At 59.4% G+C, this 56,923-nt stretch carries 50 protein-coding genes and 3 tRNA genes (1 of these 53 only partly in view); 27 read left to right on the top strand and 26 right to left on the bottom strand.

All coding sequences use genetic code 11. From position 1 onward, the window contains the following. The first annotated feature begins 39 nt into the window (after positions 1–39). The 3 genes from ACR0MV_RS03310 (at position 40) to ntrX (ending at position 5,201) form a co-directional block, all read left to right on the top strand. Positions 40–1,407: a response regulator gene (locus ACR0MV_RS03310; RefSeq protein ID WP_480700966.1), complete on the top strand. Its 1,368-nt coding sequence runs from the start codon at positions 40–42 to the stop codon at positions 1,405–1,407. Positions 1,408–1,506: 99 nt separating this feature from the next. Next, complete coding sequence (locus ACR0MV_RS03305) at positions 1,507–3,795, top strand: sensor histidine kinase NtrY-like (RefSeq protein ID WP_480700965.1); 2,289 nt, start codon at positions 1,507–1,509, stop codon at positions 3,793–3,795. After that, positions 3,792–5,201 (top strand): nitrogen assimilation response regulator NtrX, encoded by a 1,410-nt coding sequence (gene ntrX, locus ACR0MV_RS03300; RefSeq protein WP_170463412.1) that lies wholly within the window; start codon positions 3,792–3,794, stop codon positions 5,199–5,201. Before ACR0MV_RS03305 ends, ntrX begins: the two co-directional genes overlap by 4 nt. Before the next feature lie 12 nt (positions 5,202–5,213). On the opposite strand, the gene ACR0MV_RS03295 is transcribed toward ntrX, so the two are convergent. Next, positions 5,214–5,696 (bottom strand): hypothetical protein, encoded by a 483-nt coding sequence (locus tag ACR0MV_RS03295; RefSeq protein WP_170424441.1) that lies wholly within the window; start codon positions 5,694–5,696, stop codon positions 5,214–5,216. Positions 5,697–5,792: 96 nt separating this feature from the next. On the opposite strand from ACR0MV_RS03295, the gene trkA reads away from it, so the two are divergent. The 5 genes from trkA to ACR0MV_RS03270 all read left to right on the top strand — a co-directional run bounded on the left by trkA (position 5,793) and on the right by ACR0MV_RS03270 (position 10,647). Further along, entirely contained in the window at positions 5,793–7,169 is a 1,377-nt protein-coding gene (trkA, locus tag ACR0MV_RS03290; RefSeq protein ID WP_170424442.1) for a Trk system potassium transporter TrkA, read from the top strand. Beyond that, complete coding sequence (locus ACR0MV_RS03285) at positions 7,169–8,707, top strand: TrkH family potassium uptake protein (RefSeq protein ID WP_170424444.1); 1,539 nt, start codon at positions 7,169–7,171, stop codon at positions 8,705–8,707. Before trkA ends, ACR0MV_RS03285 begins: the two co-directional genes overlap by 1 nt. Positions 8,708–8,833: 126 nt before the next feature. Then, positions 8,834–9,073, top strand: a complete 240-nt coding sequence (gene hfq / locus ACR0MV_RS03280) for an RNA chaperone Hfq (protein ID WP_005982826.1) — start codon at positions 8,834–8,836, stop codon at positions 9,071–9,073. Further along, the gene (gene hflX, locus ACR0MV_RS03275) at positions 9,073–10,344 is read left to right on the top strand and encodes a GTPase HflX (protein ID WP_480700964.1); all 1,272 of its coding nucleotides are present in this window, start codon (positions 9,073–9,075) and stop codon (positions 10,342–10,344) included. The genes hfq and hflX overlap by 1 nt, the downstream gene beginning before the upstream one ends. A gap of 18 nt (positions 10,345–10,362) precedes the next feature. Then, positions 10,363–10,647 (top strand): putative quinol monooxygenase, encoded by a 285-nt coding sequence (locus tag ACR0MV_RS03270; protein ID WP_480700963.1) that lies wholly within the window; start codon positions 10,363–10,365, stop codon positions 10,645–10,647. Position 10,648: 1 nt separating this feature from the next. Here the strand turns inward: ACR0MV_RS03270 and ACR0MV_RS03265 are convergent, their stop codons facing one another. The 4 genes from ACR0MV_RS03265 to hemB all read right to left on the bottom strand — a co-directional run bounded on the left by ACR0MV_RS03265 (position 10,649) and on the right by hemB (position 15,497). Further along, on the bottom strand, positions 10,649–11,044 hold the full coding sequence (locus tag ACR0MV_RS03265) for an ester cyclase (RefSeq protein WP_480700962.1): 396 nt from the start codon (positions 11,042–11,044) through the stop codon (positions 10,649–10,651). A gap of 107 nt (positions 11,045–11,151) precedes the next feature. Then, the gene (locus ACR0MV_RS03260; protein ID WP_480700961.1) at positions 11,152–13,614 is read right to left on the bottom strand and encodes a penicillin acylase family protein; all 2,463 of its coding nucleotides are present in this window, start codon (positions 13,612–13,614) and stop codon (positions 11,152–11,154) included. Between the two features lie 168 nt (positions 13,615–13,782). Then, a complete protein-coding gene (locus ACR0MV_RS03255) occupies positions 13,783–14,355 on the bottom strand; it encodes a lipid-binding SYLF domain-containing protein (RefSeq protein ID WP_170424452.1) in 573 nt (190 codons plus the stop codon). Between the two features lie 143 nt (positions 14,356–14,498). After that, positions 14,499–15,497: a porphobilinogen synthase gene (gene hemB, locus ACR0MV_RS03250; RefSeq protein ID WP_480700960.1), complete on the bottom strand. Its 999-nt coding sequence runs from the start codon at positions 15,495–15,497 to the stop codon at positions 14,499–14,501. A 118-nt stretch (positions 15,498–15,615) separates the two neighbouring features. On the opposite strand from hemB, the gene ACR0MV_RS03245 reads away from it, so the two are divergent. Both ACR0MV_RS03245 and mfd read left to right on the top strand, forming a co-directional pair. Continuing rightward, positions 15,616–16,140, top strand: a complete 525-nt coding sequence (locus ACR0MV_RS03245; protein WP_480700959.1) for a thioredoxin domain-containing protein — start codon at positions 15,616–15,618, stop codon at positions 16,138–16,140. Positions 16,141–16,162: 22 nt separating this feature from the next. Then, the gene (mfd, locus tag ACR0MV_RS03240; RefSeq protein WP_480700958.1) at positions 16,163–19,621 is read left to right on the top strand and encodes a transcription-repair coupling factor; all 3,459 of its coding nucleotides are present in this window, start codon (positions 16,163–16,165) and stop codon (positions 19,619–19,621) included. On the opposite strand, the gene ACR0MV_RS03235 is transcribed toward mfd, so the two are convergent. The 5 genes from ACR0MV_RS03235 to ACR0MV_RS03215 form a co-directional block, all read right to left on the bottom strand. Continuing rightward, positions 19,618–20,241, bottom strand: coding sequence for an SH3 domain-containing protein (locus ACR0MV_RS03235; RefSeq protein WP_480700957.1), 624 nt, complete (start codon positions 20,239–20,241; stop codon positions 19,618–19,620). The two genes, mfd and ACR0MV_RS03235, sit on opposite strands and share 4 nt — an antisense overlap. Then, a complete protein-coding gene (locus ACR0MV_RS03230) occupies positions 20,238–21,902 on the bottom strand; it encodes a tetratricopeptide repeat protein (RefSeq protein ID WP_480700956.1) in 1,665 nt (554 codons plus the stop codon). The genes ACR0MV_RS03235 and ACR0MV_RS03230 overlap by 4 nt, the downstream gene beginning before the upstream one ends. Before the next feature lie 57 nt (positions 21,903–21,959). Continuing rightward, positions 21,960–23,168 (bottom strand): multidrug effflux MFS transporter, encoded by a 1,209-nt coding sequence (locus ACR0MV_RS03225; RefSeq protein WP_480700955.1) that lies wholly within the window; start codon positions 23,166–23,168, stop codon positions 21,960–21,962. Between the two features lie 75 nt (positions 23,169–23,243). Continuing rightward, positions 23,244–23,903, bottom strand: coding sequence for a DsbA family oxidoreductase (locus ACR0MV_RS03220; RefSeq protein ID WP_480700954.1), 660 nt, complete (start codon positions 23,901–23,903; stop codon positions 23,244–23,246). Further along, positions 23,900–25,417, bottom strand: coding sequence for a class I adenylate-forming enzyme family protein (locus ACR0MV_RS03215; protein WP_480700953.1), 1,518 nt, complete (start codon positions 25,415–25,417; stop codon positions 23,900–23,902). The genes ACR0MV_RS03220 and ACR0MV_RS03215 overlap by 4 nt, the downstream gene beginning before the upstream one ends. 65 nt (positions 25,418–25,482) lie before the next feature. Here ACR0MV_RS03215 and ACR0MV_RS03210 point away from each other — a divergent pair, with 65 nt between their 5' ends. Continuing rightward, positions 25,483–26,106: a helix-turn-helix domain-containing protein gene (locus ACR0MV_RS03210; RefSeq protein ID WP_170424471.1), complete on the top strand. Its 624-nt coding sequence runs from the start codon at positions 25,483–25,485 to the stop codon at positions 26,104–26,106. Here ACR0MV_RS03210 and ACR0MV_RS03205 read toward each other — a convergent pair. Continuing rightward, on the bottom strand, positions 26,095–26,331 hold the full coding sequence (locus tag ACR0MV_RS03205) for a hypothetical protein (protein WP_480700952.1): 237 nt from the start codon (positions 26,329–26,331) through the stop codon (positions 26,095–26,097). The genes ACR0MV_RS03210 and ACR0MV_RS03205 overlap by 12 nt on opposite strands. A gap of 447 nt (positions 26,332–26,778) precedes the next feature. Then, a complete protein-coding gene (locus ACR0MV_RS03200) occupies positions 26,779–28,593 on the bottom strand; it encodes an extracellular solute-binding protein (protein ID WP_480700951.1) in 1,815 nt (604 codons plus the stop codon). A gap of 292 nt (positions 28,594–28,885) precedes the next feature. Between ACR0MV_RS03200 and ACR0MV_RS03195 the strand changes: the two genes are divergently transcribed. Together ACR0MV_RS03195 and ACR0MV_RS03190 are read left to right on the top strand one after the other, a co-directional pair. Then, a complete protein-coding gene (locus ACR0MV_RS03195; RefSeq protein WP_480700950.1) occupies positions 28,886–29,659 on the top strand; it encodes a 3-hydroxybutyrate dehydrogenase in 774 nt (257 codons plus the stop codon). After that, on the top strand, positions 29,637–30,701 hold the full coding sequence (locus tag ACR0MV_RS03190) for a patatin-like phospholipase family protein (protein ID WP_480700949.1): 1,065 nt from the start codon (positions 29,637–29,639) through the stop codon (positions 30,699–30,701). The genes ACR0MV_RS03195 and ACR0MV_RS03190 overlap by 23 nt, the downstream gene beginning before the upstream one ends. On the opposite strand, the gene ACR0MV_RS03185 is transcribed toward ACR0MV_RS03190, so the two are convergent. The 4 genes from ACR0MV_RS03185 to ACR0MV_RS03170 form a co-directional block, all read right to left on the bottom strand. Beyond that, a complete protein-coding gene (locus ACR0MV_RS03185) occupies positions 30,702–31,379 on the bottom strand; it encodes a DUF502 domain-containing protein (protein WP_170463447.1) in 678 nt (225 codons plus the stop codon). A 67-nt stretch (positions 31,380–31,446) separates the two neighbouring features. Further along, the gene (locus tag ACR0MV_RS03180; RefSeq protein WP_480700948.1) at positions 31,447–32,361 is read right to left on the bottom strand and encodes a pseudouridine-5'-phosphate glycosidase; all 915 of its coding nucleotides are present in this window, start codon (positions 32,359–32,361) and stop codon (positions 31,447–31,449) included. After that, a complete protein-coding gene (locus tag ACR0MV_RS03175) occupies positions 32,358–33,251 on the bottom strand; it encodes a PfkB family carbohydrate kinase (protein ID WP_480700947.1) in 894 nt (297 codons plus the stop codon). Before ACR0MV_RS03175 ends, ACR0MV_RS03180 begins: the two co-directional genes overlap by 4 nt. Before the next feature lie 45 nt (positions 33,252–33,296). Further along, the gene (locus ACR0MV_RS03170; RefSeq protein WP_480700946.1) at positions 33,297–33,914 is read right to left on the bottom strand and encodes a thiamine phosphate synthase; all 618 of its coding nucleotides are present in this window, start codon (positions 33,912–33,914) and stop codon (positions 33,297–33,299) included. Between the two features lie 153 nt (positions 33,915–34,067). Between ACR0MV_RS03170 and ACR0MV_RS03165 the strand changes: the two genes are divergently transcribed. The 3 genes from ACR0MV_RS03165 (at position 34,068) to ACR0MV_RS03155 (ending at position 37,493) form a co-directional block, all read left to right on the top strand. Then, complete coding sequence (locus ACR0MV_RS03165) at positions 34,068–34,811, top strand: RNA methyltransferase (protein WP_480700945.1); 744 nt, start codon at positions 34,068–34,070, stop codon at positions 34,809–34,811. A 62-nt stretch (positions 34,812–34,873) separates the two neighbouring features. Continuing rightward, positions 34,874–36,019: a heme A synthase gene (ctaA, locus tag ACR0MV_RS03160; RefSeq protein ID WP_170463456.1), complete on the top strand. Its 1,146-nt coding sequence runs from the start codon at positions 34,874–34,876 to the stop codon at positions 36,017–36,019. A gap of 4 nt (positions 36,020–36,023) precedes the next feature. After that, positions 36,024–37,493: a carboxypeptidase M32 gene (locus ACR0MV_RS03155; RefSeq protein WP_480700944.1), complete on the top strand. Its 1,470-nt coding sequence runs from the start codon at positions 36,024–36,026 to the stop codon at positions 37,491–37,493. 14 nt (positions 37,494–37,507) lie between these two features. Here the strand turns inward: ACR0MV_RS03155 and ACR0MV_RS03150 are convergent, their stop codons facing one another. Together ACR0MV_RS03150 and gyrA are read right to left on the bottom strand one after the other, a co-directional pair. Continuing rightward, a complete protein-coding gene (locus ACR0MV_RS03150) occupies positions 37,508–38,260 on the bottom strand; it encodes a ParA family protein (protein ID WP_480700943.1) in 753 nt (250 codons plus the stop codon). 152 nt (positions 38,261–38,412) lie between these two features. Next, positions 38,413–41,139 carry a DNA gyrase subunit A gene (gene gyrA / locus ACR0MV_RS03145; protein WP_170424497.1) on the bottom strand — a complete coding sequence of 909 codons (2,727 nt, stop codon included), beginning with the start codon at positions 41,137–41,139 and terminating at the stop codon, positions 38,413–38,415. Between the two features lie 194 nt (positions 41,140–41,333). Between gyrA and ACR0MV_RS03140 the strand changes: the two genes are divergently transcribed. Both ACR0MV_RS03140 and ACR0MV_RS03135 read left to right on the top strand, forming a co-directional pair. Beyond that, a complete protein-coding gene (locus tag ACR0MV_RS03140) occupies positions 41,334–41,603 on the top strand; it encodes an usg protein (protein WP_170463462.1) in 270 nt (89 codons plus the stop codon). Positions 41,604–41,693: 90 nt separating this feature from the next. Continuing rightward, complete coding sequence (locus tag ACR0MV_RS03135) at positions 41,694–42,389, top strand: lipid-binding SYLF domain-containing protein (RefSeq protein WP_480700942.1); 696 nt, start codon at positions 41,694–41,696, stop codon at positions 42,387–42,389. Here ACR0MV_RS03135 and ACR0MV_RS03130 read toward each other — a convergent pair. Beyond that, entirely contained in the window at positions 42,386–43,339 is a 954-nt protein-coding gene (locus ACR0MV_RS03130; RefSeq protein ID WP_480700941.1) for a radical SAM protein, read from the bottom strand. The two genes, ACR0MV_RS03135 and ACR0MV_RS03130, sit on opposite strands and share 4 nt — an antisense overlap. Positions 43,340–43,500: 161 nt before the next feature. Here ACR0MV_RS03130 and zwf point away from each other — a divergent pair, with 161 nt between their 5' ends. The 4 genes from zwf to ACR0MV_RS03110 all read left to right on the top strand — a co-directional run bounded on the left by zwf (position 43,501) and on the right by ACR0MV_RS03110 (position 49,042). Further along, the gene (zwf, locus tag ACR0MV_RS03125; RefSeq protein ID WP_480700940.1) at positions 43,501–44,955 is read left to right on the top strand and encodes a glucose-6-phosphate dehydrogenase; all 1,455 of its coding nucleotides are present in this window, start codon (positions 43,501–43,503) and stop codon (positions 44,953–44,955) included. Beyond that, positions 44,952–45,623 (top strand): 6-phosphogluconolactonase, encoded by a 672-nt coding sequence (gene pgl, locus ACR0MV_RS03120; protein WP_480700939.1) that lies wholly within the window; start codon positions 44,952–44,954, stop codon positions 45,621–45,623. Before zwf ends, pgl begins: the two co-directional genes overlap by 4 nt. A gap of 5 nt (positions 45,624–45,628) precedes the next feature. Continuing rightward, positions 45,629–47,242, top strand: a complete 1,614-nt coding sequence (gene pgi / locus ACR0MV_RS03115; RefSeq protein ID WP_480700938.1) for a glucose-6-phosphate isomerase — start codon at positions 45,629–45,631, stop codon at positions 47,240–47,242. Positions 47,243–47,422: 180 nt separating this feature from the next. After that, positions 47,423–49,042, top strand: a complete 1,620-nt coding sequence (locus ACR0MV_RS03110; protein WP_170424511.1) for a long-chain-fatty-acid--CoA ligase — start codon at positions 47,423–47,425, stop codon at positions 49,040–49,042. 20 nt (positions 49,043–49,062) lie between these two features. On the opposite strand, the gene ACR0MV_RS03105 is transcribed toward ACR0MV_RS03110, so the two are convergent. From ACR0MV_RS03105 to ACR0MV_RS03095, 3 genes are all read right to left on the bottom strand, one after another. After that, positions 49,063–49,137 (bottom strand) — tRNA-Asn (locus ACR0MV_RS03105). 130 nt (positions 49,138–49,267) lie between these two features. Continuing rightward, positions 49,268–49,342 (bottom strand) — tRNA-Asn (locus ACR0MV_RS03100). A 77-nt stretch (positions 49,343–49,419) separates the two neighbouring features. After that, positions 49,420–50,334 carry an MBL fold metallo-hydrolase gene (locus ACR0MV_RS03095; RefSeq protein WP_480700937.1) on the bottom strand — a complete coding sequence of 305 codons (915 nt, stop codon included), beginning with the start codon at positions 50,332–50,334 and terminating at the stop codon, positions 49,420–49,422. A gap of 44 nt (positions 50,335–50,378) precedes the next feature. Between ACR0MV_RS03095 and ACR0MV_RS03090 the strand changes: the two genes are divergently transcribed. Further along, positions 50,379–51,698 (top strand): ATP-binding protein, encoded by a 1,320-nt coding sequence (locus ACR0MV_RS03090; RefSeq protein WP_170424515.1) that lies wholly within the window; start codon positions 50,379–50,381, stop codon positions 51,696–51,698. Between the two features lie 20 nt (positions 51,699–51,718). Here ACR0MV_RS03090 and ACR0MV_RS03085 read toward each other — a convergent pair. Further along, positions 51,719–51,795, bottom strand: a tRNA-Ile gene (locus tag ACR0MV_RS03085). A 107-nt stretch (positions 51,796–51,902) separates the two neighbouring features. Between ACR0MV_RS03085 and purM the strand changes: the two genes are divergently transcribed. The 3 genes from purM (at position 51,903) to rnd (ending at position 54,825) form a co-directional block, all read left to right on the top strand. Further along, a complete protein-coding gene (purM, locus tag ACR0MV_RS03080) occupies positions 51,903–52,949 on the top strand; it encodes a phosphoribosylformylglycinamidine cyclo-ligase (protein WP_480700936.1) in 1,047 nt (348 codons plus the stop codon). Continuing rightward, the gene (purN, locus tag ACR0MV_RS03075; RefSeq protein WP_170424519.1) at positions 52,946–53,542 is read left to right on the top strand and encodes a phosphoribosylglycinamide formyltransferase; all 597 of its coding nucleotides are present in this window, start codon (positions 52,946–52,948) and stop codon (positions 53,540–53,542) included. Before purM ends, purN begins: the two co-directional genes overlap by 4 nt. A 119-nt stretch (positions 53,543–53,661) precedes the next feature. Then, positions 53,662–54,825: a ribonuclease D gene (rnd, locus tag ACR0MV_RS03070; RefSeq protein ID WP_170424521.1), complete on the top strand. Its 1,164-nt coding sequence runs from the start codon at positions 53,662–53,664 to the stop codon at positions 54,823–54,825. Here the strand turns inward: rnd and ACR0MV_RS03065 are convergent. Then, on the bottom strand, positions 54,822–55,349 hold the full coding sequence (locus ACR0MV_RS03065; protein WP_170424523.1) for a hypothetical protein: 528 nt from the start codon (positions 55,347–55,349) through the stop codon (positions 54,822–54,824). The two genes, rnd and ACR0MV_RS03065, sit on opposite strands and share 4 nt — an antisense overlap. Positions 55,350–55,488: 139 nt before the next feature. Between ACR0MV_RS03065 and ACR0MV_RS03060 the strand changes: the two genes are divergently transcribed. Further along, positions 55,489–55,899, top strand: a complete 411-nt coding sequence (locus tag ACR0MV_RS03060; RefSeq protein WP_480700935.1) for a SufE family protein — start codon at positions 55,489–55,491, stop codon at positions 55,897–55,899. 3 nt (positions 55,900–55,902) lie between these two features. On the opposite strand, the gene ACR0MV_RS03055 is transcribed toward ACR0MV_RS03060, so the two are convergent. Then, complete coding sequence (locus ACR0MV_RS03055) at positions 55,903–56,571, bottom strand: DUF1638 domain-containing protein (RefSeq protein WP_480700934.1); 669 nt, start codon at positions 56,569–56,571, stop codon at positions 55,903–55,905. A 75-nt stretch (positions 56,572–56,646) separates the two neighbouring features. Next, a protein-coding gene (locus tag ACR0MV_RS03050; RefSeq protein WP_480700933.1) for a Hint domain-containing protein crosses the window boundary here: on the bottom strand, positions 56,647–56,923 show its end. It continues 758 nt past the right edge of the window; the window shows 277 of its 1,035 coding nt (coding positions 759–1,035); its start codon lies off the right edge, out of view; it ends in the stop codon at positions 56,647–56,649.

Raw genomic sequence — 56,923 nt, 5'->3', positions numbered from 1 at the left:
GACGGACAGCCGAGCAGAGATAAGTAAGGAGAGCACCCGATGGATGGCACAGTACTGGTCGCAGATGACGACCGCACGATCCGAACCGTTCTGACCCAAGCCCTGACCCGGGCCGGGTGCAAGGTGCATGCGACCTCATCGCTGACGACGCTGATGCGCTGGGTCGGTGAGGGGAGGGGCGACGTCGTTATCTCGGACGTGGTCATGCCGGACGGAAACGGGCTTGAGATGCTGCCCAAGATCGCACAGGACCGACCGGGGCTGCCGGTGATCGTGATCTCGGCCCAGAACACAATCATGACGGCCATTCAGGCCGCCGAGGCTGATGCTTACGACTATCTGCCCAAACCGTTCGACCTGCCGGACCTGATGAAACGCACCGCGCGGGCGTTAGAGCAGAAGCAGCGCGTTCAGACCGAAGCCGCGGCCCCGGTTGAGGATCGTCCTGAAGAACTGCCACTGGTTGGCCGCACGCCGGGGATGCAGGCCTTGTATCGCCTCGTTGCGCGGGTGATGAATACTGACCTTTCGGTGATGATTTCTGGTGAAAGTGGCACCGGTAAGTCACTGATAGCGCGGGCTATTCACGATTTCTCGGACCGGCGCACGTTGCCTTTCGTGACCGCAACCGCAGGCGATCTGCGCGATCTAGAGGGCCCGGCGCGCATCATGGCGCGGGTGCGCGGTGGCACGCTGCTGATTGATGAGATCGCTGACATCGAAGATGAGATTCAGGCCCGCATCGTTCGTATGATGGACACGCCCGGCGATCATGTCCCGCGTTTCATGGCGACCAGCCAATCCGATCTGACCGAAGCGATGGAAAGCGGCCGGGTGCGTCAGGACCTGTATTACCGTTTGTGCGGCGCAACGATCCACGTTCCTGCGCTGCGCGAGCGTGTCGATGACATTACTCTGCTGGCCGACCACTTTTTAGCGCGGGAAGAGCGTGAACACGGCACGAAACGTTGGCTCAGCCCCGAGGCGGTGGAGCTGGTCCGGCGGTATTCCTGGCCCGGCAACGTCCGGCAACTGGAAAATGCGATCCGCCGTCTGAGCCTGACCAGCCGCGCCGAGGAGATATCCAAGGCCGAAGTCGAGATGGTGCTGGGCAGCCAGCCCGAAGCGGAACCTGTTCTGGGGGACGGTGAGCGGGAAAAACTCTCGGCCTCGGTTGCCCGACATTTGCGCCGCTACTTCGATCTGCACGGCAATTTATTGCCACCCCCAGGCCTGTATCAGCGCATCCTGCGTGAAGTTGAGGCACCCCTGATCGAACAGGCATTGGACGCAACCGGCGGAAATCAGGCGAAATGTGCCGATTTGCTGGGGATCAACAGGAATACGCTGCGCAAAAAAATCACCGATCTCGATATTCAGGTGACACGACGCCGCAAACTGATGTAATATGGCCACACAAAGCGTGGCATCCGGGTACACATCCGGCAACGACCACGAGATATGGCGGTAAGCCGCGAAAGCGGCACATCAGGATGAGGGCAGACGGTGGCAACCCGAGCACAGAGCGGGCTGATCCTATCGATTGATCGGTGGCGGAAATCCCGAAAACTGCGCAATATTAGCACCTTGGGGCTGGTTCTTCTGGGGCCGGTTTTGGCGCTGGCCACCTATCTGGTCATCGGTCCCTTTGATCTGGGTTCTGCCGCGCCGACGCTGCGTCTGATTCTTCTGGCCGATTTGGTCTATGTGCTGGTCGTCGCAGCCCTAGTGTTGGGGCAGGTGGGCAGCCTGATAGCTGCGCGCCGCGCCAAGTCTGCTGGGTCTCGTTTGCACCTTCGGTTGATCGGGGCATTCACGCTGCTGGCGCTTGTGCCCACGGTAACCGTGGCAATCTTTGCCGGCCTCACAGTGAATATCGGCCTCGAAGGATGGTTCTCGGATCGGGTCCGACAGGTGGTCGGATCGTCCCTGTCTGCGGCCGAAGCCTATGAGCTTGAGCATCGTCGCGGGTTGACCCAGGACGCTGTTGTTCTGTCTCGCTATCTCGACAATGCACGGGCGTTGGATTTCTACATCTCGGATGCCGAATTGCGCGAAGTTCTGGCGCAGGGCCAATCCCAAATTCAACGCGGGCTGCGCGAGGCCTATGTCATTGACGGCAGTGGAGAAATCAAATCCCGCGGGGACCGGTCTTATCTGTTCAACTACGAAGCTCCGACGCCCGAGCAGATGGTCGAGGCCACTGACGAGGGCCTTCTGATCATCGCCGATTGGCAAAACAATGAATTCCGCGCTTTGGTGCCGTTGCAGGCCTATTTGGACCGGTACCTCTATGTTAGCCGCGAGGTGGACGGAGAGTTGCTGACTCTGCTGGATGACACCAAAGAGACGGTGCAGTTCTATCAACAGCTCGAAAGCGAAAGGGGCCGGGTTCTGTTCGAATTCGGGCTTCTTTACCTTGGCTTCGCTGTCATCCTGATCCTTGCAGCAATGTCGCTGGGCATGTGGTTTGCCGAGCGCCTGTCGCGTCCCGTGGGGCGTCTGACAACGGCGGCGCAAAGGGTCGGTGCCGGAGACCTGAGTGTTCAGGTCATCGAAGAGGCCAGCGATGACGAGATAGCGATGTTAGGCCGTTATTTCAATCAGATGACACGCCAACTTAAAGGGCAACGGGACACTCTGCTTGAAAACACTCAGCAAATCGAACGCCGCCGCCGTCTGTTTGATTCGGTTCTTAGCTCGGTGACCTCGGGCGTTGTCGGTGTCGATTCGGACGGGTGCGTGACATTCGTGAACCGCTCGGCTGAACGTCTTTTGGACTGGTCGCGTGGCGAAGAACACTTGGCAATTGGGATCGCCGTTCCGGAATTCCTTCCCTTATTTGAAAGCCTTAAAGACAGCGGACAAGAGGCGGTACAGGGCGAGATTAAGGTCACGCGCAAGGGGCAACTGGAAAACCTGCTGGTGCGGATGGCAACCCGGCGTGGTGAGGATGGTGGCTTAGAAGGCTACGTGGTCGCTTTCGATGACGTGACCGATCTGGTCAGTGCGCAGCGTATGGCCGCCTGGGGCGACGTGGCCCGGCGTATCGCGCATGAGATCAAGAACCCGCTGACACCCATCCAGCTCAGCGCTGAACGGATCAAACGCAAATTCTCGCGCAAGCTGGACGAGGAGGATTGCGACAGCCTTGAATCCATGACCGATGTGATCGTGCGGCAGACAAACGATTTGCGGCGGATCGTGGATGAATTTTCGAAGTTCGCGCGTATGCCGGAACCTGACCGACGGGAAGAAGATATCGTAGGTCTGGTGCGCGAAGCGGTTCTGTTGCAGCAGGCCGGACAACCGGAAGTGCAGATCGATGCGACCTTGCCGGATCATCCGATTCAGGCGGCTGTGGACGCGACGATGCTGAATCAGGCATTGACGAACTTGATAAAGAACGCGGGTGAGGCCATTGAAACTCTTAAGAAAAAAGGTCCACCAGAAAACCTTAAGCCACAGATAAAAGTGGACGTCACCAATGACGATGCGGGAACGGTAATTACAATTGCGGATAATGGCATAGGCCTGCCCGAGGACAGGGCACGGTTGTTTGAACCCTATGTCACCACCCGCGACGAGGGCACGGGTCTGGGCCTGCCTATCGTCAAAAAGATCATAGAAGAACATGGCGGAGCGCTGACTTTGGAAGATGCGCCCGTTTTTGACGGACAGGACCATTTCGGTGCGATGGCTGTGATCCGTTTGCCGGGGGGCAATTTTTCCCAGACATCAGCGCCACAAAAGCAGGCAATCAAAACCAACAAACTGAAAGCAGGCCAAAGATGAGTGACATTCTGATCGTAGATGACGAGCGCGATATTCGCGAACTGGTGTCCGACATTCTGGAGGACGAAGGCTATGCAACCCGGTTGGCTGGCAACTCGGACGAATGCATGGCGGCCATTAACTCGGAACCACCGGGGCTGTTGATCCTGGATATCTGGCTGAAAGACAGCCGGATGGATGGGATCGATATCCTGAAGGCGGTCAAACGCGATAACCCGGATGTACCGGTCGTAATCATTTCCGGGCATGGCAACATCGAAATCGCGGTCGCCGCGATCAAGCAGGGGGCTTACGATTTTATCGAAAAGCCCTTTAACATCGACCAGCTGATGGTGGTTATCCGCCGCGCGATGGAAACGTCGCGTCTGCGCCGCGAGAATGCCTCGCTCAAGCGCCGCGAGGTCACGAATTCGGATATGATCGGCAAGTCGGCCTCGTTCCGGGCAATGCAGAGCCATTTGGACAAGGTGACCAAATCAAACGGCCGAGTTATGCTGAGCGGACCGGCTGGGTCGGGCAAAGAGATTGCAGCGCGCTACATCCACGCCCATTCCAACCGCGCCAATGCGCCGTTTGTCACCGTTAACTGCGCCGGGATCGAACCTGAGCGTGTCGAAGAGGTGCTGTTCGGACGCGAATCCTCGGAACGCGGGATCGAATCCGGTCTGTTGGAAGAGGCGCATGGCGGCGTGATCTATTTCGACGAAGTCGCCGACATGCCCTTGGGCACGCAGTCCAAGATTCTGCGCGTGCTGGTCGATCAGCAATTCCAGAGGGTAGGTGGCTCGGACAAAGTTCGGGTTGACCTGCGGGTGATCTCTTCGACCAACCGCGATCTTGAGGCTGAGATCGAAGGCGATCGGTTCCGCGAAGAGCTGTATCATCGACTGAATGTTGTACCGATTGCCGTTCCGTCGTTAGAGGATCGGCGCGAAGATATCCCGGTTCTGGCGCAGCACTTCATCGAAATGTGCAACGAAACCCAAGGCTTGCCGGTGCGCGACATCTCGGAAGAGGCCGTAGCGCTGCTGCAGACTATGACGTGGCCGGGCAATGTGCGTCAGCTCAAGAACCTGATCGAACGTGTTCTGATTCTTGGGGACGGCACAGGCCCCATCGAAGCCCGCGAGTTGCCGACCGAAGAGGAAAAGACAGACGATTCTGGCCGCGTGGTCCTGTCTGGTGCCCTGGCGACTCTGCCGCTGCGTGAAGCACGCGAGGCGTTCGAGCGTGAATACCTGCTGACCCAAATCAATCGTTTTGGCGGCAATATCAGCCGGACAGCCAGCTTTGTCGGGATGGAGCGCAGCGCGCTGCACCGCAAGCTGAAATCCTTGGGAGTTGTGACCTCGAACAAATCCGGCGCGCGCGTAGCACAGATCGACGAACCGGAACCGGCGGAGTAATCCGCCGGAGCATCACCCCGCCTGACCCGGGGTGATGATCTGGAATGATCCGTCGTCGAATTTCACGTAACAGGATTCGGTGCCCAGCGGCGGCAATTTGGTCGTGCGCTGTGCTGCAACGCTGGCTTTCACGTTCTGTTTGCAAGGTGGCAGGCTGACCGGGCGATAGCCCTTTTGGGCCATGCATTGCGCCTCAACGGAGTTGCGCAGCCCTGCGTTGACATCAACGGTATAAACCTGCCCCGGTTGCCACCAGCCGGGTGAGCGGTGGCAGTGGCCGCGACTGTCGCAGTAGGTGCGACCGGGCCAATAAGTGGGTGGGCTTTGCCGTACCTGATTGGCCACGGGCACGTTCTGAACGGCCTGAACTTGGCACTGGGTGGTATCAGACTGGGCGCGCGCAACGCTTTCGCCCTCGCGATAGTACAGCGACAAGGGGCCCGTACACGCGGACAGGGCCATCACGGGAATAAGCAAGTGAAGCACTGATTTCATGGGCTTATCTTGCCTCAGTTTGGCAGATATGACAATTCAATTGACCGCTATGGGGGCATCTGTCATTCAAGGATTTCAGGCAGAAGGGCCAGAAACATGAAGGTCATCATTTGCGGTGCCGGTCAGGTCGGCTGGCAGATCGCACGTCACTTGTCGGGCGAGCTGAATGACGTAACGGTGGTGGACAACAATCCCGATCTGGTGCGCCGGGCGACAGAGACGCTGGATGTGCAGGGGATCGCCGGGTTTGCCAGCTATCCGGACGTGCTTGAACGTGCAGGGGCGCGAGACGCCGACATGATCATTGCTGCGACCCATTCGGACGAGGTGAATATGGTCACCTGTCAGATGGCGCACTCCATTTTCTCGATCCAACGCAAGATCGCGCGTCTGCGGTCGAAATCTTATCTGCAGGCTATTCATTCGGACCTGTTTCGCCGCGATCACCTGCCGATTGATGTGGTGATCAGCCCCGAGCGCGAGGTCGCGGCAGCCGCGATGCGCCGTTTGTCGGCACCCTCGGCATTTGATACCGAGATGTTCATGGACGGGCAGGCGCAGTTGCTGGGCATTCGCATTGACGAAGACTGCCCGATCGTGAACACGCCTCTGCGCCAGTTGACGGATCTGTTTTCGACGCTCAGCTCGATCGTGGTTGGGGTTCGACGCGAAGGCACGCTGTTCGCTCCGGAATCCGAAGACCAGCTGTTTGTTGGCGACGAATGCTATGTCTTTACCAATGTCAAAGACGTGGACCGCACCATGGAGGTGTTCGGTAAGGCTCAGAAAAAGCAAGACCGCGTGGTGATCGTGGGCGGCGGCAATGTAGGGCTCGAGGTCGCACGGACACTGGAAGAACGCGAAAGCCGCGTCCGCGCCAAGGTTATTGAACGCGACCGTCAAAGTGCAGAACTTGCTGCTGAGGCACTGGAGCGTACGATTGTTCTGAATGGCGACGGTCTGGACGCCGCGCTGTTGCGCGAGGCGGGGATTGAGCGGGCCGATGCGATGTTGGCGGTCACCGATGATGACCGTTCGAACATGCTGGCCGCCGTGCGGGCCAAAGCCGAGGGGTGCGCCCTTGCGATTGCGCTGATCAACGACCCCAGCATGGTGGCGCTGATGGGGCCGCTGGGAATTGACGCTTACATCAACCCGCGTGCGACCACCGTCAGTTCGATCCTGCGCCATATCCGTCACGGGCGGGTGCGTCAGGTCTATTCGATTGGCGATGCCGAGGCCGAGGTGATCGAGGCCGAGGTCCTGTCGACCTCTCCGATGGCCGGACAGAAATTGCGGGACATCGATTTTCCCGAAGGCGTTCTGGTGGGGGCCGTCCGAAAGGGCGACGAGCTGTTGCGTCCGACCGGCAGCCTGCGGATTGAAGAAAAAGACGTCTTGGCGATCTTTGCCATGGCCAAGGACGTGCCCGAAGTCGAGCGCCTGTTGCAGGTTTCAATCGATTTCTTCTGATGGCGCGCGCTCGGAGACAACAGATCAGGCTGATACAGCGCTTACCGCTGTTCCTTTTGATCTGGGGAATTGTGTCTCTTTCGATGTGGATTCCGGCAATATATGCGCTGGCTCTGGATGACCACGACACGTCACGGTCGTTCTTCTATTCGGGTTTGCTGGGCTTGTTTGTCGTCTCGACCATCGCCTTGGCTTCATCCAACCGGATACCGCGTCGCGGAACCCTGGGGCAGTTGGCCGTTTTGCTGGGCTGCTTTACGATACTGCCCCTGTTTCTGGCCATCCCGCTACATGACGCCTTGGGCAACACCACCTTTCTGAACGCCTATTTCGACATGGTCAGCGCGGTGACGACGACCGGCGCCGACTTGTTTCCCGACCCGGACCGGCTGACAGCGCCCCTGCATCTGTGGCGGGCGTTGGTCGGATGGATGGGCGGTTTGCTGATGTGGATCGCAGCGGCGGCCATTCTGGCCCCTTTGTCGCTGGGCGGGTTCGAGATTACGGCGCGCGGTCAACCTGGCCGCCCGGTCTCTGGCGTGGCCCAAAGCGAAGAGGTGGATCCGCGCGGTCGCCTGATCCGTGTGACGCTGACACTGACCCCAGTCTATGCCGGTCTGACCGCCGTCATCTGTATCCTGCTTCTGGTTGCCGGTGAAAACGGCCTGACCGCCGTGTGTCACGCGATGTCCACCATGGCCACGTCCGGGATTTCTCCGGTCGGGGGGCTGGAGGGCGCGCAGGCGGGCATTACCGGCGAGGCCATCCTGTTTCTGTTCCTGTTCTTTGCGCTTTCGCGGCTGACCTTTTCCACCGATACGGCGACCACGGGCTATTCCCGCCTGGATAAGGACCCCGAGTTTCGGATTGGCCTGATGATCGTTGCCTTTGTGGCAGCCCTGTTGTTTGCGCGGGTATGGGCTGGGGTGCTTGAGATCGGCAACCAGTTAGAGCCGATGCAGGCGCTTGGCGTGATCTGGGGGATGACGTTCACCGCGTTGTCATTCCTGACCACAGCCGGGTTCGAAAGCGCCAACTGGAACGATGCTCAGCAGCTGTCAGGTCTGGGGACGCCCGGGCTGATCCTGATGGGGCTTGCGCTGATCGGCGGGGGCGTGGCGACCACCGCCGGGGGTGTCAAACTGCTGCGCGTCTTTGCCCTGTACCTGAATGGCGCGCGCGAGATTGACCGCCTGATCTATCCCTCATCCGTCAGCGGTATTGGCGGCGGAAACCGGCGCATTCAAAGCGACGGTGCCTTTATCGCCTGGATCTTCCTGATGATGTTCGCGCTGACGACCGCGTTGTTTAATCTGCTGTTGGCCGCCATGGGGTCGGGGTTTGAACAGGCGATGGTTCTGAGCGTCGCAGCGCTGAGCACCACGGGCCCGTTGATCGAATTGGCCACGGATGTTCCCATCCGATTGGTCGATTTGCCCTGGGGGGCAAAGCTGACCTTGTGCGCGGCGATGGTGATCGGGCGGTTGGAAACGTTGGCGATCATTGCGCTGATTACGCCAAGCCTCTGGCGGGACTGAGAATCCTCACCTGCAGGCCTGCCTGATTTTTCATCTGGAATATCGGTTAACGACACTCCATACTCTGCCGGAGGGAGCGCGTTGGTCCGCAGCGCGTAGCAAGAACAATGGCGAGATTATAAAAATATGGCTTCGGACAGACAGAATCTGCAGGACGCGTTCCTGAACAATGTACGGAAAGCAAAGGTCCCGGTCACAATATTCCTGATCAACGGCGTGAAATTGCAGGGTGTGATCACCTGGTTCGATAATTTTTGCGTGCTTCTGCGCCGCGACGGACAGTCGCAGCTGGTCTACAAACACGCGATTTCAACAATCATGCCGTCACAGCCGATCAACCTGTATGAGGGCGAAGACGCCTCTTGATGGAGCATGACAGGGTGCGCACCCGGGCCTGGGTGTTGCATCCGGAAATCAAATCAGATGAACAGCGCCGTGTCCCCGAACCGGCGCTGGAAGAGGCGGTGGCTTTGGCTGCCGCTTTGCCCGATCTGGACGTGATCGGGTCCGAAATCGTGCGTCTTCAGCGCGCCCAGCCGGGGCTTTTGTTCGGCAGTGGCAAGATTGAGGAACTGGGCGCGCGGTTCAAGGAAAATGAAATCGAACTGGTGCTGATCGACGGACCGGTGACCCCCGTGCAGCAGCGCAATTTGGAAAAGGCGTGGAAAGTTAAGATCCTCGACCGGACCGGACTGATCCTTGAGATTTTTAGCGACCGCGCCCGCACCCGCGAAGGTGTGTTGCAGGTCGAGATGGCCGCGCTTAGCTATCAGCGGACGCGTCTGGTGCGCGCCTGGACCCACTTGGAACGGCAGCGGGGCGGTTTGGGCTTTGTCGGCGGTCCGGGTGAAACCCAGATCGAGGCGGACCGTCGGGCGATTGATGAACAACTCGTGCGCCTGCGGCGGCAATTGCAAAAAGTGGTCAAAACCCGCGAACTGCACCGCAAAGCGCGGGCCAAAGTGCCGTATCCGATTGTGGCCTTGGTTGGGTATACCAACGCGGGCAAATCCACGCTGTTCAACCGGCTGACCGGTGCCGAAGTCATGGCCAAGGATATGCTGTTCGCCACGCTGGACCCAACCATGCGGCGCGTTGAACTGCCAGACGGTCCCGAAGTGATCCTGTCGGATACAGTGGGGTTCATCTCGAACCTGCCGACCGAATTGGTTGCAGCGTTCCGCGCCACGCTCGAAGAGGTTCTGGGCGCTGATATCGTCGTTCATGTGCGCGACATCAGTCACGAGGAAACCGACGAACAGGCGCAGGACGTCGAGGCTATTCTGACCTCGCTGGGTGTCGATGACGAACGCCCACGGCTTGAGGTTTGGAACAAGATCGACCTGCTGAGCGATGACGAGCGCGAAGCCGCATTTGCAAGGGCCGAGCGCGATCCGTCGATCTTTGCCATCTCTGCCGTGACAGGTGAGGGGATCGAACCCTTGCTGGCCGAAATCGCCGTCAAACTGCAAGGCGTGCGGCATGAAACCACTCTGACGCTGGGATTTGCCGAAGGAAACAAACGGGCCTGGCTGTTCCGCCAGGACGTCGTGCGATCCGAAGAGCAGACGGAGGATGGGTTTCAGATCACCGTCCTGTGGACCGACAAACATGCGGCGCAGTTCGCGGCCCTGTGAGGGGCACAGGAGTTCACGATGCCAGAAGCCAAGGTATTCTTAAGAGGCTATATTTCTGTACCTGCGGACCGTATCGCGCAGGTACGCGCAGCCTTGTCGGATCATATCGCGCTGACGCGGGCCGAGCCTGGCTGCATTGCCTTTGATGTCGTGGAAGACGGGGAAGTATCGGGTCGTTTCAACGTCAGTGAGGTCTTCGAAGACCAGGCCGCCTTTGACGCGCATCAGGCGCGGACAAAAGCTTCCGAGTGGTTCAAGGTGACCGAGGGTATACCGCGAGACTACGAGATCACGCGCGAATAGGTTACTTGCCGTCAATCTGACGCTGATAGTCCTCGGCATCGAACCAGCCGAGCGACGATTGCACCTTGTTGTCCGCCGTCAACTCCCATTCTTCCCAGCCACGTGTGACGACATGATTGCCGGTTTGCGCGTGGTGGCCCTCCAGGGTCCAGACAAAGATAGCGTGGGTACCGGCCCATCTCAGCATGTCGCAGCGCACCTCGAGGTCCGGGAAATCGGCATAGAACCCGCGCGCCATCTCCGCGACAGCGGCGCGGCCGACAATGGGTTCGCCCCGGTTGATGATGATCTGACCGTCCGGGGCATAGAAACTGGCGACAGAGTCTGGGTCGCCCGAACTCCAGGCGATTGCGTAGTCGCGGGCGAGATTGTTCATCATATCCCGAATACTGGCCATCTGTACCCCCCGGCTCGAAATGGTCGCCTCTCAGATCGTAGGCGAAAACACCGGTGCGCGTCCACGACCCAGGAAAAAAGGGGCAAGGTCTTGCCGAAGCGTCGAAATCAGCGCGGGATCAGGTTGGTCACGCCGACCGCGGCGGCGCGGGCCAGATCAAGGTCCAGCGACATCGGGATATACTCGCCCCTTCGCCACAGCTGCGCCTGATCATCATAGTATCGCGACAGGAAATGACCGGACTGACCGGTCGCGGTGATAAAGACCGAGCTGTTGGGGTCGGCAAAGTCGTAGACCCCGCGATAGCCTGCGCCATGGACATTCTGGAAGGGGTCGGGGCCTTCGCCCGAGGTGCGGCCACGCAGCAGCGTGTTGTCGCCGCCGCTGGTGGACTGGCGGATATTGACGAAGAAGCGCAGCACCGGAACCGATCCCAAAACCGGGTGGTCATGAGTGGCCTGATGCGCATCACCCCAGCGCAGGGATTCCAGTGCGTCGCCATATTTCTCGGTGATCCAGATCAGCGCATCGTCCAACGCAAGCCGGGCCATGTCCGTGCAGGTTTCCACCGGAGCGCTTTGGCGCACGTCGCACCAGACCGAGGCCCCGTCGATATCGCGGTAAACCCGTTCGATGAATAAGGGTTCGACATGCTTATACTCGGCGGCCAGCGGCCCGAGCTCGTCCGAGATCAGCCGGATCTGCAGCGCTCGCAGCCATGCGGCATAGATCAGCGGCTCGGGCAGGTGCTCGTTCATTTCACCATTCCACTCGGCCAGCAGCGACAGGGCGACCTGCCGCTGTCGTTCAGGGGTGCCTTCGGGGGCCGAGGCTCCGGTGAACCACAGATCGGCACCAATCAAAGGCAGCAGCGAACGGGCGGTAAAGCTGACGGTGTCCAGTTGCGCTTCGATAAAGCTGTCGCGGGTGTGAACCTCGCGCGATTGCATCAGGCGTTCCCAGCGGTGAACGCGCTGTGTGTCGCCCCATTCGTATGAGACATGGTTTGGGAAGGGACGGTCGATGATCTTGTTGTTGGTGTTGCCGAGTATCCCGCCCGCTGGGGCCACGAATTCCGGGTTGTCCGCGTAGGGCAGGCGGCCCTGCCACAGGTTTTCGGCCAGCCAGCCGGGTGTCGGGATGCGGCCGCGGCTTTGGTTGCGAATATCACGTTTCGGCATCGCCCCGATCAGCTTCATGCCAATAGTGTCTTTGTCGACCAGCGACAGGTTTTGCGAGGGCGCGATGAACAGCTCGGCTGCATCAATCGCTTCGCGTACGCTATCCGAATTCATCAAACCCATTGACGCGGTCATCGACGTGTCGCGCGGGCTGAGAGCCGTCCAGGACAGGGATGCGACGTGGCCCGGCGGCGTGATCGTCTCGAGATCATAGTGAGTGCCGGGCAGAACCGGTCCGTTTTCTGTCCAGCGCAGGGTCAGAGTGATCGGCGCCTGGTCTTTGATTTCGATAATCGAGGGGCGGGTGCGGAACCGTTTGTAGCCATCCGGCGTTAGATATTCTTCGGGGTTTTCAGGGTTCAGCTTCTCGATATGTATGTCTTGATCGTCCAGATAGGACGAGGTCAGGCCCCAGCCCAGACGATCACTGCGTCCGGTCATGATCGCGGGAATACCGGGAATGGTCGCGCCGATAACGCCGCCTTTGGCCAGTTCGAGCCGGGCAAGATACCAGACACCGGGCGCAGTGAGGCCCAGATGCGGGTCGTTGGCAAGCAATGTGCCTCCGATCGCCGAGCGCGAAGGCGCGGCGGACCATGCGTTGGATGCCCCGGCCAATCCGCGTTTGGGGAATGGGGACAAGGGCGTGTCGGGCATCGGAGTGCCCTCGGCATAGCGCGGCAGGCCGGGGAACAGGGCCGCATATTCGGGCAACGCCGCGATGCCCGCGCCGGGCACGTCCGGCAGAATATCGGATAGCCGTTGCGGGTCGTTCAGTATCAGCGAAGTCCGTGCGCGCAGCACTTCATCCTTCAGATGGCCGGACAGCTGAAGGCTCATCAGTTTGATCACCGCGATGCTGTCACCCGGCTGCCACGGCGAAACGGGTGCGTTGAACAGGAACATCTCGGGCGCGCCACGACCCAGCGCGTTTTCGTTGATCTCATCCAATCGCGCATTGACGCCCGCAGCATATGCCCGCAGCGCCGCCTTGGTGTAATCGTCCTGAACCTGGACCGAACGGTGCGCCAAGCCATAAAGATCAAACCGCCGCAAAAGCTTGTCGATTTCGACCGTGCGCGCGCCAAAAACCTCGGACAGGCGACCCTGCGCAGTGCGGCGCATCACGGTCATCTGCCACAACCGGTCCTGTGCGTGCGCATAGCCCAAACCAAAGAACACGTCGGGGTCGTTTTCAGCCAAGATATGGGGAACATTGGCCGTGTCGCGCACGATTTCGACCGGGGCGCTCAGCCCGTTGACTTCTACGGTCTGGTCGTAATCCGGCAGGGATTGGCTGGCGAGAAAGTAGACAAGAACCACGGCCGCAACCGCCAACAGGACCAGACCCGTTGCAATCCGAACCAGCCAGCGAAAAACAAGACCCATGAACGCCCCACATTCCCGTACGAAATCATTGGCTGAACCCTACTGGAAGGGCCTACCGACCGAAAGAGGAACGGCCCGCGAACGTTGAGTTAAGCTGCAGAGATGAAAAACCCCGCCGCGTCATTGACGACGCGGCGGGGTGCGCTTGAGGGGGTGTGGTATTCGAAATTAGGGAATGATGCGCGTGTATTTGGTGCCTTCTAGCGTCGCACCGAACAACAGACCGGCCTGACCAAAGATGGCCGCGATCACCGGGGTGCGCAGAGTGGTGGTTGTCGTCGAAAGGGTGCTGCCGGTTGCATCGACCACATAGCCGATGTCAGCGCCCGCGGTCCAACCGCTGGAACGGCGGAAATCGTTCAGCGCGTCCTCGGTCATGAAGAACAACACATGCGCGTATTGCTGTGCGCCGATCTGCAGGCCAGCGCTGCCCTTGACGGCCGAGTAGTAGTCGACCGTCGCACCATTGATCCGCAGCGCACCCTGGCCAAAGCCGCCGCCAAAGATGAAGCCGGCCTCGGTGATCAGGGGCATGACCAGCATGCCAGTGGACTTGTTGGCGATCTCGACCGTGTTTGGATACTTGGTGAACATCTCGTTCAGGGTGACGTTCACACGGGCGTCGATTTGGGCCGCGTTCGAATTGCCCACGCCGTTGCCGCAGGCTGCTGTGACCGTCAGTCCGGCCATGCCAAGCGCAAAGCCACGACGGTTCAGTCGGGGGGAGTTGGAACTGCTCATGTTTTTTCTCTGTATTATAACTGCCTGATGTGTCGGGTGATCCCGATCTTATGTGCAAGAATACGCCGATTGCGTCCGTGTGTCACGGGAAAGCTGGGCCGCTCACCTTGGCGATCGGCGAAAAATTGCGACTGTCCGGGGTTTTAGCCTTGCAGGATGCGCGCGACCTGAGGCGCAAAGTAGGTCAGGATACCGTCGCAGCCTGCGCGTTTGAATGCCAGAAGGCTCTCTAGCATTACCTTCTCGCCATCGATCCAACCGTTATGGGCCGCAGCCTGTACCATCGCGTACTCGCCGGACACCTGATACGCATAAGTAGGCGCGCCAAATGCGTCTTTTACACGGCGGCAAATGTCCAGATAGGGCATGCCAGGTTTGATCATCACCATGTCCGCGCCTTCGGTCAGGTCGCGTTCGATCAGGCGCAGGGCCTCGTTCGAATTGGCGGGGTCCATCTGATAGGTTTTCTTGTCGCCGGTCAGAGCGCCGGATGCGCCGACGGCATCGCGGAATGGACCGTAAAAGGCGCTGGCGTATTTCGCGGCATAGCTTAGGATCATCACGTTGTGATGGCCCGTAGCCTCAAGCGCGCGGCGCATCGCGCCAATGCGGCCATCCATCATGTCGGACGGACCAATGATGTCGGCCCCGGCATCGGCCTGCGCAAGTGTCATTTTGACCAGCGCGTCGACCGTCTGGTCGTTCACAATCTCGCCATCGACCACGTACCCGTCATGGCCGTTGATGTTGTAAGGGTCCAGCGCGACGTCGGTCATCACGGCGATTTCCGGGGCGGCTTCCTTGACTGCGCGAATGGCCCGGTTCGACAGATTGTCCGGGTTCCACGCTTCGGCACAATCTTCGGTTTTCAGGGACGGATCTGTGTAGGGAAAGATGCATATCGCCGGAATCCCCAGCGCCTGCGCCTCAACGGCGGCCTTTGCGATCAGATCGACCGAGCGGCGTACAACGCCGGGCATCGAAGGGACGGGCTCTTCTATCCCTTCGCCGTCCCTTACAAACACCGGCCAGATCAGATCGTCGGTGGTCAGCGTGTTTTCCCGAACCAGTCCACGGATGGCTTCAGATTGGCGCGCCCGACGAAAACGGGTCAGAGGGTAGGGGGCGATGGTCGGTTTCATGGCGCGCTCTCCTTGAATATTCGTGCATTGGGTGGCATGAATTCCCAGTGGTCTCAAGGGTACAATGGACGCGCTTGTTCGAAGAAGGCCCCAAAGACAGTGAACAAAGGGCTGACGCGTGGATCTGCACTCTTCGATTTTCGAACTCATTGACATGCGAAGCTTTTCGAATCTGTGGTACTGGATCGGACTGGCAGTATTGTGGTCGTCGGCCAGCCATTGGGCGATGGGTGTGCCTTATGACCTAGTTGTGCGGGCGCGTCGAACTGGCGGTCAATCCGAACGGGATCTGCTGGACATCGTGCGGATCAACAGGAACCGTGTTCTATACATCGTCGACGAGTCCGGTTTGGTTCTTATGGCGCTAAGCTGTTTTTTCTTCACCGGGCTGGCGATGCTGGGGTTTTATTATGAGGTGGAGTTTGCACAGGCCGTGTTTTTGTTGGTATTCCCTCTCACACTGGTGACGCTGATCAACATCCGCGCGGCACGTAAGCTGAACCGCATTGAGCCGGCGCTTGAACCTGTGGCAAAAATCCTGACACGGTGCAGAATTTACACGCAGATTATTGGCATGATCTCAATTGTGATTACCTCCCTGTGGGGTATGTACCAGAACCTGACGATCGGCGTTCTGGGATAAGGACAATCGGAAAGGCAAGGCGATGACAGCTCCGAACCATGTGACGGTTGGCGGCGCTCCCGAAGGGTTTGATGCACAGCTTGTGTTGAACGAGATCGCCCGGTCCGGCGGTCCGGTCTGTCACGTCGCGCGCGACGACAAGCGGATGGAGGCGATGCGGGCGGCTCTGGCGTTTTTTGCGCCGGACATGCCTGTCTTTGTGTTCCCCGGCTGGGACTGTCTGCCCTATGACCGCGTGTCGCCCAATGCCGATATCGCGGCCGCGCGCGTGGCGACGCTGGCGGCGCTGGTGCACCAAATGCCTGACCGGTTTGTTATGCTCACAACGCTGAATGCCGCGACACAGCGCGTGCCCGCACGCGACGTCCTGCGCGAGGCTGCCTTCACAGCCCGTGTGAACCAGCGTGTCGATGAAACGGCGCTGCGGAACTTTCTGGTGCGTATGGGCTTCACCCAAAGCCCTACAGTGATGGAGCCAGGCGACTACGCCATTCGCGGCGGCATCATCGACATCTTCCCGCCGGGCGAATCCGGCCCAGTGCGGCTGGACCTGTTCGGCGATGTTCTGGACGGCGCACGCCGGTTCGATCCTGTTTCACAGCGCACTACCGAAAAGCTGGACGTCGTGGAACTGGCCCCGGTATCCGAGGTCATTCTGGACGACGCCGCCATCACCCGGTTCCGCCAGAACTATCGTATCGAGTTCGGCGCGGCCGGCACTGACGACCCGCTCTACGAAGCGGTCAGTGCGGGTCGCAAGCATCAGGGCATCGAACACTGGCTTCCGTTTTTCCACGAAAATCTAGAGACCCTGTTCGACTATCTGCCCGAGGCGACGATCACCGTCGATGATCAGGTCACGCCGGCGCGATTGGCGCGCTGGGATACGATCGCCGATCAATACGAAACGCGTCGGCTGGCGCTTGAAAATCGCTCGCGCATGGACACGGTCTACAAACCGACGCCACCCGGTTTGCTGTATCTGGACGATGCCGCCTGGGAAAAGGCGGTCGGCGACCGGCGCGTGATGCAGTTCAGCCCGTTGCCACAGGCCAGTGGCCCCGGCGTGATTGACGCGGGCGGGCGTATTGGACGCAACTTTGCACCGGAGCGGCAACAGGAAAGCATCAGCCTGTTCGGCGCACTGGCAAGCCATATCACCGACAAGATGGCCAAGGGGCCGGTGCTGATCGCATCATACTCAGAGGGCGCGCGCGAACGCCTGACCGGATTGATCGAGGATGAAGGTCTGGCCGAAGCTATCCGCGTAACCGACGGCACCCGGATCGGAAAACGTGGTCTCCATCTGGCCGTTTGGGCGCTTGAGCACGGCTTTGAAACGCCCGGTCTGACAGTCATTGCCGAGCAGGACGTGCTGGGCGACCGCCTGATCCGCCAGCCCAAAAAGCGCCGCAAGGCCGAGAACTTCCTGACCGAAACCCAATCGCTTAGTCCCGGTGATCTGGTGGTGCATGTCGACCACGGGATCGGGCGTTACATGGGGATGGAGGTTGTAACGGCCGCCGGAGCGGCGCATGAATGCCTGCTGCTGGAATATGCCGAACAGTCAAAGCTGTACCTGCCGGTCGAAAACATCGAGCTCTTGTCGAAATACGGCCATGACGAAGGGTTGCTTGACCGTCTGGGTGGTGGCGCGTGGCAGGCCAAGAAGGCCAAGCTGAAAGAGCGTATCCGCGAGATGGCGGATAAGCTGATCCGCATCGCCGCCGAACGCGCCTTGCGAAAGGCACCCGTCATGGACCCGCCACCGCATGCGTGGGACGAGTTCAGCGCGCGCTTTCCGTATCAGGAAACCGATGACCAGTTGCGTGCGATCTCTGAGGTGATGGAGGACATGCACTCTGGCGCGCCGATGGATCGCCTGATCTGCGGCGATGTCGGTTTTGGCAAGACCGAGGTTGCCATGCGCGCGGCTTTTGTCGCGGCCATGTCGGGCGTGCAGGTCGCCGTGATCGCGCCGACCACTCTGTTGGCGCGCCAACACGCGGCTTCGTTCAAAGAACGGTTCCGTGGATTCCCTCTTGAGGTTCGGCAGCTATCGCGTTTCGTGTCCGCAAAAGAAGCGCAACAAACCCGAGACGGGTTGGCGCGCGGCACGGTGGATATCGTGATCGGCACGCACGCGCTGCTGGCCAAGGGTATTCGGTTCAACAATCTCGGCCTGTTGATCATCGATGAGGAACAGCATTTCGGCGTCGGCCATAAAGAGCGTCTGAAACAGTTGCGCAGTGATATCCACGTGCTGACCCTGACTGCGACGCCGATCCCGCGGACGTTGCAATTGTCGCTGACCGGGGTGCGTGATCTGTCGATCATCGGCACTCCGCCCATCGACCGACTGGCGATCCGCACCTATGTCAGCGAATTCGATGCGGTTACCATCCGCGAGGCGCTGCTGCGCGAACACTATCGCGGCGGGCAGAGTTTCTATGTGGTGCCGCGTATCTCGGATCTGCCCGAGATCGAGGAATTCCTGAAAGAACAACTGCCAGAGCTGACCTATGTCGTGGCCCACGGGCAGATGGCAGCGGGCGAGCTCGACGACCGGATGAATGCTTTCTACGACGGCAAGTACGATGTGCTGCTGGCCACGACGATTGTCGAAAGCGGGCTGGATATCCCGACCGCGAACACGATGGTCGTGCACCGGGCCGATATGTTCGGCCTTGCGCAGCTCTATCAAATCCGGGGCCGCGTCGGGCGGTCTAAGACCCGCGCCTATGCCTATCTGACCACAAAACCGCGCCAGAAATTGACCGCCACGGCCGAGAAACGCCTGCGGGTTCTGGGCTCGCTGGATACGCTGGGCGCTGGTTTCACGCTGGCCTCGCAGGATCTGGATATTCGCGGCGCGGGCAACCTGCTGGGCGAAGAGCAGTCGGGCCAGATGCGCGACGTGGGCTATGAACTCTACCAGTCGATGCTGGAAGAGGCGATTGCCAAGATCAAAGCCGGTGAGATGGAAGGGCTGTCGGATGCCGATGACCAATGGGCACCGCAGATCAATCTGGGCGTACCGGTCCTGATCCCCGAGGACTACGTGCCCGATCTGGACGTGCGTCTGGGCCTTTACCGCCGTTTGTCCTCGCTCTCGACAAAGGTCGAGCTGGAGGGTTTTGCTGCAGAGTTGATCGACCGTTTCGGCACGCTGCCGAAAGAGGTCAACACTCTGATGCTGGTCGTGCGTATCAAGGCGATGTGCAAGCGCGCGGGCATTGCCAAGCTGGATGGGGGACCGAAGGGCGCAACGATCCAGTTCCACAATGACAAATTCGCCTCGCCACAAGGATTGGTCGAGTTCATCCAGAATCAGCGCGGGCTGGCCAAGGTCAAGGACAACAAGATTGTGGTCCGACGCGACTGGAAAAAGGACGCCGACAAGATCAAAGGCGCCTTCGCCATCGCCCGCGATCTGGCCGAGAAAGTCATGGCCGAGAAGAAGAAAAAGGCGAAAGCCTAGTCTCCGCTTACAAAGGTGCATAGCTGCCATTCGCCCGCATCCGATTTCACGAATGCGGCGCGGTGGCCCGTCATTGGCCACAGGAAATCCCTGTGCATGAATCCGCGCGTCCCGTCAGTCAGCATCACCGGTTGATAGTCGGCGGCATCCTGATAGGCGGTTATGATGACGATCTCATGGCTGATCAGGCCCAGCGCCGGGGCATCGGACTGGGCAGCCTGTCTGAGGGTTACGTCGTCGCCGCTAACGAAATAGGTCATAGCCGGGTCCAGCGTGGCGGGCAGGGTGATCTGCCACTGATGGGGCATCCAGAACTCACCCTCATCATCGAAATAACCCGGCTGGGACAAGGTTGTTTCCAAGCTGCGCCAATAGGCGTCGCCTGTGGCGAGGTATTCGCGCAGCTCTTCCGGGCCGCCGTCGCCGCCGTGGCTCAGATAGATGTCGGGGCAGGCTGAGGCGATCACGGTGTCGGTATCCCGCGCGGTTACATCCGCCAGCAGTTTGTCGCGAAAGGCAACAAGGGATGGATCGCGGTCGGCCTCATCGACGGGCGGAAACGTTTGCCGGTCGGCCAGAGCAGGACCGCATAGCATCAGGCAAAGCAAGACGCGGATCATTCTGCTGCCTTCATCGCAGCTTGCGCGCAGAAGCATGAGGCCCCAACGGCCCGATCTGCGCGGGCCAGTGCCAGGTCCAGGCGCTGTTTGATCTGGCGGATTTCAACGGTTTCCCCACGCGCCTTCAGGCAATCGTGCAGGCCCTTGAGGCTCCAGACGTTGTCTGGGTGGATCGAGGCGCGGCTGAGGGTGCCGCCCAGCCCCAGATCCTCGCGGTACACCTCTTCGGCCTCAGCCACGTGTCCCTGTTCGAACAGCAACGCCCCAAGCGCATGGCGGGTCGGTTGCATCCAACCCCAGGGTTCATCATAGGGCAGCGTGTCGTCCAACTCGACAGAGCGGCGCAGATGATCATAGGCGGTGTCATAGTTGCCTTTTCGGTATTCGATTTCGCCTCGCAGCATTTCGCGGGCGATCTCCAAAAGGTCGACGACCCGGTTGTTGTGCAGCAACCGAGTTTCCGGCACCCGATCCTTTGCGGCCAGAAAAAGCTGCTCTTCGGCCTCGGCCTCTGTCACCTGACCCGTTGCGGCAAATGCGATGGCACGCGCATAATGGGTGGTTGCCGTGACCGTGCGATAGAGATCCTGATCGTCGGGCAAGGGAAGCGCTTTCGCCTCTTCCCACCGGCCAAACCGGATCAGGATATGAGGCCCCATCGACATATAGCTTTCGAAGAAATCAGCCATCGGCGGACTTTCGGTGCGCAGCATCGCCTCGGGCGTGGTGTCCCAGATGCCTTGGTTGGCGCGCAATGCCGGTTCCATCTGACCTAGAAACAGCGCGCCGTAGATGGCGAAGTGATAATCGTGCTGGCGATAGCCGGTGTAAATGTTGAACGCACCTTCACGCTCATAGTATTTCAGGTCGGCCTCGGTGGCCTTTTCGTTCCAGTGAACGACGTTCTGATAATGCCCGCACAGCACATCGATATGGGTGGGCATGTGCACGAGATGCCCTGCATCAGGGACCAGAGTGCGCAGGACATCCCCAGCCTTCAGTGCTTTTTCCGGGGTCGGCGACATCTCCATCAGGTGCACGTAAAGATGCAGCAAACCGGGGTGGGACATGGCGGCCGGATCGTCTGCCATCGCACCCTCCAGCGCCTTTTGCGCCTCCAGTGTGGCGGCCCCTTCGGCGGGCTGCCCCGTCTTCAGATCCCACATCTGCCAGGGGGTCAGGTTCAGCAGCGCCTCGACATAAATCGTGCGCAGGTCGAGGTGTCCGGGTTGATCCGCAAACGCTGCGCGCATGGCGTCGGCGAAATCGTGGTCCCAGCTGTGCATGTCTTCGACAGGGTCGCGCTGAGGGTATCGCGCGGGCAGCGCGCCGATCAACGCGCGTTCAACTGGAGTGCACTTGTCAGCCGAGGCAACAGCCATTTGCGCTGCGTCAAAGGCCAGCGCCAGCGCCTTTCGTTGCCCTCGGTCGTCCAGCAGGTTCCAGGGCAGGTTGTAATTTGGCCCGGCCGCATAGGCCACGCCCCAATGCGCCATCGCACAATCAGGATCGAATTCCAATGCGCGCTGAAAACAGACCACGGCCTCCTCATGGTTGTAGCCATACGTCCAGTTCAAACCCCGGTCGAACCAAAGCTGAGCCTCGGCCGAGGACGTGGTGATCGGACAGGAATAAGCACCCAGATCGTAATAATCGCTCATTGAAAATTCCCCCTTTTATAGAGGGGAGGTTAACGCGATTCATCCGGTCTGCACAGATCAGGCAGGCAGCCTGTCTTCGATCCGGCCCATATGCAGCATCAGGCCAAAGCCCAGGGCGCTCATTGTCAGGATGCCGATGGCCAGTGGGAGGACTGAGCCGTCAAACAGCTGACCAATGGGTGCCGCGATTGCGGCGGCGAACACGGTCGAGATTGCCCCGATCACTGAGGCCGCCATACCGGCGATATGGCCCATCGGCTCCATCGCGATGGCATTCAGGTTGCCCATGGTCATGCCTGCCATGAAGAACACCGCCGTCTGCCAACTGACGAATACGGCAAAGGACAGGGTGGGCGAAAGATCCGTCGCGTTCAACAGGATGACTCCGGTTGTAAAGATCACCTGCGCCCCAAGGGCCCAAGTCACGATCCGACGCATGCCCAGTCTGACGACAAACGCCGCGTTCAAAAGGCTGGCTGAGCCCGACATCAGGGCTACGAAGCCAAACCAGAACGGGAAGCTGTCGGCGCTGTCATGAATGACGTCATAGACTGGTTGCACCATCGTCAGCATGGTGAACAGCATACCCAGGCACAAGGTCTGCACCATGATCGACAAACGGACGGTCGGGTGCGCAAACATCTGGCGCGCGGCATCCATCATCAGGGGCAGGCGCAGCGGGCGACGGTTCTCGACCGCCAATGGCTCGGGCAGGCGGAGGCCCATCCAGACGACCGTGATCAGCGAGAACAGGATGAACGAGGCAAAGATACCCCGCCAGCCGGTCAGTGCAATTACGCCAGCGCCCATCATCGGTGCAATGGCTGGAACGAGCGTGAAGATCATCATCGCAATCGACACGATCCGCGCCATCTCACGGCCCGAATAGAGGTCCCGGATAATCGCCATAGCCACCACCCGAGGGGCCGCGCAGCCGATCCCCTGACAGATGCGGGCGATCAGCAACACCTCGAGCGAGGAGCTGGCCCATGCCGCAGCTGCCGAGATTATATACAAGGCCGAACCCACGTAGATAACCGGTTTGCGCCCGAAGGCGTCAGACAATGGACCGGTGAAAAACGTGCCGATGCCCATGCCCAGAACAAACGACGTAAGGATCAATTGCGCCTTGTTGATGTCATCCGGGCTGAGCTGCGCACCGATGTTCGGTAGGGCTGGCAGCATGGCGTCGATCGAAAATGCGATCGTTGCAAACATCATTGCGATTAGTGCGATGAACTCGCCGCGAGACATGCGATTGGCCATAGCGCCCTCCTGACCTGATCGCGCTATCACGGCAGATCAGGTGGCGCTAGGTGTCAAATTGCACAGGGGTCTGTGCTAATTTGCAGGAGAAGCCTCAAGTTGAGACATGATCTCGGCAATCACTTTTTCCCACATTTCAGGGGGTTGTGCGCCAGGAACCGCGTGTTGATTGGCCACAATGAAAGTTGGGACCGAGTTGACGCCCATCTGCCGGGAATGGCTGTCGCGGTTGCTGATATCCTCGCGGTCGGCGTCGGATTTTAGCAGTTTCAGAACAACGGCTGCGTCCATTCCGGCGTTGTCGGCGATATCGGCCAGAACCTCGTGATCGCCAATGTCGCGGGCCTGCACGAAATAGGCATCGAACAGAGCGTCCACGACAGCGTTCTGCTTACCCTCGATCCCGGCCCAATGGATCAGGCGGTGTGCGTCCAGCGTGTTTGGCGTGCGCTTCATACCTTCAAAGTCGATCTTCAGACCCGCGTTCTCGGCATGTTCGACAACCGGCGCATAGGCCCGCACGGCGCCTTCCTTGCCGCCGAACTTTCGCTCAAGGTACTCGCGGCGATCCATGCCGGCGTCGGGCATATCCGGGTTCAGCTGGAACGGGTGCCATTCGATGACGAACGGATGGTCGGGAATGGCAGCCAACGCCTTGTCCAGATGGGTTTTGCCGATATAGCACCAGGGGCAGATCGGGTCGGACATGATATCAAGCTTGACGGTCTGGGTCATTCGTTGGTCGCCTTGAAATAGGCCGGCAGCGCCCGGCGCAGAAGTTTTCCGTTCCCGCCAGCGGGCAGTTCGGGCAGATGGATAAAGGCACGCGGTTGCTTATAACGCGCCAAATTTGCTTCGACATAAGTGCGCAAAGCGTCATCGTCCAGTTTTTCCGGCCCGGTATAGAAGGCAGCTATCACAAATGTGTCCGGTTTGACCTCAACCGCCGCTGCCCCAACCTGAGCGATGCCGGGATAGCGGGACAGGGCGGCCTCGACCTCGACCGGCGACACCCGGTAGCCGCCCGCGTTCATCATGTCGTCGTCGCGGCCCAGATAGGTGATCTGCCCATCTATGGCCATCGCACCTTGGTCGCCGGTCAAAAACCAGTCGCCCTGCATCCGCGCGTCGGCCTCGTCCGGGGCGTTGAGGTAGGTGAGCATCAGGCCGGGGTCCGACCGATGAACCGCAATCGTGCCTTCCTGTCCTTGTGGAACGGGGCCGTCTGGTCCCAGAATTGCCACCCGACGACCGGGCTGCGGCTGCCCCAAGGCATCGCCCCGCGCCGGATGGGCCGGGCTAGAGGAAATGAACGTCGAGCATTCGGACATTCCATACGCCTCGTAGAGCTCGGTTCCGGTCGCATCTACCCACCGTTCATGCAGGTGGCGCGGCAGTTTTTCCCCTGCGCACAACCCGTGGCGCAGGTCTGGAAGGTTGAGGTCATTCGAAGAGCTCAACGCTTTTCGGAACACACCGGGTGCCGCGGCGAATATGGTTGCCTGATGCTTGCGCAACAGTGCTGGCAGGTCGTTCAAGTCTGTACCGGGTTCAGGGATCAAGGCGGTCGCGCCGATGGTCCAGGGGTCCATCAAGCCAGTTCCCAACGTATAAGTCCAATTGAACGCACCCGCATGGCACAACCGATCCGTTTCGCGCAAACCGTACCAGCCATCCACCATCATCTGACGCGCCCAGATGGCGCGGTGCGCGTGGGCCACGGCCCTTGGTTTGCCGGATGTGCCTGATGTGTAGACCACGTAGCCCATTCGGTCCGGGTCAGCCATCTGAAACGCAGCAGGGGGCAGATTGCGCATTGCGGCCAGATCGCCCAGCTTGATCTGAACAGGGTGCTCGGCGCAGGCGACCGCCGGGTCGCGCAGAACCGCGGCCGGCTTCAGATCGTCGATCATGCGCGCTGTTTCAGGTTCGGTCAGTTGCGAAGAGGTTGGAACGGGTACAATCCCAACAGCAATCGCGCCCAGATATGCAATCGGGAAATCCACCGTGTTCCCCAAACGCATCAACGCGATATCACCCGGTGCCAAACCGGCCTGCAACAACCCTGTCCCAGTGCCAAGAATAGCCTGTTTCAGGTTGTGATACGTCCAATTTTGCGCACCGTCAGGGCCCAACACGGACAAGGCCGTTTTGTCAGAGAACCTGTCTGCATGGCGCAGCACATGGGCGGCCAGGTTGAATGGAGACGGGCAGGGCGGCGGTGGCCCCTGATCGAATATTGAAAGCATGACAACTGGCTAGCGCGACCACTGGTACGTTGCAAGCGGGACGGGCTATGCCTATAGAATGACGCATGAGCACCCAAGACCAGACATCTTTGATCCGCATCGCGCGCGACACGGGCGAACAAACGGAAGTTGAGCCGCTGGACCTCGGCGCGCGTGTACGCGAGTTGCGCAAAGCGCGGAAATGGACGCTGGAGCAGGCGGCAAGCCAGGCCGGTCTGGCACGTTCAACGCTCAGCAAGATCGAGAACGGGCAGATGTCGCCCACGTACGACGCTCTGAAAAAGCTGGCGACCGGTCTGGAAATCTCGGTCCCGCAGTTGTTCACTCCGCCGCAGCGCGAACAGGTGATTGGACGGATGGCCGTGACACGGATGGGCGAAGGGTCTGCGCATCCCACCACGACTTATGAACATGAGCTGTTGGCCGATACGCTGACCAAAAAGCAGATGCTGCCCTATCGTGCGCGCGTCCGTGCGCGGTCGATGGACGAATTCGACGGCTGGGTCCGCCATGATGGCGAGGAATTCCTGTATGTGCTGACGGGTGTAGTGCGTCTTTATACCGAGTTCTATGAACCCGTCGAAATGCGCCGTGGCGACAGCGCCTATTACGACGGCAGCATGGGGCACAACGTCATCTCGGTCAGCGATGAAGACGCAATGATCCTGTGGGTGACATCACTTACTTAACGAGCGGCTGAATTCGCGGTTCAAACCTTCTGTGAACAGAAAGTCCTCAAGCTCTTCGTGGGCTTCGTTCACGGTCAGTTGGTGACATTCGGCCAGATATGCCTCGAAACGTTTACGGTCGTTGCTGAAACGTACCATGTCCTGGTCGTTCAGGTTCGGAAAACGTCGCTTGGCGCGTGCATACATTGCATCCCAGTCTTGCGTCAGATCGGTCCATTTCAACATCAGCGATCTTTCCGGTTAATCGGTTACACAACTGCTCGGCCTGGGGTTCAGGGTACGAATGCATACGGGGTGATCGGGCATGACAAAATGTCGCACCTTCTGAGGATGGATGTAGGAGGTGAAAATGCCCGTTGCAGCCAACCCGCAACGGGCAGACGGACCTAGTTTTTGAGTGAGTGGAGGCCGGTCCGTAAATTCAATGTGCTACGGATCGGGCGAAGAGTTATGTCTCGAATTCTAAAGATATAATCAATTCGCAACAATCGCGTAACTATTGGGCGAGGCTATACCGGCGGAACCGGTTCCGTAAAGCTTTTTGTGTGAGTTTTTTTGCTAAGTACCCACTTTAGGGTACGTAACAACATCTTGCGAGAGGGGTGGGTGGGGCTCACCAAATGTGGCGAGCCTGCGCCTTGTGCTGATTTCCGCCGATCTTCGCGGGGCGGGTCAATCCTCGTACCACCAGACCTGTGGCATGTATTCAGGGCCATCGCCATAGATCGGCAGAGTCTCGGGCTGCTTGAGTTCTTTGGCATGGGCGATCCGGCCGACATCAAAGTTCCAGATCGGAATGACATAGCGCCCGGCGGTCAGTACGCGATCAAGCGCCCGCGTGGCCGAGACGAAATCTTCGTGGCTTTCCGAGGCCAGCATGGCGTCAATCAAACCGTCCACAGCGGGCGAGGCGACCCCCATCAGGTTCCGGGTTCCCGGCGTGTCCGCATTCTCGCTGCCCCAATAGAGGCGTTGCTCATTGCCGGGTGACAGTGACAGCGCGCGGCGGAAGAAGGTCATGTCGAAGTCCAGCTCGGACGTGCGCGCGGTAAACTGGGCGCTGTCGACCTGTTCGGTGGTCACTTGAATGCCCAGACGCTCCAGTGCACGCGAATAAATCTCGATGGCCGTTTCGCTTTCTGTATCACCCTGCTGCAGCAGGACGGTCAGGGTGAAGGCGTCACCGTTGGCGTTACGCAGCACGCCGTCCTGAATGGTCCAGCCTGCTTCGGCCAGAAGGTTGGTTGCAGCGCGGATGTTCTTTCGGTTACGCGCCGATCCATCGCTTTCGGGCAGGGTGTAGCCCTCCACCGCGCCCGGTGGCAGGTCGTCCTGGAAGGTCAACAACAGCTCTTCTACACGTCCGGTGGCCGGGCCGGGTTGCATGGCCAGATCAGAGCCCGAGAAGTAAGAGGTGATCCGCGGCTGCGCACCGCCCGTGATCGTGTCGTTGATGAATTCGAAGTTGAACGCCAGCGACAGCGCCTCGCGCACGCGCCAGTCGTCAAACGGAGCCTTGCGGGTGTTCATCACAAAGCCGGTCATCCCTGAGGGCTTGCCATGGGGGATCTCGGTCTTGACGACGTCACCCCGCTGCACGGCGGGAAAGTTGTACTGCGTGGCCCATTTGTCGGCGTTGAACTCACGCACGGCTGTCAGTTCTCCGGCTTTGAACGCCTCGAACAGAACAGTGCCGTCGCCATAGAATTCGATCCGCATCTCATCCAGGTTCATGGTGCCTTTGCGGAATGGGATTTCAGCGCCCCAATAATCGGGGTTCCGTTTCAGGGTGACGTACCGCCCGGCCTCATAACCGTCGACGACATACGGTCCGGTTCCGACCGGAATGTCATGCAGCCCGGCATCGGCAAAGTCTTTGCCTTCCCACTGGGCCTTTTGCAGGATCGGACGCAGACCGGCGATCAGGGCAAGTTCACGATCGGGTTCATTGAAGGTAATCCGAACCGAACGCGGACCGGTCTGTTCGATGCTGTCGATCTTGCCCCACAACCCGCGATACCGCAGGTGTCCTTCGGTGCCCAATGTCTCATATGACCAGATCACATCATCCACGGTGACCGGCGTGCCATCGGAAAACTCGGCGTTTTCGCGCAGGGTAAATTCGACCCAAGAGCGATCGGGAGCCGTCTCAACTGATTCGGCTAACAACCCGTAAAGTGTGAAAGGTTCGTCCCAGGAGCGGCCCATAAGGCTCTCGTGGGTCCAGAACCGTAACTGCCAGGGCGAGCTGCCTTTTTGCACGAAGGGGTTCAAACTGTTATAGCCGCCGGTGTTTCCAAACACGACTTTCCCGCCTTTTGGCGCATCCGGATTTGCGTAGGGCAGGGACACAAAATCCGGTGGTAGGGCGGGGTCACCGTACATAGCTATGCCATGGGCCGAATCTGCATGCGCGATCGAAGCGCTCAAAAGGGCGGTGATTCCCGCGACAAGGGGGCGAACGGGGCGGAGGAAATTGGGGCTCATTTTGGAAACAATCCTGCTCTGGCCTTATTTTGTTGGGATTCACCGTAGCGATGATTTTTCTTGTTATCAAACTTTTAGCTTGGACGAAGGCGCGGAATTGCTTATAAAGGATGCACTGCTCGATAGGTTTCTTGCCTGTATGAAACCTGCCTCAATAACTTAACGCCCGCTTCGCGCGGGCGTTTTTTTCGCGCTTTTTCCGATCAGTTGCGCGGGCAGAATGTTTCCCCGTTTTCTTTGCAGGTGCAGCATGGCACTGTGTGTCCAAAGTGTACCTTCAGGGAGTTCGGCCATGAGCCTTTCGGGAAAAACAGCCATCATCACCGGATCGAATTCAGGAATCGGATTGGGCGTCGCGCGCGAGCTGGCCAAGGCCGGGGCCAATGTGGTTCTGAATTCCTTCACCGACCGTGACGAAGACCATGCGCTGGCCGCCGAAATCTCGCAAGAGACGGGCACCAATGCGCGCTACATCAAGGCGGACATGTCCAAGGGTGACGAATGTCGCGCCCTGATCGAGCAGGCGGGGGCTTGTGACATTCTGGTGAACAACGCAGGCATTCAGCATGTTGCGCCCGTTGATCAATTCCCGGTCGACAAATGGGACGCGATTATTGCGATCAACATGAACTCGGCCTTTCACACGATGGCAGCGGCTTTGCCGATGATGCGCGAAGCCGGTTGGGGGCGGATCGTCAACATTGCCTCGGCCCATGGATTGACGGCGTCGCCCTTTAAATCGGCTTACATCGCCGCCAAGCATGGTGTGGTTGGAATGACCAAATCGGTCGCGCTGGAAACGGCGCAAGAGCCGATCACGTGCAATGCGATCTGCCCAGGCTACGTGCTGACGCCACTGGTCGAGGCGCAAATTCCGAACACCATGAAGGAATACAACATGAGCCGTGAGGACGTGATCAAGAACGTCATGCTTGAACGGCAGCCGTCCAAAGAATTCGCGACGGTCGAACAGATGGGTGGCACCACAGTCTTCCTGTGCTCGGACGCTGCGGCGCAGATCACCGGGACCACGATATCGGTTGATGGCGGTTGGACTGCACTCTGAAAAAGGAGGCGGTGTTGTGAAACGGATCAATCTGGCATTGCAGGGCGGCGGCGCGCATGGTGCGTTTACCTGGGGTGTCCTGGACCGGCTTTTGGACGAGGACGATATCGAGGTTGCGGCTATCACCGGAACCTCGGCCGGGGCGTTGAACGGGGCCGCGTTCAAATCCGGTATGGTTCACAATGGGCGCGAAGGCGCGCGGGCCAGCCTGAACGGGTTGTGGGCGCAGATGGGTGCGGTGGGCGATATGCGCCTTGCCAACTGGATGCAGGCAGTCGAACCCGCACAGATCTCTCAGGCGATGGAGTATTCCCTACCGTTCTCGGTTGGCGATACCGTGTCGCGACTGGTCTCGCCTTACGCCTACGGCCCGTTCTATCGCAACCCGTTGCAGCAGGTGGTCGACACGTTCAACTTTGATGAGGTTTGTGCAGATCAGGAGCCACAGCTCTTTGTCTGTGCAACCTGTGTCCGCAGCGGCAAGATCCGCGTCTTTACCGGGGACGAAGTTTCAACCGACGCGATCCTGGCCTCTGCCTGCCTGCCGACCCTGTTCAAGGCGGTTGAGATCTTTGATCCCAAATCAGGCCGGACCGAGGCTTATTGGGATGGCGGATACACCGGGAATCCGGCGCTTTATCCGCTGTTTAACGATGGTTTGCCCGACGATGTGGTGATCGTGAACATCAACCCGCTTGAACGCGACGAAGTGCCAAAAACACCGCAGCAGATTCAGAACCGGATCAATGAGATCAGCTTTAACTCTTCGCTGCTGCGTGAGTTGCGGGCGATTAATTTTGTGCAGCGTCTGTTGGCGGACGGCAAGCTGAAAGCGGGCGAGATGAGCCGGGTTCTTGTTCATATGATCGCGGATGACGAGCTGATGAACGACCTGTCCGTCGCGACCAAAACGGTTCCGAACCCTGTGATCCTGCACAAGCTGAAAGACGCGGGCCGCGTTGCTGCGGATCGGTTTCTGGCTGATCACAAGGATGATCTGGGTGAGCGCAGCTCGGTCGACCTGCCAGAGATGTTCAGCTGATCACTCGGGCGGTTGCGTTGGGTCTTTTTCGTTGGGATAGACAAGGCCCGCAGAAATCACGAGCTTAGCCGCGTCCTCGATGGACATATCCAGCAGGATCACGTCTTCGGCTGGGAAAAACAGCAAAAAGCCAGACGTCGGGTTGGGCGTTGTCGGAACGAAAACGCTCAGAAGATCGCCGCCGGTCTCGGCGCGGTCGGCCACTTCGCCCTTGGCGGTGGTCGAGACAAAGCCAATCGCCCAGATGCCACGGCGCGGGTACTGGATCAGACAGGCCTTTTCGAACGACCGCTCGGTCTGGGCGAACACCGTCTCGGAAATCTGCTTGATGCCGGAATAGATCGAGCGGACGACCGGCATCCGGTTCACAAGACTTTCGGCAAAATGGATCAGTGAGCGCCCGAGGATGCCCTTGGCGATCCAGCCGACAACGACAGTGAAGGCCAGGAAAATGACAACCCCGACGCCCCGCAGGTTGATGCCTACATATTCTTGCGGCTGGAACCTTTGCGGAATCAGCGGCAACACCGCACTGTCGATCCAGCCGACAACCGACCAGATCAGCCAAATCGTAAGCCATACAGGCGCAATGACGACGATGCCGGTCAGGAACGACGCGCGCAGGCGAGCCAACAGGCCCGGTCGGCGATGCGGTTCTTCGTCAAATGGTGTGTTCATTGCAGTCCTGAGCGGCTTTGTGCCGAATTAGTTAAGCAGTCCGGTGCCTTGGTACAATAGCTTTATGTCAATCGTTCCGGTCTGCCAGCGCGCGCGCAATGCCAGCCGCGAGCCGGGCGTTGTTGCGCACGAGGGCGATGTTCGCAGTCAGCGAACGCCCCTCGGTCTGTTCGTAAATCCGCTGTAGCAGATAAGGCGTGACACCCTTGCCGGTGATACGATGGGCGTCGGCATCGGACTGCGCTGAGGCGATGATCGGGGCCAGTTCCTCAGCCGGGATTTGATCCTCGGCAGGGATTGGATTGGCGACCAGCTGACCGCCGGGCAGACCCAGTGCGCGGCGGGTCGCATGTGCCGTGGCGATGTCCTCAGCATTGTCCATGCGCAAGGGCGCGGCGTAAGGGGATTTCGCCGACCAGAAGGCCGGGAATTCGTCCTGCCCGTAGGCAATAACCGGAACGCCGAGCGTTTCAAGAACCTCGAGCGTTTTGGCAAGATCCAGGATCGCCTTAGCCCCAGCAGCTACGACTGTGACAGGGGATTGCGCCAGTTCGTGCAGGTCGGCAGAGATGTCGAATGTCGTCTCGGCACCCTGATGTACACCGCCGATACCGCCGGTGGCAAACACCTCGATCCCCGCATAATGCGCGGCGATCATCGTTGCGGCGACTGTGGTTGCGCCGGTGCCGCCTGTGGCCATGCAGGCGGCCATGTCCGCGCGGGACAGCTTGGCAACACTCTGCGTCTGACCCAGCGCTTTCAGCTCGTCGGCTTCCAGACCCACATGCAGCTTGCCCTTGATCACCGCCATTGTGGCCGGAACCGCGCCCGCATCGCGGATGTCTTGTTCGACCTGCGCCGCCACTTCGATGTTCTGAGGGTAGGGCATCCCGTGCGTGATGATGGTGCTTTCCAGCGCGACGATGGGTTGGCCTGCGTCTTTGGCGGCGCGGACCTCGGCGGAATATTGGATGTCGATCACAGTGGGGTTTCTCCGGATACGTATGTTGCAGCGGCATTCAGAGCGCGGGTCAGAGCCTCTTCGCTCGATGCTCCACCAGCCTCTGAGGCGATATGAGCCGCCATGAAAGTGTCACCCGCGCCGGTCACTCGTGTGACCAATACGGATGGGGGTGTCTGGGTCAGGATCTCGTCTGCGCTGGCTACGGTGGCCGAGTTACCTCCGTCGGTGACCAGAACGCGCAGCGCGCCACGGTCCAGCAAGCCCTTGGCTGCGGATTCGGAATCAGCGAACTCTCGTTGGCACAACAGGCCTGCTTCTTCGAGATTCACATAGAGCGTCGCGCGCGCATGTTTCAGGAAGGGCAGCAGACGCTCGGCCTTACCGGGCGAGGCCGGGGCCACGCGCAGATCGGCGCGGGCAAAGGCAGGGCTTTGGGCAATTTCCTCAAGCAGCGCCAGCGTCAGGTTGCCGTCCAATGCGATTGGGCCCTCAAACGGAGCGTTTTCAAAGCCCAACGGACCATGCATCAGCGGGCGAAGGATTTTGGCCCCTGCGGCCTCAAGCGAATGGGCATCGGCAATAGCCGCGATCAGGCCGTTGGCCCCTTCGACCGCCATATACCGGTCTGTCGGCAAATCCTGCGAGCGATAGACGTGATCAGTCACCATACCCAGCCGGGCACAGGAATTGATCAGCTCATCCCCTTCGGGATCACGGCCAATAGCCGTTAGCAGTGTGGGCGTCATGCCAAAGCGCACGAGGGTCATGGCGATGTTCATCGCCACACCGCCGGGCAGGCGGGTGATCCGTCCCGGCACGTCCGAACCCTGCCGCATAGCGCTGGCAGACCGGCCAATCACGTCCCACAGGACCGAGCCAATGCAAAGAATGTCGCTGTTCTGAGTCATGTGATCGTCATGCCGCAGGCCCCGAGCAGGTGCAAGGGTCAACGCTCACATCGCGTCGGTAAGAGCCCTAAGTGCTGCGGCGGGGTCGTCCTGTGACCAGATCTCTTCGCCAATGCCAAAGAAATCGGTATGCGGGGCCAGGTCGCGGATCAGGTCAGGCGTCAGGCCACCTTCGGCCACCACCGGCACTTCGATCATTTCTGACCACCACTGGAACAGGTCTTTCTCTGCTGTTGTGCCGTCACCCAGTGTCGCGTTCCCAACCGGACCAAAGGCCACGTAGTCGGCGCCCGCTTCGCCAGCGGTCATGCCGTCATGGCTGGAAGACCCGCAAAAGCTGCCGACAATCGCGTCTGCGCCGAGTTCTTTACGTGCCGCGCGGACCGAGCGGGCTGCGTCGTCCAGATGTACCCCGTCCAGTCCCAGCCGCTGCGCCAGCAGGACATGGTTCGAAATCACCAGCGCCACGTCGCGGGCATGGGCGACCTCGCGGCAGGCATCGGCTGCGCGCGCGATCGTATCCTCATCGCTGCCTGCAAGTGCCAGGCGGATGCAGGCGATCTCGGCACTGTCGAGCACACTGGCCAAACGGTTTGGGAAGGTGCTCAACTCGATGGTCGGCGGCGTGATCAGGTAAATCTGCGGCTGCTCGGGGGTGTCCATTGGCGCGTCCTTCGCTTTCAGTCTTTTGCGCGGTTTAGCGGATTGCGGCGGGGAAGCAAACTTTTATGCCGGATTATGGCGCAAATGACGGCGCAGATGGCTTGCCCTGCTTTGACGCGCAGACTACAGCAGGCGGAACTTTCGGAGACAACCATGCCCAGCGATAAATCTCAGCCCTCGTTCGTGCTTGTACGCCCGCAGATGGGCGAAAACATCGGCGCTGCCGCGCGGGCGATGTGGAATTTCGGGCTGGACCGGATGCGGATCGTTGCACCGCGCGACGGATGGCCGAACCCTAAGGCTGTGGCGATGTCCAGCGGGGCAGGACGGCTGCTGGATGAGGCGCAGCTGTTCGACGATCTGGCCGGGTCGCTGGCCGACAGCACCTTTGTTTTTGCCACCACGGCCCGCCAACGAGGCCTGACCAAACCTGTCTACAGTCCGGAACGCGCGATGCAGATCGCGGCGGAAAAGGTCGCGGCGGGTGAGAAGGTCTCAGTCCTCTTCGGCCCCGAACGCGCCGGGCTTGAGAATGAGGATATCGCCAAAGCCAACGCCATCATCTCGGTCCCGGTGAACCCGGAATACGCCTCGCTGAACCTCGGGCAATGCGTGCTGCTGACGGCCTATGAGTGGATGCGGCAGACCGGTGATGTGGTGCACGAAGCCACTGATCTGGGTAAGGGCGACTGGGCCACAGGCATCGAGGTCGAAAAACTGGTCGAGCATTACGAAGACCGGCTGGAAGAGGCGGGCTTTTTCTACCCGCCCGAAAAGGCCGAAGGTATGAAGACAAATCTGCGCAATCTATGGTCGCGGATGCGGATGACGCGGGCGGATGTGCAGATGCTGCACGGGATCATGCGTCAGATGGTCCGCTGGAAAGACAAGGGCTGAGGCTGGACCTATGTTCCGCATCACCCTAGCTTGCGACGAAATCCAAGGCACAAGAGGACAGCATGAGCGGTAAGCGCAGCATCTTCGAAGACGTCTCAGACACCGAAAAACAACAAGCCGTTCAACCGGGTATGCTGGATCGCGGTCGCCGTGGCGCGCGCAAGGCCATTCGCGTCTGGCTGATGATCCTGTTCGCGCTTGTGGTCATCATGATCGCGGTGGGCGGGCTGACACGCCTGACCGACAGTGGCTTGTCGATCACCGAATGGCGGCCGATCACCGGGGCTATCCCGCCGATGAACGAGGCGGACTGGCAGTCCGAGTTTGATAAGTACAAACAGATCGACCAGTGGCGCATCCAGAACCAGTGGATGGACCTGAGTGATTTCAAATTCATCTATTGGTGGGAATGGGGGCATCGCCAACTGGGTCGCTTTATCGGTGTGGTCTGGGCGATCGGTTTCTTCGGGTTTCTGGTTGCTCGACAAATCCCCGTCGGCTGGACCGGTAAGCTGCTGATCCCAGGTCTTTTGGGGGGCGTTCAAGGTGCTGTCGGCTGGTGGATGGTCGCCTCTGGCGTAACGCAGGGTGAAGGCATGATCGCTGTCGCCAGCTACCGTCTTGCAGTTCATCTTGGATTGGCCTTTGTGATCCTTGGCTTCCTGGCGTGGTACATCTTTGAACTCGGCCGCGAGGAACGCGACCTGATGCAGGCCCGCCGCGCAAAAGAGGCGAAGCTGTTTTCGCTATCGACCGGCCTTTTGCATTTCACCTTTTTGCAGATTCTCATCGGCGCGCTGGTCGCCGGGATCGACGCCGGTCGTTCGTACACCGACTGGCCCTTGATCGGCGGGCAGCTCTTGCCGCCCGATGCAGCAATGCTGGAACCGATGTGGCGGAACTTTTTCGAAAGTCCGGGACTGGTTCAGTTCATCCACCGGTGCGTTGGCTACCTGCTGTTCATCTTCGCGGTGATCGTCTGGCGACGCGGCAGCACCAGCGCACATCCGCAGACCCGATTTGCCTTCAATGCGGCCTTTGCGGCGCTTTCACTGCAAGTGGTGATCGGCATCGTCACTGTGGTCTACGCAGCCCCGTGGCAGATCGCGATCTTCCACCAGTTCATGGCCGTCGTGGTCTGGACCCTGATCCTGCGGGCGCGGTTCCTGACCGCTTACCCAATCGCAACCTCTCTGCGCGGAGCTTGACCCCATGGCAGCCTATGATGATCTGATGGCCTTTCAGCGCGAAACAACAGCGCTGAGCGAAATTGCAGGGCGACTGGGCTGGGACCAGGAAACGGTTATGCCGCGCGGTGCGGCCCCGCAGCGGGCCGAGGAAATGGCCGCGATCGAGGCTGTGCTTCACGCCCGCCGTTCCGATCCCCGCGTGGCGGAATGGCTGGAACAAGCCACACCCGAGGACGAAGTTGGGCAGGCGCACCTGCGTGAAATCCGCCGAACCTATGAGCGGACGGTCAAAGTGCCCGCCGATCTGGCCAAGGCTATTGCCCGCGTGACCTCGGCCGCGCAAGGCACTTGGGCTCAGGCCCGCGCGGACGAGGACGTGGCAGCGTTTCTGCCTGCGCTCAGCGAGGTCGTCTCTCTCAAACGCGAAGAGGGGGCGTCGCTGGCACAGGGCGGTGACATCTACGACGCGATGGTCGAGGATTACGAGCCCTACACAACCGGCTCTCAAATCGCCGAGATCTTTGACCAGATGCGCCCGCGTTTGGTGGCATTACGGGCGGCTGTGTTGGACAAGCCCGCGCCTGCGGCTCTGACCGGCACGTTTGACGAACTGGCTCAAATGCGACTGGCCCAGAAACTGGCCGTGACCTTTGGGTATGACCTGAACACGGGCCGTATCGACAAATCGGTGCATCCCTTCAGTTCGGGTTGCGGGCTGGATGTTCGCATCACCACCCGGACCAGCGCGACCGATCCGTTCAACTGTTTCTACTCAACAATCCACGAGGTCGGCCACGCGGCCTATGAGCAGGGGATTGACCCCGCGTTCAACTTGACGCTGTTAGGCATGGGCGTGTCGATGGGTGTCCATGAAAGCCAGAGCCGAATTTACGAGAACCAGCTCGGCCGCTCGCGCGCCTTTACCGGCTGGTTGTTCGCGCAGATGAAAGACACGTTCGGTGATTTCGGTATCGCAGACGCAGACGCGTTCTATGCGTCTGTGAATGGCGTCCATAACGGCTATATCCGTACCGAAGCAGATGAGGTGCAGTATAACCTGCACATCATGATGCGCTTTGATCTTGAGCGTGCGCTGATGAGAGGCGATCTGCAGGTCAGCGACCTTGAAGCCGCGTGGAATGACCGGTTCAAGGCGGATTTCGGATACGCAGTCGACAAGCCGTCGAACGGGTGCTTGCAGGACGTGCATTGGTCGGTGGGGCTGTTTGGCTATTTCCCGACCTATTCGCTGGGCAATGTCTACGCCGGGTGCCTTTATCAGGCGTTGCGGCAGGCAGTGCCGGACTTGGATGCGCAACTGGCGCAGGGCGACACCTCGGGCGCAACATCGTGGCTGCGAGAGAACCTTCAGCAGTACGGCGCGCTTTACACTCCGCGTGACACGATCACGCGCGCCAGCGGCGTTGAGCCGGGGCCGGAGCCGTTTCTAAGCTATCTGGAAGACAAATTCGGGGCCCTTTACGGGCTTTGAACGCGGGCAAACGTTCAGGTTTTGAATACCCGCGAAACGACTTCCTCGCATAGTGCCAGATAGGCCCGGCTCGCCGGGCTATTGCGTGCGCTGACCATGACGGGCGCACGATTTAGGCCCATACGTTCCACATCGGTGGCAAACGGGATTTGGGCGGTCAGAAAGCGCTGACCGTAGGTATCTCTCATTTGTTCCATCGTGTCCCGATGAAGGGTCTTTGACACCTGAACCATGGAAAAGAAGCAGTGCAGTTTTTCGACTGAAAGATCGTTGCTTTTAAAGTACTTGACCAACTGCCTTAAAGTGCGTTGCGACAGTGTCGTCGGGATGACCGGAACGACAATTGCGTCCGCGGTTTGAAAAATGTGTTCGGACAGCACCGAAAGGTTCGGAGGGCAATCCAGCACTACGACCTCATAGTCGAACTCGATCCCGGCCAAAGCGCGGCCCAGCGGCGAACGGGCGGTGCTCATCTGCGATAGCAAAACATCGAACCCCCGGTAACTTTTGTTGGCGGGCAGGATGTCCAGACTGGAAAAATCACTTGCGCGTATGGCGTTACTCAGCCGCTTGGCGTCATCAAAAAACCTGCTATTGCTCAGGGATTTCGAGGGTTTGAGGCGATAGTAGAACCCGGCGGCCCCTTGTGGGTCGAGGTCACATAACAGCGTACGCACCCCTGCCGAAGACAGGGCATAGGCAAGGTTGACCGCTGTCGCTGTCTTACCCACGCCACCCTTGTTGGAATAACAGGCAATGACTTTCATGCCAGATCGCGCCCTCGCACACAAAACAAACACAACAAAAATCGATCTGTTGGTAAGTTTCGGCGCGCAATGTGCGCCAAGTCAACGGTTTGATACCGTTCGACTAAAATGACCAAGGCCCCGAACCCAGAGGTTCGAGGCCTTGCTGCGCTTTATTCTTCGGCGTCTTCTTCGTCGCCCTGATCGGCGATCCAGGCCACGCTGACGACCTCTTCGCCTTTGCCAGTGTTGAAAACTTTCACACCACCAGCCGAGCGCGATCGGAACGAGATCCCTTCAACCGGCACCCGGATCGACTGACCCTTGGACGTGGCCAGCATGATCTGGTCCTCGATGTCGACGGGGAAACTAGCAACAAGTTCACCGCCGCGCATTGCCTTGTCCATGGCCGCAACGCCCATGCCGCCGCGTCCGCGGACCGGGTAATCGTGGCTAGAGCTCAGCTTGCCTGCGCCGCCCGTCGTGATCGTCAGGATCAGGTTCTCGGCCGCTGACATTTCGGCGTAACGCTCTTGCGTGATCATGCCGGGTGCTGCTTCGTCCTCATCGGTCTCACCATCATCGGCGATACCAGCCACGGCACGACGCATTTTCAGATACGCGGCCCGTTCGTCCGGTCCGGCCTCGAAATGGCGGATCACGGACATCGAGACGACACGGTCGCCATTGGTCAGCTTGATGCCGCGCACGCCGGTCGACTCGCGCGAGTTGAAGACACGCACGTCAGTTGTCCGGAAGCGGATGGCGCGGCCCGAATTGGTGACCAGCATCACGTCTTCATCCTCGGAACAGATACGGGCGTTCACCAGTTCCACGCCTTCGGGCAGTTTCATGGCGATCTTGCCGTTGCGGCGGACATTGGTGAAATCCGACAAACGGTTGCGGCGCACGTCACCGGCGCTGGTGGCGAAGACAATCTGCAGGTTTTCCCACTCTTCATCCGGTACATCCACGGGCATGATCGCCGCGATGGAGACACCCGTCGGGATCGGCAAGATGTTGACGATGGCCTTGCCTTTACCGGTCCGGCTGGACTGCGGCAGGCGCCATGTCTTGAGCTTATAGACCATGCCCTCGGTGGTAAAGAACAGCAGCTGCGTATGAGTGTTGGCCACGAAAAGGGTCGTAACCACGTCCTCTTCTTTGGTCTGCATCCCCGACAGGCCTTTGCCGCCACGCTTTTGGGCGCGGAAATCGGCCAGCGGGGTCCGCTTGATGTAGCCGCCAGAAGTGACGGTTACGACCATATCCTCACGCTCGATCAGGTCTTCGTCTTCCATGTCGCCGGACCAGTCGACGATCTCGGTGCGACGCGGCACGGCGAATTGCTCGCGGACGCTGCGCAGCTCATCACCGATAATCGACATGATGCGCTCGCGCGAGGACAGAATATCCAGGTATTCCTTGATCTTGGCGGCCAGTTCTTCCAGTTCGTCCGTGACCTCTTTGACGCCCAGTTGGGTCAGGCGTTGCAGCCGCAGTTCAAGGATGGCACGGGCCTGAACTTCGGTCAGGTTGTAAGTGCCGTCGTCGTTCATCTTGGACAGAGGATCGTCGATCAGGCGCAGATAGCCTTCGATCTCAGCTGCAGGCCAGCGGCGGGTCATCAGCTTTTCGCGCGCCTCGGCGGCGTCTGCCGACGAGCGGATCGTGGCAACAACTTCGTCCACGTTCGAAACCGCCACAGCCAGACCACACAGGATATGGCTGCGTTCGCGAGCCTTGCGCAGGTCATAGGCGGTGCGTCGAGCGACCACATCCTCGCGGAAGTCGATGAATGAGGTCAGAAAGCGGCGCAGGGTCAGCTGCTCGGGGCGGCCACCGTTCAGGGCCAGCATGTTGCAGCCAAAAGATGTCTGCATCGGTGAGAACCGATAGAGCTGGTTCAGAACCACCTCGGGCGTTGCATCACGCTTTAGTTCGACCACGACGCGCACACCATTGCGGTCGGATTCGTCCTGTACATGGGACACGCCTTCGATGCGTTTTTCACGCACGGCTTCGGCGATCTTTTCGATCATCGAGGCCTTGTTTACCTGATAGGGGATTTCATCCACGACGATGGCGTAACGGTCCCTGCGGATTTCTTCCACGCGGGTCTTGGCGCGGATAATGACGCTGCCGCGGCCTTCAAGATAGGCTTTGCGCGCGCCAGACCGGCCCAGCATGACGCCGCCGGTCGGAAAGTCGGGGCCCGGCACGTATTCAATCAGTTGTTCAGAGGTCAGGTCCGGGTCGTCAATCAGTGCAAGCGTGGCATCGACCACTTCGCCCAGATTGTGCGGAGGGATGTTGGTCGCCATACCCACGGCGATACCACCGGCACCATTGACCAGCATGTTCGGGAAGCGGGCGGGCAGAACCGTTGGTTCACGGTCCTTGCCGTCATAGTTGTCCTGAAAATCGACTGTCTCTTTTTCAATGTCGGCCAACAGGGAGGCGGCGGGCTTGTCCATCCGCACTTCGGTGTAACGCATGGCAGCCGGGTTATCACCGTCCATCGAGCCAAAGTTGCCCTGACCATCCAGCAGCGGCAGCGACATCGAAAAATCCTGCGCCATCCGTACCAGCGCGTCATAGATCGCACTGTCACCGTGCGGGTGATACTTACCCATCACATCGCCAACCGGACGGGCCGATTTACGATAGGCCTTGTCATGCGTGTTCCCGGTTTCGTGCATGGCATACAGGATGCGCCGGTGAACAGGTTTCAGGCCGTCACGCAGATCAGGGATCGCGCGGGACACAATGACCGACATGGCATAGTCCAGATAGGACGTACGCATCTCGGATTCGATGGACACCGTCGGGCCGTCGTATACGGGGCGCTCTGGCGGGGTTTCATCCATGTTTTCTGGGGTTTCTGGCGTATCGCTCACGTAAACTGCCCGTTTATTGTGCTGGGTCTATATCTTGTGGATGTACCTTATCAGACCCGGCACATAAGGTGCAAGCAAGCAGCGCATTTCGCGCAAAAAATCCCCCGTAACACGAGGGTAACATATTGTTAACCAAGGATTAGGTGGTTTTCGTGTTATGCTGAAGAGACCTTGCAACGATTTTGGAGGTCTGAATGGAGCAAAGCGAAACAGAACTGATGCTCAAGGGGTATGGGCTGACGACGGCAGAATTTTATTATCATATGCCCGACTATATTCACGTATTGAACACGTTCATCTGGCAGGATTACGACCTGGCGCCAGATCATCCGAAGCTTTTCGATTTTATTGAATTCTGGCAACGCGAGATTGAAGGGCCACTGCATTCGGTGCGGTTTACCCATCGCAAGATGATCGCCCCCGGCGAATGGCGCAACGTGGTCGGTGAATTTCGAGTGAACTGACCCAGAAGCATCCGGCTCAAAGCCCATATACATTTTCGCCGCTTCCGGTATCGTGATGACCAAAGCATAAATCACGAGCAGGAACACGGAATGACCAGAGTTTTGTTGCTTGCAGTCGCCATTTGCCTTGGCGGACCTGTGTCGGCTGAGGGTGTCCTCGATAAAATCAAGAAGGGCGCTGAAAATACTGCAAATGCCATTGGACGTGGGGCCGAAAGCGTCGGTCAAACGATCGAAAAAGGGGCCGGTGCGGTGGATGAGACCATAACGTCCACATCTGAGCTGTTGTCCAACGAGGCGACGCCAGAAGAAACCCGCGCCAAGCTGGATGTCATGGCCTCGGATGTGTTGGCGCAGCTGCTGGCAGAAAACCCCGAGGCGCAGGCGCTGTACGATGTCAGTGCCGGGTATGCCGCGTTCGATTCCCGCAAAGTTACCGTTTTTCCTGTCGCTGCCGGGTATGGTCGCGGCGTCGCCGTGGATAAAGAGACTGGCCAGCATACTTACATGAACATGGGAACGGGCGGCGTTGGCGCGGCTGTGGGTATCGGCGGATTCGAGACCAAGTTCGTGATCCTGTTCGAAACCCAAGCGGATTTGAACCACTTCATCACCAATGGCTACGACGCTACAGCAGAGTCTGGCGCGATGTATGGGGACGAGCGCACCGACGAAACGCTCAGGTTCACCGACGGGCGATCTTTCTTTGTGCTCAGCAAAAAGGGCTGGCGCGTCTCGGCTGGCGCTTCAGGCACGAAATACTGGAAGTCGCCCGAGCTGAACTAGCCCGAGCAGCTTGCCCCGCCTAGAACGCAGAACTTGGCACAGTGCGGGTGATTTAGGTGCACGTCGGCTTCGGCCTCAGCCAGCGTTGTTCCCATTTCGAACTCGGGCTCATAGGGCAACAAGGTGCACGCCAGCACCGCAGGGCGTTCGGCCCCCTTGCGTTTGACCACCATACGGGCGTTTGAGCACATCACAGACGTTGGCGATTTGTCCAGAATGCCCCAGCAGGCGGTCGTGATTTCCGGGACTTCCACGCTTTCGTCCATTTCTGGGAACAGAACGGTCTGGCCGGGGTTTTGCGCATCGATATCAAAGCGATGCTGTTGGAAGAAGGCATCGTAGCCCGCGCGGCTGTCCGCATCGCTGTCGCCCCAAACCGTGCGGCCCGCAATCGCGATGTTGAACCCGTTGTCGCGCAGCCACTCCATGCCGGTGACCGTCTTGTCAAAACTGCCCTTGCCGCGTTCCTCGTCATGCAATTCGGGGCGGTAGTGGTCGACTGAAATTCGCAGAGTCAGCTTGTCACCATAGTCGTACTGCAGATCCAGCAAACCTTCGCGCATCTTTCGGCGCATCATCGGCTGCATTGCATTGGTCAGGATCAGAACCTCGTGCCCGCGCTCCAGTGCGGCGCGGGTCATGTCGATCATTTCGGGGTTCATGAACGGCTCACCGCCGGTAAACCCAATCTCGCGCACCGGCCAGCCACGCTCTTCGATCTGATTGAGGTAATCGCGTACTTCGTCGGCGGTGATATAGACAAGCGCATCATTAGTCGGGCTGCTGGCGATATAGCAGTTGACGCATTCGATGTTGCACAGTGTGCCGGTATTGAACCATAGGGTTTCTGGGTTTTTCAGCGCAACCGACGCGCGGGTCTGCCCATCTGCTGTCACCAGTTTGTTCTGAAACTTGCCGATATTGGCGGTCTGAGGCGCGTTGTCTTTCATTACCGTATCCGGTTCTTTCTAGTTGTCTTTGATGTAGCCCTTTGAGTCGGATTAGTTAAGTCAGGCCGATGACACCTGACAGAGTTTTGATGATGAGGTTTTTGCGGTGGCTGGTGGCGCTAACATTGGACATGCCCTGCGGGGCAAGGTAAGGAAAAATCATGGTTTCTCGCGTAATACCTGTTGATCCGTTCGATCTCGTCATTTTTGGCGGGACCGGCGATTTGGCGCAGCGCAAGATTTTACCGGCGCTGTTCAAGCGCTTTTGTGCGGGGCAGTGGGATGACGCCGTGCAAATCATCGGTGCCGCGCGCACCGAACACGATCGGGCGGCGTTTCAGGCCATTGTGGCCGAATCGCTGCGTACCCATGCGGCGGCACAGTGTCAGAATGCGGCGGCGTTGGATGCTTTTTTGCAACGTGTCGACTACGTGACGCTGGATGGGTCTTCGAGCGAGGGCTGGGACCAATTGGCGGCGAAGCTGACCGCAGACCGGGTCAGGGCGTTTTACTTTTCCGTGGGACCTCGGCTGTTTGGACCCTTGGCGGAACGGATCAAGGCGCATGATCTGGCGACAGCCGGTACCAGGATCGTGGTCGAAAAACCCTTTGGTCACGACCTGGAAAGTGCGCGCGCCTTGAACGCGACGCTGGCCGAGCATTTTCGCGAAGGGCAAATCTACCGCATCGACCATTATCTGGGCAAGGAAACCGTCCAGAACCTGATGGCGGTACGCTTTGGCAATATGCTGTTCGAACCGCTCTGGAACAGCCAGTATGTCGATCACATCCAGATCACCGTGGCCGAGTCCGTGGGAATTGACGGTCGTGAGGAGTATTATGAGCGCGCAGGTGCAATGCGCGACATGATGCAGAACCACCTGATGCAGCTGTTGTGTCTGATCGCGATGGAGCCTCCGGCCAAATTCGATCCGGACGCGGTGCGGGACGAAAAGCTGAAAGTCATCCGCGCGCTGGATCAGGTCGAACCGCACCATATCGTCAGGGGGCAGTTCGATGGGGGCGGCAGCGGGCAAGGATATCGTGAGATTGTGGGCAATCCACGCTCGACCACCGAAAGCTATGTCGCGCTCAAGGCGCATGTCAGCAATTGGCGGTGGGCGGGAACGCCGTTTTACCTGCGCACGGGTAAGCGTTTGGTGGCGCGCTCCTCGGTGATCAACGTGATGTTCAAGGACGCGCCGCACTCGATCTTTGGCGAAGATGCAGGCCGCCACGCAAATGTCCTGTCGATCCGCTTGCAGCCGAACGAAGGGATCACGCTGAAGGTGACAATCAAAGAGCCGGGGCAGGGCGGGATGCGCCTTGTCGATGTGCCCCTGGACATGAGTTTTGCCGAGGCGCTTGGACCGGAAAACCAGAACCCGCCAGATGCCTATGAACGGTTGGTCATGGACGTGATCCGAGGAAACCAGACCCTGTTCATGCGCGGCGACGAGGTCGAGGCCGCGTGGGCCTGGACCGATCCGATCATCGCCGGCTGGGAAGCGCGCGGCGATGTTCCCAAACCCTATGAAAGCGGCAGCACAGGCCCGGGCGACGCCGAGCTGCTGATGAAACGAGATGGTCGCCGGTGGCAAGGAATAAACCCATGAATATTCAGGAATATGCTGACCGCGACATGCTGGCCATTGATGTCGCAAACGCCTTGGCTGGAGAGCTAGAGGCCGCCTTGCTGCATCATGATATGGTCTCGTTGGCGGTGCCTGGAGGAACGACTCCGGGGCCGGTGTTTGACAGTCTTTGCGCTGCGGATCTGGAGTGGGATCGGGTACGGGTTCTGCCCACCGATGAACGGTGTGTACCGGGCGACAGCGAGCGGTCGAACGAACGCCTGATCCGCCAGCGTCTGCTTACAAACCGCGCATCGGTTGCGCAATATGTGCCGCTCTATGTCGAAGGGAAAGAGCCCGATGCGGTATTGGCCGAAATCGAAAGCCTGATCACTCCGGTCCTTCCGCTGTCCGTTCTTGTGCTGGGTATGGGTGATGATATGCACACGGCATCTTTGTTTCCCGGAATGGCAGGGATCGAGGCCGCGCTGGACAGCCACGCCCGCCCGTTGGCTGTGGCGCGTCCCGAAACGCAGCCCGAAGCGCGGATTACCTTGACCGGGCCGGTATTGGACGGCGCGCTGTCCAAGCACCTGATCATTTTCGGGGCCGCCAAGCGGGATGCGTTGGACAAGGCCATGTCCATGCCACCTGAAGAGGCCCCAATTTCCGCAGCGCTCACCGGCATGACCGTACATTGGGCGGAGTAACGCAGATGCAGTTGACCCAACTTAAGGCATTGGCATCCGAGGCAGAAAACCAGTCGATCCTGAGCCTGTTCGACAGCGACCCCAATCGGGCGCAAGGCTTCTCGACTTCGACCGGGGATTTGCTGTTCGATTATTCTAAAACTCAGATCACCGATGAGGTGCGCACGGCACTGATCGCCCTGTGTGATGAGGCCGGTTTGGCCACCCGCCGCGCGGCGATGTTCGACGGGGAAAAGATCAACGAAACCGAAGGGCGCGCGGTGCTGCACACGGCTCTGCGCAATCTGGACGGTGGACCGGTCGAGGTCGATGGTCTGGACGTCATGCCCGATGTTTTGGACACCTTGCAGCGCATGCGCGTCTTTGCCGAAGAGGTGCGGGGCGGTGCAGTCGCAGGAGTAGGGGGCAGTTTCACCGACGTCGTGAATATCGGCATTGGCGGCTCGGATCTGGGGCCGGTCATGGCGACCCACGCGCTGTCCCCGTATCATGACGGGCCTAGGTTGCATTACGTGTCCAACGTGGATGGTGCGCATATTGCCGACACGCTGCGTCAGCTTGATCCGACGCGGACGCTGGTGATTGTCGCTTCCAAGACCTTTACGACCATTGAGACCATGACAAACGCCCGCACCGCGCGGGCCTGGATGGAGGATGGCGGCGGTGATCCCGCCAAACAATTTGCCGCCGTCTCCAGTGCTCTGGACAAAACGCAGGCCTTTGGCATCCCCGAGGATCGCGTTTTTGGTTTCGCCGACTGGGTCGGCGGGCGCTATTCGGTCTGGGGACCGGTGGGTCTGCCGGTGATGATTGCGGTCGGATCGAACGCCTTTGATGCATTCCTGCGGGGCGGGCAGGCGATGGATGTACATTTCCGCGCCGCCGACTGGACCGAGAATATGCCGGTGATGCTGGCTCTGGTCGGTGTGTGGCACCGGCAAGTGCTGGGTCATGCAAGCCGAGCCGTGCTGCCTTATGACCAACGCCTGCTGCGTTTGCCGGCCTATTTCCAGCAGCTCGAAATGGAGTCGAACGGTAAATCCGTGGCTATGGACGGAAGCTCGCTGACGGTTCCCTCAGGCCCTGTGGTCTGGGGCGAGCCGGGCACAAATGGTCAGCACGCGTTCTATCAACTGATCCATCAGGGCACAGACGTGATCCCCTGCGAGTTCATGGTGGCCGCCGAAGGGCATGAGCCCGAATTGACGCATCACCACCGCTTGTTGTTGGCCAACTGCCTTGCCCAGTCCGAGGCGCTGATGCGCGGTCGATCCCTTGGCGAAGCACGCCAGCGGATGGAGGCGAAGGGCCTGCAGGGGGATGAGTTGGAACGCCAGGCCCGCCACCGCGTCTTTCCGGGCGACCGCCCTTCGACGACGCTGATGTACCCTAAGCTCACACCTTTTGTACTGGGTCAGATCATTGCGCTGTATGAACATCGCGTTTTTGTCGAAGGCGTTCTGCTGGGCATCAACTCGTTCGACCAATGGGGCGTCGAGCTGGGCAAAGAGCTTGCCACCTCGTTGGGCCCGATTGTGAACGGGGAAGAAAGCGCATCCGGCAAGGATGGCTCGACCGCGGCGCTGGTTGCCTATGCAATGCGCCATCGCGACCAGTAACGTGGTTTTCAACAGCCTGCCGTAGAGGCAGGCTGCATTCTTTTATTGTCAGACAATTAAATGATTGGCAGGGTCGTACCCTAGGGAGAGCTCTGAATACGTCGCGAAAGCGAACTAGGTGTTCCGGGCAAGTAGACAGCGCGGCCCAACGCAGGCGGTGCTGACAAAGGGAGGATGTCCATGCTGGGACAGATGATGACGCAGCCTTTGCTGATCTCGTCGCTGATTGATCACGCCGAACGCTATCACGGCCAGACCGAAATTTACTCGGTCGAAACCGATGGGACGGTCACCGAAACCAATTGGGCACAGGTGGCGCAGAACGCGCGCAAGCTGGGGTCCGCGCTGACGAAACTGGGGCTTGAGGCGCAAGACCGCATTGGAACGCTGGCCTGGAACAATCGGCGGCACCTTGAGATTTACTATGCCACCTCGGGCGCAGGTTTTGTATGCCACACGGTGAACCCGCGACTTTTCCCCGAGCAGATGACCTACATAATCAACCACGCCAAAGACCGGGTTCTGTTCTTTGATGCGACCTTCATCCCGCTGGTCGCGGCGCTGCATGAACACCTGACCGAAGTGCGCCATTTCGTGCTGATGGGCCCCCGGAACGAGGATGCCATCGCACAAATCCCTGATGTCGCGTTCTATGACGAGTTGATCGAAACGGGCGATGACGATTTCCAGTGGCCCAGCTTCGACGAGAATACAGCGTCCAGCCTGTGCTATACCTCGGGCACGACGGGCAATCCCAAAGGGGTTCTCTATTCTCATCGGTCTACCGTTCTGCACAGCTTCGGCTCGAACACCTGTGATGTCATCGGATTTTCGGCCATGGATGTGGTGCTGCCGGTGGTGCCGATGTTCCACGTAAACGCGTGGGGATCCCCCTATGCCTGCGCCATGTCCGGCTCGCGCATGGTGCTGCCGGGACCTGATCTGCACGGTGAAGCTCTGGTGAAACTGATCGACACCTACGGCGTGACGCTTGCCATGGGTGTTCCGACGATCTGGCAGGGGCTGTTGGCCCATGCCGCGCAATCGGGCAGCAAGCTGGACAGTCTTGCGCGCACCGTGATTGGCGGGGCCGCTTGCCCGCCGTCGATGATCGAAACCTTCCGCGAGACCTATGGCGTCGATACCGTCCATGCCTGGGGTATGAGCGAAATGAGCCCGCTGGGCACCACGAACTACCCGCTGGCCAAGCACCTGACGCTTCCAGCCGAAGAGCAGCACAAGCTGCGCGAAAGCCAGGGTCGCCCACCTTATGGCGTCGAGCTGAAAATCGTCGATGATGACGGCAAGGACTTACCCCATGACGGGGTCACCCAAGGCGACCTATTGGTGCGCGGGCATTGGGTTCTGGACAGCTATTTCCAAATGCAGGATCAGGGGCTGTTGCAGGACGGTTGGTTCGCCACTGGCGACGTCGCCACGCTTGATCCCGATGGGTATATGACGATCCGCGATCGGTCGAAGGACATCATCAAGTCGGGCGGGGAATGGATCAGCTCGGTCGAGTTGGAAAACATTGCCGTTGCACACCCGAAACTCGCCACGGCGGCCGTCGTCGGAGTGCCACATCCGAAATGGGACGAACGCCCCTTGCTGGTGGCCGTCAAAGCCGAAGGTGAAGACCCTAGTGAGGAAGAGCTATTGGCCTTTTTCGACGGCAAGATCGCCAAATGGCAGGTGCCGGATAAGGTGGTCTTTGTGGATGCGTTGCCATTGAATGCGACAGGTAAAATCCTGAAGCGCAATCTGCGCGCGGATTTCGAGGATGCCCTGATGGGCTAAGTGCCAAATCTTGGTGGAAATGGCTCCGGCGGTAGGGATCGAACCTACGACCAATTGATTAACAGTCAACTGCTCTACCGCTGAGCTACGCCGGAACGGTTCGCGCCGTATAGCAACCTGTTTCTGCGGCGTCCAGAGGGTCGCACAACTTTTTTCGATGAAAAAGTTTCGCACCAAAACACACCCGTTGCGACAGGTATCAGAGTGTTTTGATTTGGAGAGATTTGGCTCCGGCGGTAGGGATCGAACCTACGACCAATTGATTAACAGTCAACTGCTCTACCGCTGAGCTACGCCGGAACTGAGGGGCGTATAACAACCTGTATTTTTGCCGTCCAGAGGGGAACTGCACCAAACGGCAAAAATTTTTGGAACCGTCAGGCCGAGCGGTCAAACGTGGCTTCAACTGACAGGTCGCCGGGCATTGTGACCTTTGATTTCCCATAAAGATCAACAAGATGTGCAAAGACGTTGCGTTCCGCTGCCGGCAGCAAAGCCGTTGGGGTGTCGGTATAAATGCGCTCGGCCAGCTGCCGGGCGGTTCCGGGTTGATCTTCCAACGCGGTCAGGATCTGCGCTTCGCGTGTCTGACGGTGCGCGATCAGCCATTCGAGCCGCTCAGCAGGGTTCGAGATGGGCGCGCCGTGGCCTGCGTGAAACGCCGACCAATCGCGCGCTTGCAACTTGTGGCAGGCTTGCATGAAATCCGTCAGATCTCCGTCAGGTGGTGAGACCAGCGAACTGGCCCAGCCCATGACGTGATCTGCGGTAAAGCAAACATCACCCCACGCGAGGGCGATATGGTTGCCCAAATGGCCCGGCGTATGGATGACCTCAAGCCGCCAGCCGTCGCCGTTAATCATTTCGCCGTCGGCGACCTCGATATGGGGGCGGAACGCGGTATCGATCCCTTCGCCGCCGCCGGCCAGACCTTGCAGCGCCAGTTGGGTCATGACCGTGCTGCGTCCTGCCTGTGGCCCGCCAAAGGCCAGAATCGGCGCTCCCGTACGTTCCGCCAACGGGGCCGCAAGGGGAGAGTGGTCCAGATGGCTGTGGGTGACCACGATGTGGCTGATACGCTGACCGGGTCGCAAGGCGTTTAGAATCGCGTCGAGGTGCGGCTCGCTCAGAGGGCCAGGATCGATCACGGCCAGGTCGCGTTCGCCCACCAAATAGGTGTTGGTGCCTCGATAGGTCATCGGGGACGGGTTTGGTGCAAGTATGCGGTGCAATCCCGGTTGCAATTCGATTGCTTGACCGACAGGTGGGTTGAAATCGTCAGGCGCCTGCATTCTGTGCTCTTTCTCTTGGCGGATCAGCCCGTTAGGTTTAGCGCATGTCCAGTCAATGGCTCAAACGATATATGCCACGCAGCCTTTATGCCCGGGCAGCACTGATTCTGGTTTTGCCGGTTGTCGTGCTGCTGCTGGTCGTTGGGATTGCCTTTTTGCAAAAGCACCTTGAGGACGTCACCGCGCAGATGACCAAGAGCGCAACGCGTGAGGTTCTGCTGTTGCTTGAGACGATGGACGGGGCCGAGACGCAGCAACAGGCGCTGGCATCCGTTCGACTGGATTTGGCGGCGTTGGACATGAAGGCGCGCTTTGTCGATACCGCACAAGACCCGGCGACCGAACGACGTCGCTGGTACGATTTTATAGCGCCACAGGTCGAAGGCAATTTGCGCACTGATTTGCCTGATTTGGTGTCTGTCGCGCTGCCGACGGGGGATGAGGCCCGGTTGTACCTTCAGACCGATCTGGGCCTGCTGCAAGTAACCCTGGATCGCCGCCGTTTGTCGCCCGCGGCGCCTCATCAGTTGATCGTGACGATGGTGTTCTTTGCCGTTGTCATGACTTCCATCTCGTTTCTTTACATGCGCAATCAGCTGCGACCGATTACCCGCCTTGCGGATGCGGCCCAGGCCTTTGGTCGGGGCCGGGTGGTGCCATACTCGCCCGGTGGCGCGATTGAAGTTCGCGCTGCGGGCAGCGCGTTTCTGGAAATGCGTGCCAGAATCGAGCGCCAGATGGAGCAGCGAACGATGATGCTGTCCGGTGTCAGCCACGATCTGCGAACACCGCTTACGCGCCTCAAACTGGGGCTCTCCATGCTGCCTGAGGATGACGCTGCTCCATTGCAGCAGGACGTGGACGAGATGCAGTTGCTGCTGGATGCCTTCCTTGATTTTTCTCGCGGTGCAGCCGAAGGCCCGCCTGAGGCGGTCGAGCCCGAAGCTCTGTTGCGTCAGATCGTCGATGACGCGCAGCGCGCCGGGCATCAGGCCGAGTTGGTGGCGGTTGAAGGCGGCGGCACCGCGATGCTGCGCCCCACTGCAATTCGCCGCGCGGTCGAGAATCTGATTGGAAACGCGGTGCGATACGGAAATCGGGCAGAGATCAGTATGTCAATGTCGGCCAAGACCCTACGAATCCGGGTCGAAGATGACGGACCGGGAATCCCGCCCGAACAGCGTACCGAGGCGGTAAAACCCTTTTCCCGACTGGATCCCGCCCGCAACCAGAATCAGGGCAGCGGTGTGGGGCTGGGTCTGGCGATCGTGGCAGACATCGCGCGCGCGCATGGCGGGGTGCTGCGGCTTGGCAAAAGCGAGCGGCTGGGTGGTCTTTGCGCCGACATTATTATCGGGCGTTAAATCGGGTCAGACGGTGGATTTGGTAGGCCCGGCAGGACTTGAACCCGCAACCAAAGCGTTATGAGCGCTCTGCTCTAACCAATTGAGCTACAGGCCCGCCTAGGCGCTTTGAGTACCACGGTGAACGCCCGCGTCAAGCCTGACCGTTGCAACATGCGCGACAATCGAATAACCCGCGCGGGAACCATTCATAAGGGGTTGGCCATGACGACGGGCAAGAACGGAATCACCTATGCCGATGCGGGCGTTGATATTGATGCGGGGAATGCTCTGGTCGACCGGATCAAGCCTGCCGCCAAACGCACCGACCGCTCGGGCGTGATGAGCGGGCTGGGTGGCTTTGGCGCTCTGTTCGATCTGAAATCCGCGGGATACGAAGATCCGATTCTGGTTGGGGCCACCGATGGTGTGGGTACCAAACTGCGGATCGCAATTGATACTGGGCTCGTCGACGGTGTGGGCATTGATCTGGTGGCCATGTGCGTGAACGACCTGATCTGTCAGGGCGCTGAGCCTCTGTTTTTCCTAGACTATTTTGCGACCGGCAAGCTGGACACGGATACCGCCGCGCGGATCATCGAAGGTATCGCTGAAGGCTGTGTGCAATCCGGTTGCGCCCTGATCGGCGGCGAAACCGCCGAGATGCCGGGCATGTATCCGGATGGAGATTTTGATCTGGCCGGGTTCTCGGTCGGTGCAATGGAACGTGGCGCGCATCTGCCGGCTGGCGTACAGGCGGGCGATGTACTGCTGGGGCTGGGCTCGAACGGTGTGCATTCGAATGGGTACTCGCTGGTACGCAAACTGGTTGAGATTTCGGGCCTGGGTTGGGATGCAGCGTCGCCGTTTGGCGAAGGTACGCTGGGCGAGGCGCTTCTGACACCCACGCGGCTGTATGTGAGACAGGCCCTGCAAGCGATCCGGGCAGGTGGCGTTCATGCGCTGGCCCATATCACCGGTGGCGGTTTGACCGAGAACTTGCCGCGCGTTCTGCCCGAGGGGCTGGGTGCCGAGATTGATCTGAACGCGTGGGAGTTGCCGCCCGTCTTCCGCTGGATGGCGGAAACCGGTGGTATCGCCGAAGCCGAGATGCTGAAGACCTTCAACTGCGGCATCGGCATGATCGTCGTCTGTAACGCAGAGCGTGCTGACGATCTGGCCGCTTTGCTGGCCGAGGCTGGTGAAACGGTTTCGCGGATCGGCACCATCACAGACACAGCTGGCATGGCCTATTCGGGCAAACTGTTGTGAGCCACAAGCGCGTCGCAATCCTGATTTCCGGCGGTGGCTCGAACATGGTGTCGCTGGTCGACAGCATGACCGGTGACCATCCGGCGCGACCCTGTCTGGTTCTGTCCAATGACCACGATGCAGGTGGTCTGAAAAAGGCGGCGGACCGGGGAATTGCAACAGCAGCGGTCGATCACCGCCCGTTCAAGGGCGATCGCGCCGCGTTCGAGGCTGAGTTGCTGAAACCACTCGAGCAAGCCCAGCCCGACATCGTGTGCCTTGCCGGGTTCATGCGGGTTCTGACCGGTGATTTTGTTTCGCGCTTTCAGGGGCGGATGCTGAACATCCACCCCTCGTTGCTGCCCAAATACAAAGGCCTCAATACACACGCTCGCGCGATCGAGGCGGGTGATGCCGAGCATGGATGTTCCGTGCATGAGGTCACCGCTGCGCTGGATGACGGCCCGATCCTTGGGCAAGCACGGGTGGATATCGAAGCAGGCGATACACCCGATGCGTTGGCGGCCCGCGTGCTGGTCTGGGAACACAAGCTTTATCCTGCAGTGTTGCGCCGTTACGCCAGTGGAGATCGGACTCCGGTGTTGCTGCCCTGAACGTCTCAGGGTGATTTACACGCCCGTCGTAATCGGCCTATGTTCGCCAATACGGCGGGGCACGGCAGTCAACGGACGATGAACCGCCACTGAGAACAAGAGCAAGAACAGCAGCGCGCATGAAAACCCTGACAACGACGCAAGAGCTGGCCGATTTCTGTAAGGCCGCGGCGGAATACGATTATGTCACCGTAGATACCGAGTTTCTGCGCGAACGGACTTACTATTCAAAACTCTGCCTTGTGCAGTTGGCTGTGCCGTCAGAGGACGAAGACAGTGCGGTTCTGGTGGACCCGCTGGCCGACAGTCTGTCGCTTGACCCGCTTTATGATCTGTTCCGTGACGAGAGCGTCGTCAAAGTGTTCCACGCAGCGCGGCAGGATCTTGAGATTTTCTGGGTTGAGGCCGCGGTCTTCCCCAAACCTCTGTTCGACACACAGGTTGCCGCAATGGTCTGCGGGTTTGGTGAGCAGGTTGGCTACGAAACACTGGTGCGCAAGATCTGTAAGCAGGGGGTCGACAAAACCTCGCGCTTTACCGACTGGTCGCGCCGTCCGCTGTCGGAGGCCCAAAAGACCTACGCGCTGGCGGACGTTACGCATTTGCGGCAGATTTATGAGCACCTCTCGGCGCAGCTGAAAAAGTCGCAGCGCACCCATTGGGTTTCCGAAGAGCTGCGCACCCTGACCGAACCCGGAACCTATATCATCCGTCCCGAAGACGCATGGAAGCGGGTCAAAACCCGGACAAACTCGGCCAAGTTTCTGGCCGTGGTGCGCGAACTCGCGCAATTCCGCGAGGGTTATGCGCAGGACAATAATGTGCCGCGCAGCCGGGTGTTCAAGGATGACGCGCTGATCGAACTGGCCTCGACCAAGCCCAAGACGCCTTCTGATCTGGGTGGATCGCGCCTGCTGCTGCGCGAGGCCCGAAAGGGTGCAATTGCCGAAGGTATTCTGGCCGCTGTTAAACGCGGTGTGAATTGCCCCGCCGATGAACTGCCGCGCGTGGACAACAGCCGCGACAAGATCAAGGTCAATCCGGCGCTGGCCGATTTACTGCGCGTCTTGCTCAAGTCCAAAACCGAAAGCTCGGGCGTGGCGGCCAAGCTGATCGCCACCAGCTCGGAACTGGATCAACTGGCCGCGGGCGAACGAGAGCTGCCGTCGATGTCCGGCTGGCGTTTCGAGGTGTTTGGCGAAGATGCCCTGAAACTGTGTGACGGCAAGATCGCTCTGGCCGCCAAGGGGCAAACGGTCAAAGTCGTGGCGCTGCCGGGTTAACGGCGGCGCGACTCCAGCGCATTTTGCTCGGCACGCACGCGGACCAGGCGGACACTGCGTAGTTCCTTGGCGCCGATATTGACCGCATCTGTGACCTGCCGCGATCTCTCTGTGCCCTGATTGGTCGCGTAGTCGGGATAGCTGACCTCAAACGTATATTCCACGATACCGTTTTGGGCGTTTTCGGGGTTTTCCACTTTGACCAGGCGGGCATTGTAGGCACCCTGTCTGGCCGCAGTACCGGCGGCATAGACGATCGCACCCGATGGGGTGGGTTCAATCCGCAGCTCGTCCACGCGGGTTATGGGGAACCCGATCAATTTTTCATCTGGTCGACGAAACACCCCAGACCTTTCCCGCTGTTCAGGGATCAGGGCATTAGCATCATTTGCTGGCGCAGTTTCAATCGGAGCAGGAGAGCTGGACCCGAACCAGTTTGTCGGATTCACGCGTGAATCGCTCCAACCGCTGCAGGCAGCCAGTGCCAGAGTACCGACCAACAGAAGAGGAATAGATTTTTTCATGGTCCCAAAGCTCAGAGAAGTAATTTGAGCAATGGGTTATCGCACTTTCCAAAGTTTGAAAACCCACGGCAGGGCTGGACAGGTGCCTAACAGAGGCATAGGTCACAGATGTGAACGCAACAAGAAGGACAGCCGCGACATGGCAACGCCCGCCTTTGAGGACATCGTCGAGGATTTCGAGTTTCTGGATGACTGGGAAGACCGGTATCGCCATGTCATCGAACAGGGCAAGGCGATGGAGCCGCTGGATGATGCGTTCAAAGTGCCGGCCACCAAAGTGCACGGCTGCGCCAGTCAGGTGTGGTTGCATCCTGTGATTGAAAGTGGTGTTTTCCGCTTTGACGGCGACAGCGACGCGCTGATTGTGCGCGGACTGATCGCGGTTCTGCGAGCATTGTATAACGGCCTGCCGGTGGCAGAGGTTCCCAAGGTTGACGCAGGGGGTGAACTTGCCCGGTTGGGTTTGAACGACCACCTGTCGGCGCAGCGGTCGAACGGCTTGCGGTCCATGATCGAGCGAATTCGTGAGGTCGCGCAGGAAAACGCCTGACGCTCAGGCGCTCTGTGCGCGTGTTGCCCACTCGGTCAGGGTGGTCTCCAGATCACCGTAACCGGTAAATCGACGCTCGAACGCCAAGCCCATCCGATCCGCGCATTCCTGTGCGCGTGCGGTCAGGTTGGGGTCGTCTGTTTGGGCCTGGTAGACAAGTTTGGTGTAGTTGCCGAAATACATATCCCGCAGTTCAGGATGGCGATCCAAACCCAGAGGTTTCCACACAAAGGCGTCGAACTGGCGAGCGAGGAAATCTGTTAGGTAAAACGCGGTGGTTTCATCATCGCCATGTTCCTCAAAGGCCTGATTTCCTTCAAAAAAGGAATAGCAGTGCGGACCTTTGATCATTTCGACCCCCATGTCCTGACAGGCCTTTTGCAATAGCCCTCCGGTGCCGCAATCCGCATAGACCACGAAGATCTGGTCATAGTCCCCGCGATGCTTGGCAACGGCTTCTTCGACGGCTTGCGTGATCCGTTCAGGGTGGACATGCAAGATGGCGGGCAGGCAGGTCAGGCTCATGTGGTCCCAACCATTGCGTTGTTTCAGATGCAGAATTTCGCGCGCCAAGGCACCGCAGGCCAGCAACAAGATGCGGCCGGTCTTACCTTGTTCGGTAAAGCCCTGCGTCGTCAGGCTGTCATCATCCGGTGTGTTGGTGTGCTGCATGGTCTTTTCCCTAGACGGTAGCAGCATCAAAGGACGAAAGCCGGGCCAGGGCAAGCCCGGTTCCGACATCGCGTGTCAGGCCACCGACGCCCGTGTTTCAAAGGATTGCAGCGACGGACGGGCAGGGGGACCGTAAGCTGTGATCCCCTGATCAGCCAATTCCGGGAACAGCGCGAGGATTTCCTGCCGGGTGGCATCTTCGAGGCTGTTCCACGCCTGAATGCCGGGATGAAAGCTTTCGCTCAGACAGCCTTCGGCCCAGATCAATTCATGCTGGTCGAACATCAGGTGGTAGTAGGTCACCAACCCGCCGGACTGCATCACGATATCGTGGCCATTGACCAACTGTCTC

The organism is Ruegeria sp. BC3 (genome assembly GCF_056539265.1).
The sequence above is the reverse complement of the archived record's forward strand: the minus strand, read 5'-3'. Positions and strand labels throughout refer to the sequence as shown.

What these genes read in the sequence shown, in the direction of transcription:
- ACR0MV_RS03310 (WP_480700966.1), top strand. Translation starts at nt 40, where the DNA reads ATGGATGGCACAGTACTGGTCGCAGATGACGACCGCACGATCCGAACC.
- ntrX (WP_170463412.1), top strand. Translation starts at nt 3,792, where the DNA reads ATGAGTGACATTCTGATCGTAGATGACGAGCGCGATATTCGCGAACTG.
- ACR0MV_RS03295 (WP_170424441.1), bottom strand. Translation starts at nt 5,696, where the DNA reads ATGAAATCAGTGCTTCACTTGCTTATTCCCGTGATGGCCCTGTCCGCG.
- trkA (WP_170424442.1), top strand. Translation starts at nt 5,793, where the DNA reads ATGAAGGTCATCATTTGCGGTGCCGGTCAGGTCGGCTGGCAGATCGCA.
- ACR0MV_RS03285 (WP_170424444.1), top strand. Translation starts at nt 7,169, where the DNA reads ATGGCGCGCGCTCGGAGACAACAGATCAGGCTGATACAGCGCTTACCG.
- hfq (WP_005982826.1), top strand. Translation starts at nt 8,834, where the DNA reads ATGGCTTCGGACAGACAGAATCTGCAGGACGCGTTCCTGAACAATGTA.
- hflX (WP_480700964.1), top strand. Translation starts at nt 9,073, where the DNA reads ATGGAGCATGACAGGGTGCGCACCCGGGCCTGGGTGTTGCATCCGGAA.
- ACR0MV_RS03270 (WP_480700963.1), top strand. Translation starts at nt 10,363, where the DNA reads ATGCCAGAAGCCAAGGTATTCTTAAGAGGCTATATTTCTGTACCTGCG.
- ACR0MV_RS03265 (WP_480700962.1), bottom strand. Translation starts at nt 11,044, where the DNA reads ATGGCCAGTATTCGGGATATGATGAACAATCTCGCCCGCGACTACGCA.
- ACR0MV_RS03260 (WP_480700961.1), bottom strand. Translation starts at nt 13,614, where the DNA reads ATGGGTCTTGTTTTTCGCTGGCTGGTTCGGATTGCAACGGGTCTGGTC.
- ACR0MV_RS03255 (WP_170424452.1), bottom strand. Translation starts at nt 14,355, where the DNA reads ATGAGCAGTTCCAACTCCCCCCGACTGAACCGTCGTGGCTTTGCGCTT.
- hemB (WP_480700960.1), bottom strand. Translation starts at nt 15,497, where the DNA reads ATGAAACCGACCATCGCCCCCTACCCTCTGACCCGTTTTCGTCGGGCG.
- mfd (WP_480700958.1), top strand. Translation starts at nt 16,163, where the DNA reads ATGACAGCTCCGAACCATGTGACGGTTGGCGGCGCTCCCGAAGGGTTT.
- ACR0MV_RS03235 (WP_480700957.1), bottom strand. Translation starts at nt 20,241, where the DNA reads ATGATCCGCGTCTTGCTTTGCCTGATGCTATGCGGTCCTGCTCTGGCC.
- ACR0MV_RS03230 (WP_480700956.1), bottom strand. Translation starts at nt 21,902, where the DNA reads ATGAGCGATTATTACGATCTGGGTGCTTATTCCTGTCCGATCACCACG.
- ACR0MV_RS03225 (WP_480700955.1), bottom strand. Translation starts at nt 23,168, where the DNA reads ATGGCCAATCGCATGTCTCGCGGCGAGTTCATCGCACTAATCGCAATG.
- ACR0MV_RS03220 (WP_480700954.1), bottom strand. Translation starts at nt 23,903, where the DNA reads ATGACCCAGACCGTCAAGCTTGATATCATGTCCGACCCGATCTGCCCC.
- ACR0MV_RS03215 (WP_480700953.1), bottom strand. Translation starts at nt 25,417, where the DNA reads ATGCTTTCAATATTCGATCAGGGGCCACCGCCGCCCTGCCCGTCTCCA.
- ACR0MV_RS03210 (WP_170424471.1), top strand. Translation starts at nt 25,483, where the DNA reads ATGAGCACCCAAGACCAGACATCTTTGATCCGCATCGCGCGCGACACG.
- ACR0MV_RS03205 (WP_480700952.1), bottom strand. Translation starts at nt 26,331, where the DNA reads ATGTTGAAATGGACCGATCTGACGCAAGACTGGGATGCAATGTATGCA.
- ACR0MV_RS03200 (WP_480700951.1), bottom strand. Translation starts at nt 28,593, where the DNA reads ATGAGCCCCAATTTCCTCCGCCCCGTTCGCCCCCTTGTCGCGGGAATC.
- ACR0MV_RS03195 (WP_480700950.1), top strand. Translation starts at nt 28,886, where the DNA reads ATGAGCCTTTCGGGAAAAACAGCCATCATCACCGGATCGAATTCAGGA.
- ACR0MV_RS03190 (WP_480700949.1), top strand. Translation starts at nt 29,637, where the DNA reads ATGGCGGTTGGACTGCACTCTGAAAAAGGAGGCGGTGTTGTGAAACGG.
- ACR0MV_RS03185 (WP_170463447.1), bottom strand. Translation starts at nt 31,379, where the DNA reads ATGAACACACCATTTGACGAAGAACCGCATCGCCGACCGGGCCTGTTG.
- ACR0MV_RS03175 (WP_480700947.1), bottom strand. Translation starts at nt 33,251, where the DNA reads ATGACTCAGAACAGCGACATTCTTTGCATTGGCTCGGTCCTGTGGGAC.
- ACR0MV_RS03170 (WP_480700946.1), bottom strand. Translation starts at nt 33,914, where the DNA reads ATGGACACCCCCGAGCAGCCGCAGATTTACCTGATCACGCCGCCGACC.
- ACR0MV_RS03165 (WP_480700945.1), top strand. Translation starts at nt 34,068, where the DNA reads ATGCCCAGCGATAAATCTCAGCCCTCGTTCGTGCTTGTACGCCCGCAG.
- ctaA (WP_170463456.1), top strand. Translation starts at nt 34,874, where the DNA reads ATGAGCGGTAAGCGCAGCATCTTCGAAGACGTCTCAGACACCGAAAAA.
- ACR0MV_RS03155 (WP_480700944.1), top strand. Translation starts at nt 36,024, where the DNA reads ATGGCAGCCTATGATGATCTGATGGCCTTTCAGCGCGAAACAACAGCG.
- ACR0MV_RS03150 (WP_480700943.1), bottom strand. Translation starts at nt 38,260, where the DNA reads ATGAAAGTCATTGCCTGTTATTCCAACAAGGGTGGCGTGGGTAAGACA.
- ACR0MV_RS03140 (WP_170463462.1), top strand. Translation starts at nt 41,334, where the DNA reads ATGGAGCAAAGCGAAACAGAACTGATGCTCAAGGGGTATGGGCTGACG.
- ACR0MV_RS03135 (WP_480700942.1), top strand. Translation starts at nt 41,694, where the DNA reads ATGACCAGAGTTTTGTTGCTTGCAGTCGCCATTTGCCTTGGCGGACCT.
- ACR0MV_RS03130 (WP_480700941.1), bottom strand. Translation starts at nt 43,339, where the DNA reads ATGAAAGACAACGCGCCTCAGACCGCCAATATCGGCAAGTTTCAGAAC.
- zwf (WP_480700940.1), top strand. Translation starts at nt 43,501, where the DNA reads ATGGTTTCTCGCGTAATACCTGTTGATCCGTTCGATCTCGTCATTTTT.
- pgl (WP_480700939.1), top strand. Translation starts at nt 44,952, where the DNA reads ATGAATATTCAGGAATATGCTGACCGCGACATGCTGGCCATTGATGTC.
- pgi (WP_480700938.1), top strand. Translation starts at nt 45,629, where the DNA reads ATGCAGTTGACCCAACTTAAGGCATTGGCATCCGAGGCAGAAAACCAG.
- ACR0MV_RS03110 (WP_170424511.1), top strand. Translation starts at nt 47,423, where the DNA reads ATGCTGGGACAGATGATGACGCAGCCTTTGCTGATCTCGTCGCTGATT.
- ACR0MV_RS03095 (WP_480700937.1), bottom strand. Translation starts at nt 50,334, where the DNA reads ATGCAGGCGCCTGACGATTTCAACCCACCTGTCGGTCAAGCAATCGAA.
- ACR0MV_RS03090 (WP_170424515.1), top strand. Translation starts at nt 50,379, where the DNA reads ATGTCCAGTCAATGGCTCAAACGATATATGCCACGCAGCCTTTATGCC.
- purM (WP_480700936.1), top strand. Translation starts at nt 51,903, where the DNA reads ATGACGACGGGCAAGAACGGAATCACCTATGCCGATGCGGGCGTTGAT.
- rnd (WP_170424521.1), top strand. Translation starts at nt 53,662, where the DNA reads ATGAAAACCCTGACAACGACGCAAGAGCTGGCCGATTTCTGTAAGGCC.
- ACR0MV_RS03065 (WP_170424523.1), bottom strand. Translation starts at nt 55,349, where the DNA reads ATGAAAAAATCTATTCCTCTTCTGTTGGTCGGTACTCTGGCACTGGCT.
- ACR0MV_RS03060 (WP_480700935.1), top strand. Translation starts at nt 55,489, where the DNA reads ATGGCAACGCCCGCCTTTGAGGACATCGTCGAGGATTTCGAGTTTCTG.
- ACR0MV_RS03055 (WP_480700934.1), bottom strand. Translation starts at nt 56,571, where the DNA reads ATGCAGCACACCAACACACCGGATGATGACAGCCTGACGACGCAGGGC.